The sequence below is a fragment of the Moraxella sp. RCAD0137 genome (genome assembly GCF_002894025.1).
In the GTDB taxonomy this organism is placed as follows: Bacteria; Pseudomonadota; Gammaproteobacteria; order Pseudomonadales; family Moraxellaceae; genus Moraxella; species Moraxella porci.
This window is the reverse complement of sequence record NZ_LTCC01000012.1, coordinates 1-57,671: the sequence shown is the minus strand read 5'-3', so window position 1 is coordinate 57,671 and position 57,671 is coordinate 1. Positions and strand designations below refer to the sequence as shown.

At 47.2% G+C, this 57,671-nt stretch carries 49 protein-coding genes, 2 tRNA genes and 1 pseudogene (1 of these 52 running past the window's edge); 14 read left to right on the top strand and 38 right to left on the bottom strand.

What is annotated here, in order from left to right; translation table 11 throughout:
* On the bottom strand, window positions 1–545 hold the 5' portion of the coding sequence (locus tag AZ602_RS07935) for a 23S rRNA (adenine(2030)-N(6))-methyltransferase RlmJ (RefSeq protein WP_103034444.1). 343 nt of this gene lie to the left of the window's left edge; the window shows 545 of its 888 coding nt (coding positions 1–545); the start codon lies at window positions 543–545; the stop codon falls past the left edge of the window.
* 95 nt (window positions 546–640) lie between these two features.
* On the opposite strand from AZ602_RS07935, the gene AZ602_RS07930 reads away from it, so the two are divergent.
* Together AZ602_RS07930 and dapE are read left to right on the top strand one after the other, a co-directional pair.
* Window positions 641–1,261 (top strand): 2OG-Fe(II) oxygenase, encoded by a 621-nt coding sequence (locus AZ602_RS07930; protein WP_103034443.1) that lies wholly within the window; start codon window positions 641–643, stop codon window positions 1,259–1,261.
* Between the two features lie 72 nt (window positions 1,262–1,333).
* Window positions 1,334–2,518 (top strand): succinyl-diaminopimelate desuccinylase, encoded by a 1,185-nt coding sequence (dapE, locus tag AZ602_RS07925; RefSeq protein WP_103034442.1) that lies wholly within the window; start codon window positions 1,334–1,336, stop codon window positions 2,516–2,518.
* Window positions 2,519–2,601: 83 nt separating this feature from the next.
* Here the strand turns inward: dapE and AZ602_RS07920 are convergent, their stop codons facing one another.
* On the bottom strand, window positions 2,602–3,603 hold the full coding sequence (locus tag AZ602_RS07920) for an extracellular solute-binding protein (RefSeq protein WP_103034441.1): 1,002 nt from the start codon (window positions 3,601–3,603) through the stop codon (window positions 2,602–2,604).
* 235 nt (window positions 3,604–3,838) lie between these two features.
* Between AZ602_RS07920 and AZ602_RS07915 the strand changes: the two genes are divergently transcribed.
* Window positions 3,839–5,446, top strand: a complete 1,608-nt coding sequence (locus AZ602_RS07915) for an iron ABC transporter permease (RefSeq protein WP_103034440.1) — start codon at window positions 3,839–3,841, stop codon at window positions 5,444–5,446.
* A 39-nt stretch (window positions 5,447–5,485) separates the two neighbouring features.
* On the top strand, window positions 5,486–6,514 hold the full coding sequence (locus AZ602_RS07910; RefSeq protein WP_103034439.1) for an ABC transporter ATP-binding protein: 1,029 nt from the start codon (window positions 5,486–5,488) through the stop codon (window positions 6,512–6,514).
* A gap of 65 nt (window positions 6,515–6,579) precedes the next feature.
* On the opposite strand, the gene iscX is transcribed toward AZ602_RS07910, so the two are convergent.
* The 3 genes from iscX to ahpF all read right to left on the bottom strand — a co-directional run bounded on the left by iscX (window position 6,580) and on the right by ahpF (window position 8,979).
* Window positions 6,580–6,777 carry a Fe-S cluster assembly protein IscX gene (gene iscX, locus AZ602_RS07905; RefSeq protein ID WP_078253014.1) on the bottom strand — a complete coding sequence of 66 codons (198 nt, stop codon included), beginning with the start codon at window positions 6,775–6,777 and terminating at the stop codon, window positions 6,580–6,582.
* A 54-nt stretch (window positions 6,778–6,831) separates the two neighbouring features.
* Window positions 6,832–7,302 (bottom strand): DMT family transporter, encoded by a 471-nt coding sequence (locus AZ602_RS07900; protein ID WP_103034438.1) that lies wholly within the window; start codon window positions 7,300–7,302, stop codon window positions 6,832–6,834.
* A 120-nt stretch (window positions 7,303–7,422) separates the two neighbouring features.
* Entirely contained in the window at window positions 7,423–8,979 is a 1,557-nt protein-coding gene (gene ahpF / locus AZ602_RS07895) for an alkyl hydroperoxide reductase subunit F (protein ID WP_103034437.1), read from the bottom strand.
* A gap of 277 nt (window positions 8,980–9,256) precedes the next feature.
* Here ahpF and AZ602_RS07890 point away from each other — a divergent pair, with 277 nt between their 5' ends.
* The gene (locus AZ602_RS07890) at window positions 9,257–9,490 is read left to right on the top strand and encodes a YdcH family protein (RefSeq protein ID WP_078318047.1); all 234 of its coding nucleotides are present in this window, start codon (window positions 9,257–9,259) and stop codon (window positions 9,488–9,490) included.
* Between the two features lie 136 nt (window positions 9,491–9,626).
* Here AZ602_RS07890 and ahpC read toward each other — a convergent pair whose 3' ends face one another.
* On the bottom strand, window positions 9,627–10,193 hold the full coding sequence (ahpC, locus tag AZ602_RS07885) for an alkyl hydroperoxide reductase subunit C (RefSeq protein ID WP_078318048.1): 567 nt from the start codon (window positions 10,191–10,193) through the stop codon (window positions 9,627–9,629).
* Between the two features lie 228 nt (window positions 10,194–10,421).
* Between ahpC and AZ602_RS07880 the strand changes: the two genes are divergently transcribed.
* Window positions 10,422–11,330, top strand: a complete 909-nt coding sequence (locus AZ602_RS07880; RefSeq protein WP_078318049.1) for a hydrogen peroxide-inducible genes activator — start codon at window positions 10,422–10,424, stop codon at window positions 11,328–11,330.
* Here the strand turns inward: AZ602_RS07880 and AZ602_RS07875 are convergent.
* The 11 genes from AZ602_RS07875 to AZ602_RS10210 form a co-directional block, all read right to left on the bottom strand.
* Window positions 11,325–11,990, bottom strand: a complete 666-nt coding sequence (locus AZ602_RS07875; protein ID WP_227525201.1) for a M48 family metallopeptidase — start codon at window positions 11,988–11,990, stop codon at window positions 11,325–11,327. The genes AZ602_RS07880 and AZ602_RS07875 overlap by 6 nt on opposite strands.
* Window positions 11,987–12,898, bottom strand: a complete 912-nt coding sequence (locus AZ602_RS07870) for a D-alanine--D-alanine ligase (RefSeq protein ID WP_103034436.1) — start codon at window positions 12,896–12,898, stop codon at window positions 11,987–11,989. The genes AZ602_RS07875 and AZ602_RS07870 overlap by 4 nt, the downstream gene beginning before the upstream one ends.
* Before the next feature lie 35 nt (window positions 12,899–12,933).
* The gene (gene murC, locus AZ602_RS07865) at window positions 12,934–14,367 is read right to left on the bottom strand and encodes a UDP-N-acetylmuramate--L-alanine ligase (protein WP_103034435.1); all 1,434 of its coding nucleotides are present in this window, start codon (window positions 14,365–14,367) and stop codon (window positions 12,934–12,936) included.
* A gap of 38 nt (window positions 14,368–14,405) precedes the next feature.
* Window positions 14,406–15,494: an undecaprenyldiphospho-muramoylpentapeptide beta-N-acetylglucosaminyltransferase gene (gene murG, locus AZ602_RS07860; RefSeq protein ID WP_103034446.1), complete on the bottom strand. Its 1,089-nt coding sequence runs from the start codon at window positions 15,492–15,494 to the stop codon at window positions 14,406–14,408.
* A 121-nt stretch (window positions 15,495–15,615) separates the two neighbouring features.
* Window positions 15,616–16,572: a glutathione synthase gene (gene gshB, locus AZ602_RS07855; RefSeq protein WP_103034434.1), complete on the bottom strand. Its 957-nt coding sequence runs from the start codon at window positions 16,570–16,572 to the stop codon at window positions 15,616–15,618.
* A gap of 25 nt (window positions 16,573–16,597) precedes the next feature.
* The gene (gene pyrE / locus AZ602_RS07850) at window positions 16,598–17,251 is read right to left on the bottom strand and encodes an orotate phosphoribosyltransferase (protein WP_103034433.1); all 654 of its coding nucleotides are present in this window, start codon (window positions 17,249–17,251) and stop codon (window positions 16,598–16,600) included.
* A 117-nt stretch (window positions 17,252–17,368) separates the two neighbouring features.
* Window positions 17,369–18,247: a translation elongation factor Ts gene (gene tsf / locus AZ602_RS07845; protein WP_103034432.1), complete on the bottom strand. Its 879-nt coding sequence runs from the start codon at window positions 18,245–18,247 to the stop codon at window positions 17,369–17,371.
* A 62-nt stretch (window positions 18,248–18,309) separates the two neighbouring features.
* Window positions 18,310–19,125: a 30S ribosomal protein S2 gene (rpsB, locus tag AZ602_RS07840; protein ID WP_078318055.1), complete on the bottom strand. Its 816-nt coding sequence runs from the start codon at window positions 19,123–19,125 to the stop codon at window positions 18,310–18,312.
* 341 nt (window positions 19,126–19,466) lie between these two features.
* Entirely contained in the window at window positions 19,467–23,087 is a 3,621-nt protein-coding gene (smc, locus tag AZ602_RS07835) for a chromosome segregation protein SMC (RefSeq protein WP_103034431.1), read from the bottom strand.
* A 161-nt stretch (window positions 23,088–23,248) separates the two neighbouring features.
* Complete coding sequence (locus tag AZ602_RS07830; protein ID WP_078318059.1) at window positions 23,249–23,737, bottom strand: RNA pyrophosphohydrolase; 489 nt, start codon at window positions 23,735–23,737, stop codon at window positions 23,249–23,251.
* 56 nt (window positions 23,738–23,793) lie between these two features.
* Window positions 23,794–23,958, bottom strand: a complete 165-nt coding sequence (locus tag AZ602_RS10210; RefSeq protein ID WP_227525200.1) for a hypothetical protein — start codon at window positions 23,956–23,958, stop codon at window positions 23,794–23,796.
* Window positions 23,959–24,008: 50 nt separating this feature from the next.
* Here AZ602_RS10210 and AZ602_RS07825 point away from each other — a divergent pair, with 50 nt between their 5' ends.
* The 3 genes from AZ602_RS07825 (at window position 24,009) to AZ602_RS07815 (ending at window position 25,525) form a co-directional block, all read left to right on the top strand.
* The gene (locus tag AZ602_RS07825) at window positions 24,009–24,422 is read left to right on the top strand and encodes an OsmC family protein (RefSeq protein WP_103034430.1); all 414 of its coding nucleotides are present in this window, start codon (window positions 24,009–24,011) and stop codon (window positions 24,420–24,422) included.
* A gap of 16 nt (window positions 24,423–24,438) precedes the next feature.
* Window positions 24,439–24,864 carry an MAPEG family protein gene (locus tag AZ602_RS07820; protein ID WP_103034429.1) on the top strand — a complete coding sequence of 142 codons (426 nt, stop codon included), beginning with the start codon at window positions 24,439–24,441 and terminating at the stop codon, window positions 24,862–24,864.
* Window positions 24,865–24,976: 112 nt separating this feature from the next.
* Entirely contained in the window at window positions 24,977–25,525 is a 549-nt protein-coding gene (locus AZ602_RS07815) for an opioid growth factor receptor-related protein (protein ID WP_103034428.1), read from the top strand.
* Window positions 25,526–25,549: 24 nt separating this feature from the next.
* On the opposite strand, the gene AZ602_RS07810 is transcribed toward AZ602_RS07815, so the two are convergent.
* Together AZ602_RS07810 and AZ602_RS07805 are read right to left on the bottom strand one after the other, a co-directional pair.
* Window positions 25,550–26,272 (bottom strand): pantothenate kinase, encoded by a 723-nt coding sequence (locus AZ602_RS07810; protein ID WP_078318078.1) that lies wholly within the window; start codon window positions 26,270–26,272, stop codon window positions 25,550–25,552.
* A 65-nt stretch (window positions 26,273–26,337) separates the two neighbouring features.
* Complete coding sequence (locus AZ602_RS07805; protein ID WP_146025230.1) at window positions 26,338–27,261, bottom strand: biotin--[acetyl-CoA-carboxylase] ligase; 924 nt, start codon at window positions 27,259–27,261, stop codon at window positions 26,338–26,340.
* Window positions 27,262–27,311: 50 nt separating this feature from the next.
* Between AZ602_RS07805 and AZ602_RS07800 the strand changes: the two genes are divergently transcribed.
* Window positions 27,312–28,115: a sulfite exporter TauE/SafE family protein gene (locus tag AZ602_RS07800; protein ID WP_103034426.1), complete on the top strand. Its 804-nt coding sequence runs from the start codon at window positions 27,312–27,314 to the stop codon at window positions 28,113–28,115.
* Window positions 28,116–28,280: 165 nt separating this feature from the next.
* Here AZ602_RS07800 and AZ602_RS07795 read toward each other — a convergent pair.
* Window positions 28,281–28,356, bottom strand: a tRNA-Phe gene (locus tag AZ602_RS07795).
* 302 nt (window positions 28,357–28,658) lie between these two features.
* Here AZ602_RS07795 and AZ602_RS07790 point away from each other — a divergent pair.
* Window positions 28,659–28,817, top strand: coding sequence for a DUF1328 family protein (locus AZ602_RS07790; protein WP_049237842.1), 159 nt, complete (start codon window positions 28,659–28,661; stop codon window positions 28,815–28,817).
* Window positions 28,818–28,947: 130 nt separating this feature from the next.
* Here the strand turns inward: AZ602_RS07790 and AZ602_RS07785 are convergent, their stop codons facing one another.
* Window positions 28,948–31,122 (bottom strand): carboxy terminal-processing peptidase, encoded by a 2,175-nt coding sequence (locus AZ602_RS07785; protein ID WP_103034425.1) that lies wholly within the window; start codon window positions 31,120–31,122, stop codon window positions 28,948–28,950.
* A 310-nt stretch (window positions 31,123–31,432) separates the two neighbouring features.
* Between AZ602_RS07785 and nagZ the strand changes: the two genes are divergently transcribed.
* Window positions 31,433–32,503, top strand: a complete 1,071-nt coding sequence (nagZ, locus tag AZ602_RS07780; RefSeq protein ID WP_103034424.1) for a beta-N-acetylhexosaminidase — start codon at window positions 31,433–31,435, stop codon at window positions 32,501–32,503.
* Window positions 32,504–32,572: 69 nt separating this feature from the next.
* Here the strand turns inward: nagZ and gorA are convergent, their stop codons facing one another.
* From gorA to AZ602_RS07695, 16 genes are all read right to left on the bottom strand, one after another.
* Window positions 32,573–33,940: a glutathione-disulfide reductase gene (gene gorA, locus AZ602_RS07775; protein WP_103034423.1), complete on the bottom strand. Its 1,368-nt coding sequence runs from the start codon at window positions 33,938–33,940 to the stop codon at window positions 32,573–32,575.
* 102 nt (window positions 33,941–34,042) lie between these two features.
* A complete protein-coding gene (gene serA / locus AZ602_RS07770; RefSeq protein WP_078318068.1) occupies window positions 34,043–35,269 on the bottom strand; it encodes a phosphoglycerate dehydrogenase in 1,227 nt (408 codons plus the stop codon).
* A 185-nt stretch (window positions 35,270–35,454) separates the two neighbouring features.
* Entirely contained in the window at window positions 35,455–39,684 is a 4,230-nt protein-coding gene (rpoC, locus tag AZ602_RS07765; RefSeq protein WP_103034422.1) for a DNA-directed RNA polymerase subunit beta', read from the bottom strand.
* Window positions 39,685–39,766: 82 nt separating this feature from the next.
* Window positions 39,767–43,858 carry a DNA-directed RNA polymerase subunit beta gene (gene rpoB, locus AZ602_RS07760; protein WP_103034421.1) on the bottom strand — a complete coding sequence of 1,364 codons (4,092 nt, stop codon included), beginning with the start codon at window positions 43,856–43,858 and terminating at the stop codon, window positions 39,767–39,769.
* 549 nt (window positions 43,859–44,407) lie between these two features.
* Window positions 44,408–44,782 carry a 50S ribosomal protein L7/L12 gene (gene rplL, locus AZ602_RS07750; protein WP_103034419.1) on the bottom strand — a complete coding sequence of 125 codons (375 nt, stop codon included), beginning with the start codon at window positions 44,780–44,782 and terminating at the stop codon, window positions 44,408–44,410.
* A 57-nt stretch (window positions 44,783–44,839) separates the two neighbouring features.
* A complete protein-coding gene (gene rplJ / locus AZ602_RS07745; protein ID WP_078318071.1) occupies window positions 44,840–45,343 on the bottom strand; it encodes a 50S ribosomal protein L10 in 504 nt (167 codons plus the stop codon).
* A gap of 320 nt (window positions 45,344–45,663) precedes the next feature.
* A complete protein-coding gene (gene rplA, locus AZ602_RS07740) occupies window positions 45,664–46,365 on the bottom strand; it encodes a 50S ribosomal protein L1 (RefSeq protein ID WP_078318072.1) in 702 nt (233 codons plus the stop codon).
* 1 nt (window position 46,366) lies between these two features.
* On the bottom strand, window positions 46,367–46,798 hold the full coding sequence (rplK, locus tag AZ602_RS07735) for a 50S ribosomal protein L11 (protein ID WP_078318073.1): 432 nt from the start codon (window positions 46,796–46,798) through the stop codon (window positions 46,367–46,369).
* Between the two features lie 100 nt (window positions 46,799–46,898).
* Entirely contained in the window at window positions 46,899–47,429 is a 531-nt protein-coding gene (nusG, locus tag AZ602_RS07730) for a transcription termination/antitermination protein NusG (RefSeq protein WP_103034418.1), read from the bottom strand.
* A 32-nt stretch (window positions 47,430–47,461) separates the two neighbouring features.
* Window positions 47,462–47,932 carry a preprotein translocase subunit SecE gene (gene secE, locus AZ602_RS07725; protein ID WP_078318075.1) on the bottom strand — a complete coding sequence of 157 codons (471 nt, stop codon included), beginning with the start codon at window positions 47,930–47,932 and terminating at the stop codon, window positions 47,462–47,464.
* Window positions 47,933–47,995: 63 nt separating this feature from the next.
* A tRNA-Trp gene (locus AZ602_RS07720) sits at window positions 47,996–48,071 on the bottom strand.
* Window positions 48,072–48,259: 188 nt separating this feature from the next.
* On the bottom strand, window positions 48,260–49,450 hold the full coding sequence (gene tuf / locus AZ602_RS07715; RefSeq protein WP_078318570.1) for an elongation factor Tu: 1,191 nt from the start codon (window positions 49,448–49,450) through the stop codon (window positions 48,260–48,262).
* A 122-nt stretch (window positions 49,451–49,572) separates the two neighbouring features.
* The gene (gene fusA, locus AZ602_RS07710) at window positions 49,573–51,699 is read right to left on the bottom strand and encodes an elongation factor G (RefSeq protein WP_078317979.1); all 2,127 of its coding nucleotides are present in this window, start codon (window positions 51,697–51,699) and stop codon (window positions 49,573–49,575) included.
* 138 nt (window positions 51,700–51,837) lie between these two features.
* A complete protein-coding gene (gene rpsG / locus AZ602_RS07705; protein ID WP_078317978.1) occupies window positions 51,838–52,311 on the bottom strand; it encodes a 30S ribosomal protein S7 in 474 nt (157 codons plus the stop codon).
* Window positions 52,312–52,424: 113 nt separating this feature from the next.
* Window positions 52,425–52,799, bottom strand: a complete 375-nt coding sequence (gene rpsL, locus AZ602_RS07700) for a 30S ribosomal protein S12 (RefSeq protein WP_003656377.1) — start codon at window positions 52,797–52,799, stop codon at window positions 52,425–52,427.
* 246 nt (window positions 52,800–53,045) lie between these two features.
* Window positions 53,046–55,220 carry an EcsC family protein gene (locus AZ602_RS07695; RefSeq protein WP_103034417.1) on the bottom strand — a complete coding sequence of 725 codons (2,175 nt, stop codon included), beginning with the start codon at window positions 55,218–55,220 and terminating at the stop codon, window positions 53,046–53,048.
* 366 nt (window positions 55,221–55,586) lie between these two features.
* On the opposite strand from AZ602_RS07695, the gene AZ602_RS07690 reads away from it, so the two are divergent.
* Window positions 55,587–56,819, top strand: coding sequence for a beta-ketoacyl synthase N-terminal-like domain-containing protein (locus AZ602_RS07690; RefSeq protein WP_103034416.1), 1,233 nt, complete (start codon window positions 55,587–55,589; stop codon window positions 56,817–56,819).
* A gap of 69 nt (window positions 56,820–56,888) precedes the next feature.
* Window positions 56,889–57,347: a hypothetical protein gene (locus tag AZ602_RS07685; RefSeq protein ID WP_103034415.1), complete on the top strand. Its 459-nt coding sequence runs from the start codon at window positions 56,889–56,891 to the stop codon at window positions 57,345–57,347.
* A 231-nt stretch (window positions 57,348–57,578) separates the two neighbouring features.
* Here the strand turns inward: AZ602_RS07685 and AZ602_RS07680 are convergent.
* A pseudogene (locus tag AZ602_RS07680) lies at window positions 57,579–57,671 on the bottom strand (IS1 family transposase); the annotation flags it as partial.

Sequence of the window (57,671 nt, the reverse complement as noted above, 5' to 3'; positions counted from 1 at the left end):
AAATCCTTGTGCTCTTGCTCAAATGGCGGATCCAGCAAAATCACGCCACGGCGTTCTTTTGGTGGTACGACAGCAGGTACGCCTTCGAAAGCATCACGATGATGGATGCCGATAGGTAACTGATATAGCTGATAATTAAGCGCATCATATTCATCGGCGATCGCTTCAAAGGCTTCACAGCGTAGCGGTGCATCCGCTGAATGATATTCGCTGTGATGAGCAATCCACCAAGGCGAGCCTGGATAGACAAACTGGTCGTATTTATTACGAGCAAATGCCAAATCATCCAAATACTGTGCGACTGCTTTTGGTAGATGATCCACGCCTACCGCGACTGCCTTTTCGAGTGCGACAATACCGCGTTCAGCTTCTTTGGTTTTTTGGGTTTCGGTGCTTGCTAGTGAATACAGACCTCGCCCACCATAGGCATCAAGCACATAGTATGGCTTGGCTTTGGCAGAAAATTGCGCCAATAACTGTAATAATAAAATATGCTTGGCAACATCAGCGAAGTTACCTGCATGATAGGCGTGTTTGTAATTCATAGTGTCTCGATTGATTTTTTGATAACAAATTTGTCTGTGATATGGTAGCATAGACAGCGATTTTTGGCGAATTGTTTTTTGTTGGGGATAAGCACATGACAGCAACTATGGCGACAACTCACGATTTTGGCATCGACTGGGCAGCACGGCTAGATGCGATGCTTGATGACTTTGTGCAGACTGGCGTGATGGTGATTGATGACTGTTTTGACGATGGTGCGGTGCGTGCGTTGCAGGCTGAGAGCGGCTATATCGACTATAAAGATGCGCATCTGACGCACGGTGAGCGTGAAGTGAGCATTCGTGGCGATCGCATTCGCTGGATTGATGGTGCCTGCCCTGTTGGACTGCGTTATTTGGCAAGTATTGAATCACTTGGGCAGTATTTTAATGCCACGCTGTATGCAGGGATTCGTCGCTGTGAAGCGCATTACGCCTGTTATCCGTCAGGCTTTGGCTATCAATGGCATAAGGACAATCCTGCCGGTCGTGATGAGCGGGTTATCTCGGCGGTGTATTATCTCAATGATGACTGGACGGATAGCGATGGCGGTGAAATTCTCGTTGTGGATAAACTTGGCAATGAACAAAAGCTACTGCCCAAAGCCAATCGCCTTGTGCTATTTGATAGCGACTTATTACACCAAGTTAATATCACCAATCGCACCCGCTTTTCGATTGCCACCTGGATGCGTCGTGACGATGATGTGTTATAAGTCATCCACTTTATCAATTTATTATTAATTTATATTTAATTTATAAAATACCAATCAACTCTAGGAAATACCATGAGCCACTCTCCAGAACTTGCTCTATCCATTGAGCTAATCCAGCAGGCATCCATCACCCCTGATGACAAGGACTGCCAAGACATTCTAATTCGCCACCTTAATAAGCTTGGCTTTGAGTGCGAGCTGATGTACTTTGGCGATAAAAACGATAATGGCAAAAATGCCGAAGTCAAAAACCTATGGGCCATCAAGCATGGGACGGACAAGGATGCACCCGTGCTGTGCTTTGCCGGTCATACCGATGTCGTGCCAACGGGCGATGAGTCGGCATGGACTTATCCGCCATTTTCGGCAACGGTGGCTGATGGTAAGCTATGGGGGCGTGGCGCATCGGATATGAAAACTGGCATGGCAAGCTTTGTGGTGGCGTGTGAGCAGTTCATCAACAAGCACCCTGAGCACAAAGGCAGTATCGCCCTACTTATCACCAGCGACGAAGAAGGCGTGGCGATTAATGGTACGGTCAAAGTCGTCGAAACGCTCGCCGCTCGTGGTCAAAAGATGGATTATTGCCTTGTCGGCGAGCCATCTAGCACTGATAAGCTTGGCGATGTCATCAAAAATGGTCGTCGTGGCTCACTGAACGCCAAACTCACCGTCACTGGCAAGCAAGGTCATATCGCCTATCCGCACCTAGCCATCAACCCCATTCATGCCGTCGCCCCTGCACTTGCTGAGCTGACCGCCACACATTGGGATAATGGCAATGACTATTTCCCTGCCACATCGATGCAAATCTCAAACATCAATTCAGGTACAGGCGCAACCAATGTCATCGGTGGCACTTGCACGGTGCTGTTTAATTTCCGCTATTGCACCGAAAATACCGCAGATAGCCTGATGGCAAAGACACATGAGATTTTTGATAAGCATTTTGCAAATAGTGATGCCACTTATCACATCGACTGGACGCTCTCGGGTGTGCCATTTTTGACCGAAAAAGGCGAGTTCGTCAGCGCCTGTGTCGATGCCATCAAATCTGTCACCGGTATCGAGACCCAGCTGTCAACATCAGGTGGTACATCCGATGGTCGCTTTATCGCACCGATTATGAATGCACAAGTGGTCGAGCTCGGTGTCAAAAATGCCACCATCCACCAAGTCGATGAGCATATCGACATCAAGGAGATTGAGCAGCTAACCCAAGTTTATGAAGCGATTTTGGGTCGTTTGGTGGTATAAGTTGACCAAATAATCTTGGGATAAAAAACAAGCCATGCAATCGCTGCATGGCTTGTTTTTGGTGGATTTGATTAATTAATCAATCACTTATAGCCTGCTTTTTTCATCAGCATGATGGCTTTTTGTTGGTTTTGACCTGCAACAAAGACATTGATCATGTCACGCTTGAAGCTGCTTGGCAACCAACGAGCCATATTGCCAGTCACAGCGACGCGTGGGTTGGCTGGGTATTCAAAGTTGTTTTGGGCGTATAGGCTTTGAGCTTCAGAGCCACTTAGCCATTCGATAAATTTTTGGGCTTCAGCAACATTATCGCTGTGCTTGACCACGCCTGCGCCTGAGACATTGACATGAGTGCCTTTGCCTTTTTGGTCAGCGAAGAATACTTTGACATTGTTAGCAACGCTTGGTTTTTGGTTCAGTAGGCGTCCATAATAATAGGTGTTGGCGATACCCACATCACAGCGACCTGCATCGATGGCTTCTAGCAGTGCGGTGTCATTTGAAAACGGTGCCGCTGCCAAGTTATTCACCCAGCCTTTGACCACTTGCTCAGTTTTGGCTTGGCCATTATGTGCAATTAAAGTTGCCACCAAAGATTGGTTATAGACATTGTTTGAGGTGCGTAGGCATAGCTTGCCTTTCCACTTGGCATTTGCCAAATCAGCATAGGTGGACAGCTGGCTTGCGTTGACTTTCTTTGGATTATAAAAAATCGTACGAGCGCGCACAGACAGACCAAACCACTGGTTTTTTGGGTCACGCAGGTTTGATGGGATGTTTGATTTTAGAACTGATGAGTTGATTGGGCGAAGTAGGCCAGCTTGAGCGGCTTGCCATAGGTTACCACCATCAACAGTGATGAACACATCCGCCTTGGTGTTTTTGCCTTCGGCTTTAAGCTTTTCCATCAATGGACCTGCTTTATCGCTCACCAATGTCACTTTGGTGCCGGTTTTCTTTTGATAAGCCTGAGTCAATGGCTTAAGCAATTCATCCGCACGAGCAGAATACACAACCAGTTCGCTAGCAAATGCTGGTGCAGTCATTGCCAATGCCAAAGATGCAACAAGTAATTTTTTCATAATCAATCCTTTAACAAGTATGTCTTTCGACCTAGGGCTACAAAACCAAATGGATTTGCAGAAAATTTGCAATTTTTGTAAACAAAACATTGCCATATTTAGCACTTATATAATAAAATATTTTCAGCATTTAAACAAGAAGAATTATCATTATCGATTTTTATACGCTTCTCGATAACGATAACCAACTTTTTGGCATTGTTGATTTGTCATCACCTGCCTTTTATATGACATCATTATTATGAATTCATCATCCCTTATTTCTCGTCTGTGGCTACTGATTTGTGCCTGCTTGGTGATTATCCCACTTGGGGTGATTGTGTCATCATTGGGCAGTTTTAATGCTGAGATTTGGCAGTTTTTGCTTGAATACGAATTGCCTTTATTATTGAAAAATACTTTATTGCTCGTCATCGGGGTCGGGGTCGGCGTGACCATACTTGGTACGACCACTGCTTGGCTGACTGCAATGCATCGATTTCCGCTGCAGCGGTTTTTTGCTTGGGCGATGATGCTACCTTTGGCGGTGCCTGCTTATGTACTTGCTTTTGTGCAGCTTGGGATTTTTGATTATACAGGTGGAATTAGCACTTATTTAAGAGATAGTCTAGGATTTGAAAACGGCTTGCCCGATGTGCGAAACGGCTTTGGTCTGACCATCGTGATGAGTCTGACGCTGTATCCTTATGTCTATCTACTTGCCAAAAATGCCTTTGGTAGCATGGGCGTGCGTGCCTTGGAAGCTGGGGCATCGATGGGACTATCTGCACCCAAAGCCTTTGTCAAGCTTGCCTTGCCGATGGCTCGTCCATGGATTGCTGGCGGTATGATACTTGCCTTGATGGAAGTATTGGCAGACTTTGGGGCGGTGAGTGTTTTTGGCTATGACACGTTTACCACTGCCATTTATCAGGCGTGGTTTGGATTTTTTTCGATTGACACCGCTAAGCAGTTAGCAAGCTTGCTCATTACTTTGGTATTTATTTTTTTGGTACTTGAGCAGTTAAGCCGTGGGCGTCGCCGTTTTGAGACCACGGGGCGTGCCAGTCATCATCGCCCGATTGCCCTGCATGGCTACAAAAAATGGCTTGCCACCGCTTATTGCATGGCCATTCTTTGTCTTGCTTTTGTCGTGCCTGTCGTTCAGCTGATCTTGTGGGCGACGGCTATTTGGCAAGATACCGTCTTTGCTGAGCTATTGACCCAAATTTGGCACTCAATCAGTGTTAGCCTAATGGCATCACTGCTTGTAGCGGTGGTTGCGTTATTTATCGCCATCAGCACTAGGAGCGACCACAGCAAATTTGCCCTTGCCAGCGCCAAAATCTCAACGCTCGGCTATGCCATCCCAGGCTCGGTGCTGGCTGTTGGCGTGTTTGTCCCTGTGGCATGGCTGGATAATTGGCTGATTGCCACCTTGCCAAGCTTATCAGACGCCGATGCTATCTTTAAGGGTACGCTTGGCGTGATGCTGATTGCGTTATTGATTCGCTTTTTGGCATTGGGCGTGCAATCAGTGGATGCCGGCATGAAACGCATCAAATCTGCACACATCGAAGCAGCAGCATCACTTGGAGTGGCGCCATTTGACACCGTGCGTCGTGTCTATCTACCACTCATCAAAGGCTCACTCGGTGTGGCAATGCTGATGGTCTTTGTCGATACGATGAAAGAGATGCCGATTACCTTGATGATGCGTCCGTTTGATTGGGATACTTTGTCCGTGCGGATTTATTCGTTCACCAGTGAAGGCTTATATGATAAGGCATCGCTACCTGCGCTTGCCATCATCATTGCAGGGCTGATTCCTGTGATTTTATTTGCCAAAATGGATCAAAAATAACGCCATTATCAGTAGAATATTAAAAATTTTGAGAAAATTATGCTAAATATTCATCAACTATCCATCAGCTTTGACAAAAAAACCATCCTAAGCGATATCAGCTTTGAGCTTCAAAAAGGTCAAATCGCCTGCCTGCTGGGCGCTTCAGGCTGTGGTAAGACGACACTGCTACGCTGTATCGCAGGTTTTGAGACGCCTGACACAGGCAGCATCACCCTTGATGGTCAAGCACTATTTGATGGCAAAGGGGCGACGCCTGCCCATCGTCGCCATATCGGTATGGTATTTCAGGACTATGCACTGTTTCCACATCTGACGGTGGCGGACAACATCGCCTTTGGACTGTCAAACATGGATAAATCTGCACAGGCGGCACGAGTAGATGAGATGCTAAACCTCATCGATATGCAAAGCTACAAAAACAGCTATCCGCATGAACTGTCGGGCGGTCAACAGCAGCGCGTGGCATTGGTGCGAGCGCTGGCACCTCGTCCAAGCTTGGTGCTGCTCGATGAGCCATTTTCAAATCTCGATGTCGAACTACGCACCAGCCTATCCAAAGAAGTATGCCGCCTGCTCAACTCCCAAAATGTCAGTGCCATCATGGTGACACATGATCAAGCCGAAGCCTTTGCGATGGCAGATGTGGTCGGCATGGTTGCTGATGGCAAGCTACAACAATGGGACACACCCACTGCCCTGTATCACACGCCTGCCACCGAGACCGTCGCGCGCTTTATTGGTGAAGGTGTGCTGATTGATATCCAACATGGTGGCGAGCATGGCTTTGATAGCATCTTTGGGCGTATCAATCTGCCTGTGCCACCACACGCCACCAAAGCACTCATCCGCCCACATGATGTCAAGCCCTACAAGGCTGATCGTGATACGCACGCCATCGACGCCACAGTAAGCGACCGAGATTTTCGTGGGGGTAATTGGCTCTATACGCTCAGCACAAATACTGGACAAACGCTACTGATGCAATCATCACTGGCCGCCAATCACGATAGCCACCAAATCGGTGATGGTTTGACTGTCGCTATCAGACGGGTCAGCACCTTATAAATCGCCCATATCATAAAAAACCGTTCATGGCTGATACCAAGAACGGTTTTATTTCAACTAAAGCATCACAACTCATCAAGCCATGCCATCTGGATGGCTTCTAGGATGCGTTCGTTCGACTTATTTGGGTCATCGCTAAAGCCATCAAGCTCACAGACATAGCGGTGTAAATCAGTAAAGCGAATGTACTGCACATCTTCATCAGGGTATTTTTCTGCCAAAGCGATGGCGATATCTAGGGTGTCGTGCCAAGTTAGAGTCATGAGTTTTCTCCTGTGTTTTTAATCATTGTAACACATGCCATCGCGCTCGCCAACTCATCGCACCATCGCCATCAACTTATCCCCAAACATAAAAACCATCAAACCCATCAGCATCACGCCCAGTCCCAAATATTTATGCCATGTCAAAGGGCGTACTGGCATCTGAATCAAGCCAAAAGCATCGATCGCCATGCCCGCTGCCAATTGACCAATGATGATCAAAAACACCATGTTCACCAAGCCGATCTTCGGGGCAAGCAGCACAGTCGAAAATACGAACGCCGCTCCGATCACACCACCAATCCATCGCCACCAAGGCTGTGATGGCAAGCCTGCCACCGCCAATCCCAAATTGGCCTGATGCAGCATGACCACGCCCAAGCATAGCGTACCGACCAAAAAAGACAAAAAAGCCGCCACCACAGGCTGCTCACCCAATCCATGCGCCAAGCGTGCATTGATCGCTGCCTGTATCGCCGCGCCTGCACCAACTGCAAATGCCATCAGCCAATAAAAATACTGCATAATCACCCTGTTGATTTTGATAAGTGTCACAACTTTAACACACCATCAGCCAAACCACCAACACAAACCAAAAAAAAATCACGCCCATCATAGGCGTGATTTGTTATATTCAGCAATCAATCAGCTGTTCATCATCAGATATTCAAAGGCTGATAGACCCGCTTTTGAGCCTTCGCCCATCGCGATGTTGATTTGCTTATATGGCACTGTGGTTACATCGCCACAAGCAAAGATGCCTGGCTTGTCGGTACGGCATTTGGCGTCGATTTCGATCTCGCCTTGTGGGGTGGTTTTTACCAAGCCTTTGGCGACTTCAGAGTTTGGCACCAGACCGATTTGGACGAATACCGCTGATAGTGGCAGCGTTTGGTTCTCGCCTGTGGTGCGGTCTTGATAAATCAGTGCATTGACCTTGCTACCGTCAGTGGTGATTTCTGTCGTGGCAGCTGATTTGATGATGGTGATGTTGTCTTTTGCCATCGCCTTATCCACCAGTACTTGGTCAGCACGCAAGGTGTCACCAAACTCAAGTACAGTCACATGCTTGACGATACCTGCCAAGTCCAAAGCCGCTTCGACGCCTGAATTACCACCGCCGACGACAGCGACATCTTTACCCTTGAAGAATGGGCCGTCGCAGTGTGGGCAGTACGCCACGCCATTACCGATGTTCTCATCTTCGCCTTTGACACCAAGCTTACGCCATTTGGCACCTGTCGCTAGGATGATGGTGCGAGTTGTCCAGCTTGCACCTGTGTTTAGCGTAACTTGATAACCACCTTTGACTTCTTCGATGCTGCTGACACTCACGTGCTCTTTGACAGTGATGTTGTACTCTTTGATGTGTGTCGCTAGATTGGCAGCAAGCTGATTACCATTGGTTAGCGGAATTGAAATCAGGTTCTCGATATCTTGGGTGTCTTTGACCTGACCACCGATACGGTCAGCCACCAGTGCCACACGCAAACCCTTACGAGCGGTATAAATCGCCGCCGCACTACCTGCAGGGCCACCGCCGATGACGGTCACATCTTGAGTCTCAAGCTGTGGCTCATCCGATGCTGATAGCAAATCAGGGTATTGCTCTTGTAGTTTTTCGATGAGCTTGGCAGTATCCACTTTGCCATTGGCAAATGGCTTACCGTTCAAGAACACCGCTGGTACGCCTTGGATGCCTTTTTCGGCGACCAATTCAGGGAATACACCACCGTCGATCATTTCGTTTTCGATGCCGTCATTTAGGATGGCAAATTGGTTCAACGCCTGCACGACATCAGGGCAGTTGTGGCATGATAGCGATACAAAAGTTTGGAACTTTAGCGGCGCTTGGATACGCTTAACTAGGCTTTGGATGCCTTCGTCCAGTTTCAAGGTATGGCCACCTGCTTGTAGGATCGCCAGAATCAATGAAGTAAATTCGTGACCGCCTGGGATACCGCTAAAGACGATACCTGTGTCTTTGTTTTCGGTGGTGATCTTAAAGCTCATTGGGCTAAGATCGGTATCGACTACGGTCGCATCAAAGCCAATCTTGTCGCTGGTGCCAGCGATTTTGGTCAAAAAATCCACCAATTCGGCACGCTTTTCGTGCTCACCTGCACCAATGACCATTTGGATTGGGCGAGTCATGTTTTCGCTATAAGTTTTTACTGCATTTAATAGATTTTGATCTAACATAAGTGTCACCTTTATTTCTGTGATTTGTTGGGTATGATGGCCATCGCCAAACTGTATGATTATTACATGTGATTATTATAACCGATTATTGATGATTGAAAATTTAGGAATTTAAAACATTGTCATCACAATCTTCAAATCATGAATCAGTCATTGCCAGCTGCCTGATGTGAATCTGCTTGCCAATTTGCCGCTTTCTTGCTAATATAATCTCAACAAACCAATTTATCCAAAACTTAAAAACTTGGTGCCAAGCACCCAATCACAGGAGAATACCATGCTTCCAGAATATCGCGATTTGATGACTCAACTAAAAAGTGAAGGTGATGCTCACTTCCTAAAACTATTTAATGAGCATAACGATCTTGACACCGAAATCGACAATCTTGAAAAAGATCCAGTCGCTTCAGCCAGCCGCGCTGGTGAAATCGATGAGATGAAACATAAAAAACTTCATCTAAAAGACGAGCTAAAAGCTTATCTAGAAAAAGTTGCTGCTGAGCGCGCATAATCAGATTTGCTTTTGCAATCAAATCAGCCACTCGTTGGCTGATTTTTTTATAAGTAATCCGCTGTGCAATTTTTAAACAATAAAAAACTCCAAACCATATGGCTTGGAGTTTTTGTCAAATTATCCTAAGCGATAATTAGATTTTACCAACTAGGTCTAGGCTTGGCTTCAAGGTTTCTTGACCTGCTTCCCAAGCTGCTGGGCAGACTTCACCGTCGTTTTCACGAACATATTGAGCTGCTTTTACTTTACGAACCATGTCTTTTGCGCTACGGCCGATGCCTAGGTCGTGGATTTCAGCAACTTTGATGAAGCCATCTGGATCGACTAGGAAAGTACCGCGAAGTGCTGCGTTGTCTTCTTCGATCATCACATTAAAGCCACGAGTGATCTTACCAGTACCATCGCCTAGCATTGGGTATTGTACTTTTGAGATCGCTGGAGAAGCATCGTGCCATGCTTTGTGTACGAAATGTGTGTCAGTTGATACTGCATACACTTCTACGCCAAGACCTTTTAGCTCGTCGTAGTGAGCAGCCATGTCTTCTAGCTCAGTTGGGCAAACGAAAGTAAAGTCGTGTGGGTAGAATAGGAAAATCGCCCAGTTACCTTTGACATCGTCAGAAGTGATGGTTTTGAATTCGCCGTTGACATAGGCTTGAGTTGAGAACTCAGGGATTTGTTGGTTGATAATTGCTGCCATAATATTCACCTTTTCAATGGTTGGTTTGTTAACTTCACTAAGCCAAATACCTTGATGCGACCGATGCCGCCCATTCGCCTTAGCACCCTTTTATAATACAACAAAAAAACACAATTTCAACAGTTAAAACTTTCAAATCTATTGTTTTATTTTATCAAACTTAGGTAAAATAGATATCAATAATACTCGATCATGGTGCTTATGAGTGCCATACTGCCAAGGATTTTTATGATTACCCTACGCCAACTGGAATTTGCCCTTGCTGTCGCCAAACATCGTCATTTTAAGCGTGCCGCTGAAGAGTGTAACATCTCGCAATCAGCGCTAAGCTTAGGCATCGCCGAACTCGAAAAACAGCTCGATACCCAAATCTTTGAGCGCAATAACAAACAGGTACTCATCACCCCCATCGGTGAAGAGCTGTTGGAACGCGCTCAGAGAATCTCAAGTGAGATCAATGACTTAATGACGCGAGCGCACAGCCATCAAGTACCACTGGCATATCCGATGACCATCGGTATTATCCCCACCATCGCTCCTTATTTGCTGCCCAAAGTGCTGCCAACATTAAAGCGCACTCACCCAAACTTTGAGCTGTCTGTGGTCGAAAAGCAGACCGAGCGCCTAATCGATCAGGTGCGCTATGGCCATATCGATACTGCTATCATTGCCCTACCTTATCCGTTAGAAGGCTTGCACGCGTTTGAGTTTTGGGCAGAAGATTTCTTTGCCATCTTGCCTGAGCATGATGCGCATATCCAAGCAGGTAAAATTAACAGCGATGATCTATCCAAGACCAACTTACTGCTGCTTGGCGAGGGTCACTGTCTGACCGATCATGTGCTGTCCGTGTGCGCACTTAGTAAAAACGAGATCCATTCTAGCTTTTCGGATGCCAGTCTAAACACACTGATTCAAATGAGTCTTGCTGGCATGGGAACGACGCTCGTGCCAAAAATGGCGCTCGATCAAATCAATGATGGCAAGACCGTCCATGCCGTACCCTTGGCCGAGCCTGGCCCGCATCGCAGACTGGCGTTCATCACCCGCCTAAATTATGCGCGTGTCAATGATGTACGCCTGTTAAGCGAGATATTTGGACAAGCATTAGCCGAAGCCGACCAATCACGCTCATAATGTACGCGTTTTGTGGTTTAATAAGCTGTGCCAGTGGCGATAGTCTGGCATGGCTTGTTCGACGCTCGCCCAAAAATCAGCGCTGTGATTGGCATGATGCAGATGGCACAGCTCATGCACCAGCACATACTCCAAACATCGCTTGGGATGCGCGGCAAGCTGCGTGTTTAGGGTGATTTTGGCGGTGCGTACATTACAGCTGCCCCACCTGCTGCGCATGTATCTTAGGCGAATCGACGAGGCTTGTTTGCCGACGATGCTTTGCCATTTTTGAATCAATAAAGGCAGCTGCTCATTGATCTCATGGCGATAAATCCATTGCAGCCGAGCATCATCATCCATCAGGCGCTGGCTGTTGCGACAAGATGCGCCATGATTATCCATCCAAGCATGCACATCAAAGCACTCACCCCACAAGCGATCAGGCTCAGACTGTCGGGTCATCAGTGATTGGTGTGCCGCCACCGCCCAATCAAGGCGATCGGTAATCGCGGCGATTAGCTGACTTTCACCAATACGCATGGGCGCACTGACGGACAAGACGCCTGCTTTGATGCGAAAGTTGATATTTTTGACAGATTTTCGTTGTACTGACAGCACGATGCCATGACCAGACAAGCGCTCAGCAAGCATGGTCATGGCATCAAAATGGCTGCTCACAGCGTTTGTGCCAAGATTTGTACGCACAATGATGCAAAATCAATACCACGAGCTTTGGCTGCCATCGGTACAAGGCTGTGGTCTGTCATGCCTGGCACAGTGTTAAGCTCAAGTAGGTATAATTTGCCATCATCACTTTTTAGGAAATCCACACGTGACCAACCACGGCCGCCAATGGCTTCAAAGGCACGCTTGGCGATGTCTTGCATCTCACGCTCTTGCTCAGCGGTCAAATCCGATGGGCACTGATATGTCGTGTCATTACGCAGGTATTTGGCTTCATAGTCATAGAACTTACCTGTTGGGATGATGCGAATGCTTGGCAAAGCTTCATCGCCCAGTAGTGAGCAAGCATATTCACCACCTGTGATGGCAGGCTCCGCCAAGATAGCACCGTGATACTGTTTCAGCGTCGGATAAACCTTGGCAAGCTCGCCTGCAGTCTCAACCATCACCACACCCACGCTTGAGCCTTCGGCTGCTGGCTTGACAAACAGTGGCAGGCCAAACTGTTGCTCAACCGCATCAAAATCACTGTGGTCATCCAGCACCACATAAGGGACATTCGGCAGGTTAAACCCTTGCCAGATCAGACGGCAACGAAACTTATCCATCGCAATCGCTGAAGCGAGCACGCCACAGCCAGTATAAGGAATGTCAAAACCATCAAGCACCCCTTGTAAGCTACCATCTTCGCCAAAGGTGCCATGTAGCACATTGAACACACGGTCATATTCACGCAGCTTTGAGATGTCGGTTTCTTGTGGGTCAAAGTGATGGGCATCCACACCTTTTGATAGCAGAGCACCTAGCACCGCCTTGCCGCTATTTAATGACACTTCTCGCTCGCTACTAAAGCCACCGCAGACGACTGCCACTTTGCCAAATTGTTTTACATCAACGCTCATTTTATACTCTCAATTTTTATGAATGGATAATCGTGTTATAGATACAAATTATTGTCGCGTAGCTCAAGGCAAATCTGCCCCACATTGCCCGCCCCTTGGGTGATCAATAAATCATTGGCTTTAAGTACACGTTTCATGGTGCTTGCCAAGTCATTCTTATCAACCAACGTCGGCTCCACCTGTCCACGATGGCGAATACTGCGAGCAAGCGCCTTGGTATCTGCACCTACAATCGGCGCTTCACCAGCGGCATACACATCCAGTAGTAATAACTCATCAACGCCCGATAGCACATCCACAAAGTCATCAAAACAATCTCGAGTACGGCTATAGCGATGTGGCTGGAACATCAATACCAATCGACGATCTGGATAGCTTTGGCGAGCGGCTTTGATGGTTGCAGCCACTTCGGTTGGGTGATGGCCATAGTCATCAATCAATAGCACATCCCCGTCATCGATCGCTACTTGTGCTTGTTTTTCAAAACGGCGACCCACGCCAGCAAATTTCTCAAGCGCGCGAATAATGGCAGCGTCATCCACACCTTCATCCGTAGCAAGGGTGATGGCAGCCAGAGCGTTATAGACATTGTGCTCACCTGGCACATTGAGCGTCAAAGACAATGGCTCACGGTCTTTGCGTAGCACGGTAAAGTGCGTCTTAGCACCGTCAACGACCAAATCCACCGCACGCACATCGTTGTGCTCTTTTAGACCAAAGGTCAGCACAGGACGAGCAATGGCATCAATCATGCCAAACAGCACTTCATCATCGCCGCACACCGCTGCCAAGCCATAAAATGGCATATTTTGCAGAAACTGAATATAGGCTTGCTTAAGCTTCTCAAAGCTACCTTCATAAGTATCCATGTGGTCTTCGTCGATGTTGGTGACGATCGCCGCCATTGGACGCAGTGATAAGAATGACGCATCCGACTCATCTGCTTCAGCGACCAGATAACGAGACTGGCCAAGGGCAGCATTTTTGCCCGATGCATTTAGCTTACCACCGATGACATAAGTCGGATCAAGCCCTGCTTCGGTCAGCATCATCGTCAGCATACTGGTGGTCGTAGTCTTGCCATGCGCACCTGCCACCGCGATACTGTGACGATAACGCATCAGCTCGCCCAGCATATCCGCACGGCGTACCACAGGTAGGCGAGCGGCAAGCGCTGCTTGGATTTCAGGGTTGGTATTGTCAATCGCTGATGACACCACGACCACATCGGCATGATCGATGTTGCTAGCGTTATGACCGATATAGACAATCACCCCGAGACTGACCAAACGCTCAGTCACAGCACTGGCTTTGATGTCAGAGCCAGTTACCTTATAGCCTTGGTTGGCAAGTACTTCAGCGATACCACACATCCCTGCCCCACCGATACCGACGAAGTGGATGGTTTCGATGCGACGCATTTCTGGGATTTCAATCAGGCGTTTTGGCAGGGATTTTTTGGTTGGCATGGAGATTCCTTTGGTGTATGAACTTTGAAATAAATAAATCAGCGAATGCTATTTTCAATGATGTCAGCCACAGTCTGTGCGACATCTACTTTGGCTTGACTGCGCGCGATGATTGCCATCTGCTGACAACGGCTGCGATCCATCTCATCAAGCGTCTGGGCAAGCGCCTGTCCTGATAGACTTGATTGTGGCATCAAAATCGCTGCCCCTGCATCCACAAGCACTTTGGCATTGGCAGTCTGATGGTCGTCCACAGCGTGCGGTAATGGCACAAAAATCGCTGCCACACCTGCCGTCTGAATCTCTGTCACAGTCAATGCCCCTGCTCGACAAATAATCACATCCGCCCATGCATACGCTGCCGCCATATCATCAATAAATGGCTTGAGCTCCACGATATGCTTAGTGGTGTCGATATTTGCCTGAGAATAGGCAACGAGCATCTGCTCATGATTGTCCTTACCGCATTGATGGCATAGGCTAATTGGGCGATTGACCTTATCAAGCATCTCAACCACCGCTTGGTTAATCGCCATCGCACCCAATGAACCACCCACCACAAGCACCTTAAGCGCTGACTCATCGCTGATGTCATAACGCAGCTCAGGACGAGCGATTTGGGTAATGGCATCACGCACAGGATTACCCACAGTGATGACCTTGGTGTCGCTGGCAAACGCCCCATCAAAGGCCTGTAGCACCTTATCCGCATGACGAGCCAAATTTTTGTTGCTCATGCCGACGATGGCGTTTTGTTCATGGATAATCAGTGGTTTTTTCAATAGTTTAGCAGCCAATCCCCCTGGTGCAGTCACATAGCCACCAAAGCCGACCACCACATCAATGGCATGGTCAGTCATCAGCTGGCGCGCCTGCATGACGGCTTTTAGTAGCATGAATGGCAGCTTGACCATACGCGCCAAACCCTTGCCACGCAAGCCCTGCATATCTATATGATGCATCTGGTAGCCGTGCTTTGCGACCAAATCATTCTCCATGCCGGTTGGCGTACCTAGCCAATGAATGGTCGCTCCACGAGCCGCCAATTCGTCCGCCACTGCCAGTGCAGGAAATACATGACCGCCCGTACCTGCTGCCATCATAAGGACATTGATTTTTTTTGTCATAAAATTATCCAAAGCCATCTTAAAAATCATCTATTTTCAATGACTTTTGTGGCAAATTCAAGCAAATTTTCTTTACTTTTTTGTCAATAAAAATTACCGTCAATCGATTTTACTTTGTCGGTTAAACTGCCGCCAAATAAGTTTCGATAAATTCAATAAAATCGACCGCAATGTGCGTCCCAAATTGATCATCAATCTCACGCACGCAAGTTGGGCTTGTGACATTAATCTCAGTGATTTTTGCACCAATCAAATCCAATCCCACAAAATACAAACCTTTTTCAAGCAGAATCGGTGCGACTTGTTCAGCCACCGCCCGCTCTTGATCATTCAGCGGCATCGCAACACCGCGACCGCCTGCCGCCAGATTGCCCCGAGTTTCGCCATCGGCAGGAATGCGCGCTAGGCAATACGGCACGACTTGACCACCGACAATCAGTACACGCTTATCACCTTCTTTGATGGCAGGCAGATAGCCTTGCGCCATGATGGGCAAGCTTTGGTTTTGTGTCAACAGCTCAAGCGTCGAGCCGATGTTATGACTGTCTGCTGTCAAGCGAAAAATCCCCATGCCACCCATGCCATCAAGCGGCTTGACGATGACATCACCCTGCTCTTGAATAAACGCACGGATATGCGACTGCTTCGCCGTCACAATGGTCGGGCTCATATGCTCGCTAAACCAGGTGGCGAACAGTTTTTCGTTACAATCACGAATTGAGCTTGGATCATTGACCACCAAGACACCTGCATCTTTGGCTTTATCCAACAGATAAGTCGCATAGATGAAATTCATGTCAAATGGTGGATCTTTACGCATCAAAATCACATCAAAATCAGTGGCTTGATGCGTGGTTTTTGGCTCAAGTTCATAAAACTTTTGTGGATCTTTAAAGACTTTGGTTGCTTGAGCGTCAATATGTAATTGACCCAAACTCAGCCACAAATCATGAATGCCACAAGTGTACAAGCCATGCCCCTTATCAGCAATCGCCCACATCATGGCAAGTGAAGTGTCTTTTTTATAATTAATCGTCGCAATATCATCCATGACGATAAGGAAGTTAAGTTTTTTCATAGTTGCTACTTTTGTTTATCCAAAATTATTCATCGATACCGTATTGGGCGCGATATGCTTGCATGGCGGATAACTGCTCAGCCGTGCCGTGAGTGGCAACATAATCAGTGATGTCATCCATCGTCACCAGTGCCAGCACAGGCACACCAAGGCTTTCGCCAAGTTCTTGGATGGCGGATTTGTCGCCTTGGCCTTTTTCTTTGCGGTCAAGTGCAACGATGATGCCAGCGACACTTGCACCTGCTTTATCCAAAATCTCCACCACTTCACGCATCGCCGTGCCTGCGGTCATCACATCGTCAATCACCCAGACTTTTTTGCCAGTCAGATCGGCACCCACAAGCATACCGCCTTCGCCGTGATCTTTGGCTTCTTTGCGGTTGTAGCCCCAGTTGGCATTGATACCATGCTGTGACCAGAGCGCTTGAGCGGTCGCCGCCACGAACGGAATGCCCTTGTACGCCGCCCCAAAAATCACCAAATCATCCGTCTTTGCATGCTTTGCCAGTGCATCGGCATAGCCTGTGGCAAGTACGCTTAATAGCTCACCTGTCGATAGCAGACCTGCATTAAAAAAATACGGGCTGACACGGCCTGATTTTAGGGTAAATTCACCAAATCTCAGTACATTGTTTTTTAGAGCGACTTCAATAAATGCTTGGGGATTGAATGATGACATGATAATTCCTAATGTTGGCATAAATTATGGCTATTTTACTCTGATTGTGCACGATTTACAAATAGCAAAAAGCCCAGTTCGATGAACTGAGCTTTAAAAATGGCAACAAGCAAAAAATTATGCTTGAGCAGCAGCTTGAGCAGCAGCAACTTCAGCAGCGAAGTCTTCTTGCTTCTTCTCGATGCCTTCACCAACTTCAAGACGCTTGAAGCTAACAACAGTTGCACCTTCAGCTTTTAGTACATCGCCAACTTTCTTTTCGTTGTCCATGACATATGGTTGGTTAACCAAAGTCACTTCGTTTAGATATTTTTGGATACCGCCAGTGATCATCTTCTCAACCACAGCTTCTGGCTTGCCAGATTCTTTAGCTTTGGCTTCGATGATGTCTTTTTCGCGAGCTAGGATGTCAGCTGGTACATCAGCTTCGTTCACTGCCAGTGGGTTGAATGCAGCAACTTGCATTGCAACTGCTTTGCCCACTTCTTCGCTACCGCCTTCGAATGATACCACAACACCGATACGCAGACCGTGACGGTATGCAGCAAGGTTAGCACCTTCGATGACTTCTGCACGGCGAACTTGGATGTTCTCACCGATTTTTTGAACTAGAGCAATACGCGCTTCTTCAACAGATGCACCGTCGCCATATGGTAGCGCAGAGATTGCTTCAACATCAGTCGTGTTGTTCGCTAGCGCCAATTCAGCAACTTTGTTTGCAAATACAGTGAAGTTTTCATCTTTTGCAACGAAGTCAGTTTGGCAGTTTACTTCTAGAAGTAGTGCTTTGCCTTCGCCTTGAGCGATTACGATAGCACCGTCAGCAGCGATGTTGCCAGCTTTCTTAGCAGCTTTGGCTTGACCTGATTTGCGTAGGTTGTCAATCGCAAGCTCGATGTCACCATTTGCTTCTTCTAGTGCTTTTTTGCACTCCATCATGCCAAGACCAGTACGGTCACGCAACTCTTTTACAGTCTTTGCAGAAACTTGAGTCATTTGGATTCCCTCAAATATGAACGATGATAAGCCCAAAGTGGATTGGGCTTATCTGTGATGTATTAGTAATTGTTAACTACTTGGCCAGCTTGATCGATTGAATCTTCAACTGGTGCAGTCGCATTGTCGCGGTTTGCTTGCTTGTCTGCGTCTTGAGCATCAGCGCCGCCTTGAGTTTTTGCATACTCTTTGCCAGCGATGATGGCATCAGCCATTGCAGTCACATATAGGTTAACGGCACGGATAGCGTCGTCGTTGGCTGCGATGATATAGTCAACATTGTCTGGGTTTGAGTTGGTATCAACGATACCGATCACTGGGATACCAAGCTGCTTGGCTTCTTTGATTGCGATCGCTTCGTGGTCAACGTCAACAACGAATAGCGCATCTGGAAGACCGCCCATATCTTTGATACCGCCTAGAGCACGCTCTAGTTTTTCCATTTGGCGAGTACGCTCAAGTGCTTCACGCTTGGTTAGCTTAGCAAAAGTACCGTCTTCAGCTTGTTTTTCAAGCTCTTTTAGACGAGTGATTGACTGGCGAAGAGTTTTGTAGTTAGTTAGCATACCGCCCAACCAACGATGGTCAACATATGGCATACCAGCACGGGTCGCTTGCTCACGGATAACCGCAGATGCAGCGCGTTTAGTACCAACGAACAAAATCTTGTTGCGAGCTGCTGCTTGCTTGTTCACGAAAGTTAGTGCTTCGTTAAACTGCTTAACAGTGTGCTCAAGGTTGATGATGTGAATGCGGTTACGAGCACCAAAGATGTATTGGCTCATTTTTGGATTCCAAAAACGAGTTTGGTGACCGAAGTGAGCACCTGCTTCTAGCAAGTCGCGCATTGAGATTTGAGTTGGGTTCTTGTCTGACATAAGAGTTCCTAAAAAAAGTTTGGGTTACGCCTCCACGAAATCAAAAATACCGAATCCATCAGCACGCATCTGACCATCGGGTCAAATTATTCAAACTGATAGACACCCCGATATTCAAAAACACCGTAAGCCTACGCTGTAAATTTCGTGTGTGTAGTGTAAAGTTAAATTAAAAAAATACGCCCATTTAAAAAAATGGACGCATTATTATAGCAAAATTTTAGTATAAAGCCAAGATATTTGTCATGAATAACACCGCTCACTCTGAATCTTTGCCTAAATAAGAACAACAACTACTTCACAATATCGCAGTATATTGGCAGTCACCAAAACAAATCATTCTATGCCGTCGGCTCCAAATACTGTTCCGCCTCTTCTAAATTGACCGTGACTAGGCTTGAAATCCCTGCCGTCGGCATGGTGATGCCTTTGAGCTCATCGGCAATCTGCATGGCAAGCTTATTATGACTAATAAAGATAAACTGCACATCGTCAGCCAGCTCATGAATCAGCCCTGTAAAGCGTCCGACATTGGCATCATCCAGTGGTGCATCAACCTCATCTAGCACACAAAATGGCGCTGGATGCTGTTTAAAAATTGCAAAAATCAGACTAAGCGCCGTCAAAGTCTTCTCACCACCTGATAGCACCGCTAGGCGTGAGTTTTTCTTGCCTTTTGGCTGTGCCATCAGCACAAGACCTGCGCGCCATTTGTCCGCCTTGGACAAGGTTTCATCTTCCATCAGGCTTAAGCTTGCCTGACCACCGCCAAATACTTTTGAGAACAAGGCGTTGAGCTCTTTATTCACTGCATTGAGCGCTGTCAAAAACAGCGATTTGGTCTTCTCATCGATCGCTTTGATGGCATCTTCAAGTTTTTTCATACTGTCGGTGATGTCTTGGATTTGCTCATCCGTTGGCGATACACGCGCCTCAATCTCGGCAAGCTCAGCGGCAGCGGCTAGGTTCACCGCACCGAGTTTGGCGATTTGCGCTTTGATATCCTCGCGCTTTTGGCTATGGTCAATGAACTGCTGATTGGGATTGGCTCGAAACTCTGCCAAGGTCGCAGGCAGATTAAACGCCTCATCAAATCGCAACAGCTCATCGCCCAAATCCTGCATCCGACTCTCGCCCACTGCTGCATCAGCACTGATTTGGGCAGACTGTGCTTGGGCGGTGGCAAATTTGCCGTGTGCTTCAGTCAGCTCATCTTGTAGCTTGGTTTGGGCGATTTGCAGTGCTTTGGCAGCCGCTTCATATTCATCGCTTGAGATTTTGAGCTCGTGGCTGGTCATCTTGGCCGCTTTGAACGCTTCTTCAAGTTTTGGTAATTTTTCTTGTAAATTTTCTTGGTGTTTTTTGGTAACTTCGATGTCTGCTATCGTCTGCGTGGCGCTGTTTTTTGCCATATCAAGCAGGCGTTCGGCGTGGGTTTTGCTTTGGCTTAGCGTGCCAAATTTGAGCTGCATGGCTTGATAGGTCTCATTTTTGGTCTTAACCAGTCCATTGGCTTCATCAATGCGAGCCGTCAGCACGGTCATCGCTTGATTCGCCATCTCAAAGCGTGGGGCAAACTCGCCAAGCTTTGTATGATATTCATCAAGCTGTACGGTCAACTCATCAAGCTCTTTTTGGCGGTCTTGTTTTTCTTCATCGAGCGCTTGACGGTTTTTGGCATGGTTGTCACGGCGGATTTTATCCGCATCCAGCTTGGCAGTGAGTGCTGTCAGTGCTTTTTCGGCACTGTGCAGCTGTGCGGTGGTGGCGGTTTTTTGGGCGATGACTTCTTCAAGCTCAACTTTGGTTTGTTCAAGCAGATTCAGCTGATTTTTCAGCTGTTTTTGGTCGGCACTCAGCGCATCTTCTAGGGTGTTCAATTCTTCTTCTAGTACAGCCAATCGCTCGATATGTGCCTGTTTTTGGGCAAGAAATTGACTGCCTGTCTCACCAAAACGACTGATATGCACCATGCCAAAACTACCAATCAGCCAGCCCGCCTTGGTCAAAATCATCACGCCAATCAATGCGCTTGTATCCATCTCATCAAGCGCATCATCGCCCGTATATAAAAAGGTGCGCCCAAAAATCTCCAAAGTCGGTGTGCTAAATAACTGATCCAAGCGAATCAGCTGCTCACCAATCTGCTTGGGCAACTTGGCAATGGCATCACTGGCTGCGATGGCACTTGTCGTGATGGCAGTATCACTTTTTTTACCAGATTTTAATAATAAATTCACACCATCTTTGGCAGGTGTGGTCAAGGCGGTCGCCATGTTGAGCTGAGCAGTCACTTTGGCATCCAGCCAAAATCCCAAAAACTGATCCAGCACTTTGGCATATTGATGCCCCGTACTGCTCGGCATCAAACCATGCTCAAGGCTTGGCAAAGATTGCAAATCCGCTTGATCATCGCTCGATGCGCTATTTTGTTGGGCGATTGGCGTATGCACAAGCTTGTGCAAAATATCATACTCACCCATCAGGACGGCATGGCGTTTTTCTTGGGCTTGAGTGCTTGCTTGTAGTGTCTTGACCGTTTCGCTGAGTGTATCATAGCGAGATTTGAGCTCATCATGATCTGATAGATTATCAAGCTTAAGTTTAAGATTGGCAATCTGCTCTTGGTAAGATTTTTGCTCGGCTTGGTCTTGCTGGGCATCAACAAAGCCTGCCTGCTCCGCATCAAGTGCATCGCTGCGTTTTTGCCATTTTTGCTCAGCATCTTTTAGGCGGGCGATTTGGGATTCGGCAAGTTTTTTGCGGTTATCCAGATTGTTTTTGTCTTGGGTGATGACAGATAGCTCATCACGCTGTTTTTGCCATGCCTCTTGGGCATCAGCAAGCACCTGTTTGGCATCAGTGAGTGCCTGCTCTAGTGCCATCGTGTCAGGCGTGATCGTAGCAAGCTGACTGTCAATCTCGGCAAGCTCGGCGGTGGCGTGCTCGATATTGGCAAGCGCTTCTTGGTGCTGTGCTGTCAGGCGGTTGATTTTTTCATCACTTTGGGCAAGCTCGCTATTGACGGTATAAAAATTGTGCTGGGCGGTTTGCTCTGCCATCTGTGCATTATGGTATTTATCTCGTGCTTCGTCTTTGAGCCATTGACCTTCGGCGACACGAGCCGACAAGGTATCAAGCTCACGACGCACACGAGTGACCTCCATCTCAAGCTTGGCAAGCTCATCACTGGATTTGCCATGCTCGCCTTTTTTGAGTTCGTGATATTGCCACGCCTCGAACAGCCGACGCACCAAGTCATCACGATGCAGTGCCTGCAGCTCATCATTGAGCGCTTGATATTGCTTGGCGGATTCGGCTTGGCGGATGAGTGTTTTTTGTTGTTTTTTTAGCTCGCCTTGCAAGTCGGATAAGCGTTCTAGATTATCTCGAGTCTCAGCCAGCTTTTTTTCGGTATCGGCTCTGCGTACCTGATAGCGAGAGACACCTGCGCCCTCTTCGATGAACTCTCGTAGCTGCATGGGGCTAGACTCAACGATACGCCCAATCATCCCCTGCTCAATCACCGCATAACTGCGTGCGCCCAGTCCCGTACCCAAAAACACATCCACCACATCACGGCGACGCACTCGCTGACCATTGATGAAATAATCCGACTTACCGTCTTTGGTGACTTGTCGGCGTAGGCTCAGTTCTTGGTACAGGTTTAGCTCATGGCGGATGCCATGCGTCTCATCTTGGGTATGCTCAAATATCAGCTCCACACTGGCAAGACTCTTGGCAGCACGACCCTCGACACCAGCAAAGATGACATCGCTCATCGCCCCACCACGCAGCTGCTTGGCTGATGTCTCGCCCAGCACCCAGCGGATCGCATCAATGACATTGGATTTGCCACAGCCATTTGGCCCGACGATGGCTGTGATGTCGTGCTTAAAGGTGAAAGTCGTTGGATTGGCAAAAGATTTAAAGCCAGCAAGTTTTAGGGATTTGAGTCGCATGCGTGTGTTGTTGATGGTTTAAAAAGGCGATATTTTAGCAAATTTTGGCTGATGACGCTAATCACAAATCCAAGTGAATGATCTTAGCGTGTAAGTTGGTGTGATCACCCATAATAAAAAGCCATCCCTTGATGGCGATGGCTTATGGTATGAAATTAGGCTTAGGCCAAAACTTCGTTTGCTGGCACAGCTTCGATCAGCTCACTGAGCGCCCGCTGATAGACATTTCTTTTAAAGGCGACAACGCCCGTCAGCGGATACCAGTAGCTCACCCACTGCCAGTCATCAAACTCTGGCACGCCCACATCAAAGCGGATATGGTCGGTATAAGCATCATCCAGATACAACAAAAACCATTTTTGTTTTTGTCCGATACACAACGGCTCTTGCCCTGCTCGTACATAGCGTTTTGGCAAGCGATAACGCAGCCAATCACGAGTCACAGCGAGCACTTTGACGTGCTCAGGCAACAAGCCAACTTCTTCGTACAGCTCACGATACATCGCTTCAAGCGGTGTCTCGCCTCGGCTAATACCCCCTTGGGGAAATTGCCAGCTGTCATGTCCGATGCGTTTTGCCCACAGAACCTGCCCTTGTGCATTTACCAAGATGATGCCGACATTCGGTCGAAAACCGTCTGCATCAATCATAACTAAACTCTTAATTTATAAATCATTGAAATATCACCAGTTTTTTACCGATGACTTTACTTAATGACTATTAAACCAAAAAAACGCGCAAATGTGTAATGTTTTTTAAAATAATTTGCGATTTTTGGCAAAACCGCTAGAAAAACAGCCATTTGCCCCAATTTAGCCATCATCACTTTGACAAACAGCCTTTGATCGCATCTGATGGCATCGGTTGCCAAAGCGCATCAAAACCATTACAATGACTGATATTTTTTATAAGGAAACTTCCATGGCAGAATTAAACGCAAGCTTGGTTTGGAAAGATGGCGTGCATTTTGAAGGCACTTCTCCATCAGGTCATACCGTCCAACTCGACGGCAACAAAGAGCAAGGCGCAAGCCCGATGGAGCTGATTTTACTCGGTCTTGGCGGCTGTGCCAGCTATGATGTGGTGACGATTCTAAAAAAATCTCGCCAAGATGTCCAAGATGTCCGCTGTGAGATGCGTGCGGTGCGTGCTGATAGCGTGCCTGCGGTCTTTACTGATATTCACCTGCACTTTGTGGTGACTGGCACCGACATCAAAGACGCCCAAGTCGCCAAAGCCATCGAGCTGTCTGCCGACAAATACTGCTCAGCATCTCGTATGCTATCAGCAGGTGGCGTGAATATCACCCATGACTTTGAAATCATCGCCGCCTAACTGATTGGCATTTGTTATGATTATTTCATTATTTATGCAGACAGGCATGAAGCTTGCCATCATCTTGATGGTCATTGCAAGCCTGTTGCCGTGGCTCTGCTCAGTACTCGCCAAAGTCTCAGCTGGTTTTCGCTTTGGCAAGCACAATCAAGACCCACGCGGATTTTTGGCAGATAGCACAGGCATCGCTGCCAGATTTAACCATGCACAAGCAAATGGCTATGAGACTTTACCAGTGTTTTTGGCGGCGGTGTTGATCGCGATTTATACCTTTGTGCCGATGGCGGTGGTGAACTTATTGGCAGCAGGCTATGTGCTGTTTCGCATCGGCTATATCGCAAGCTACGCTGCCAATCTTGGTATGCTGCGTTCGGTAAACTGGCTACTTTCGATGCTGTGTGTGCTTGGGCTATTTGCCTTTGCGTTTTGGTTTGGCATTTAGCCGCTATCACAAATCGCATTGCCGTTGTCATTGCCATCGTCGCTGTATTGCGACACAATTTGTCGCCATCTTGTGTTATCGTTGATTCATAGCAATCAGACTGGAGATGACAATGCATCCGATTAATGAATTTTATTTGGGTTTACGTAAAACGACGGCATTTGATTGCACGCTAGAAGATCTGTGGGTGCTACCACCGAGTATCGTTAGCGTGCAGTATTTTTATCTTGAGTGGCTGTTTCCTGTGGATCATGCATCCAAATGGAATAAAACCGTGCCGACACTGCATGGTGATGAGCTGTTATTCTTCCAAACCAATCCAGATATCCAGCAAAAATTCTTGACATCGTTTGATAAAATCATCGGCTACTTTGAAATCGAAAGACAAGGCAATCAGCTATTTGCCACAGATACGCTCAAGGCTCGGGATTATTGGCTCAAGCCAATCGGTCATCAAGAAAAGAAAATCAGTCGTATCATCCGCTCACTGGCTTGGTGCGGACAGCTTGACTTAGCCAAGAATTTACAAAGCCTAGCCCTTCGGCTGATTGTCCAAAAAGGCTATCTTAAGCCTGATACTTTGCACATTTGGCGACATCTGCTAGATGACCTGCAAGGCGGTTCAATCAATCACCATGCCATACATCAGATGATACCCTAAAGAGCAAGCCATCATTAAGCTAGATTAGACACCTTGGCAATGCTCAAAATACCGCTGTAGCCCTGTCAAAATCAGCCCTTCATCAACGATGGCACCATCCAAATGTGGCGCAAGTGTCATCGCCCCACCCCCCGTCAAAACCAGCTCAAACTCTGGATAATTTGCCTGTATCGATTTGACCGCACCAACAATCCCAAACAAAATCCCATGATGCACCGCATCATCGGTCGTACGCCCAAGCTCAAGGCTGTCAAATCGCCCTTGCTTAACGCCAATCTGCTGTGTCCCTGCATATAGAGCATGACGCTGCATATAGGCATTTGGCAAGATATATCCACCCAGATGCACACCGCCATCAATGATATCGATGGTCAATGCTGTACCACAGCCCACCACGCACTGCTTAGCACCATTGACCGCCCCCAGCATCTGTAGCCAGCGATCGACACCCAGCTGAAGCGGATCATAATGACTGTGTAGCATTGGGTGCTTGTCATTGACCTTGGCAAACTCAAACGGCACGCCAAGCTCATTGAGCGTATCGGCAATTTTGGCATTGATTTTCTCGCCAAGTACGCTTGAGATACCCACAAACTCTGGATGAAATCGCACAAAGGTCCCAAACAAACCCATCAATAGCTCATTGGGCGCTTTTAGATGCTCTTTGGCATCCGATGCGATGACTTTGCCATCATCGATCAGCCAATATTTTAGCCGTGTATTGCCCAAGTCAAGCCACAGTGCGATCATGTGTTTTTCCTTTTTTAATCTTATCAATATCTTAGCACGGATGTCTGTCCAAACACAGCTGTCTAGGCAGACTGAATCATACCTGCCAATACACGCACGGTACTGCCTGCTTGCTCAAGCAATAACGCACCATCATGATCAATGCCAATACAACGCCCCGACTGACTGATGCTCTGCATATCATCTCTGGCAAAGACATTGACCGCTTTGCCCATCAAGACATGTGCACGGTTAAACGCATCAATAAAATCCAGCTTCGCTGTCGTCTCTGATAGCTGATTGTGCTGATGAACCGCTTGGCAAATCGCTTGGCAAATCGGCTGATACAGTGCTTGATAAGTAGGCAACTCGCCAAGATTGACCATATCCGCAAGCTGTCTTAGGCAGGTGGCTTGATACAGACCATCTTTGATTGTTGGGCTGATTTCGACATTCAGCCCTACTCCAGTCACCACACCAACTAGGCGAGTTTTGTCATTGACCTTGGCATAGACAGGCTCGATCAAGATTCCGCATAGCTTTTGGAACAGATGCGCTGCATCATCATAATAGCCGACATCATTCGCCCATTTGACACCAATCGCCGATAAGCCCTGCTTGGCACGCTCAGCATTGATTGCTTGGATCGTATCAAGCTGTGCCAACTCATAGCCCACCGCCAAGGACAAAAATCCATCCAAACGCACAAGCCCAAAGCCATCATCACTATCCGTCTGCATCGGCGTATATAACGACAAAAACACATTACCCTGACCACTCACCCACGATCTGCCATGCTGACCACGCCCTGCACTTTGGGCATCGGCGGTATATAGATGATGCTGGCGATGGCTAAGCTTGCCTATGCTCACCGCCTGTATCAGCTGTGTGTTGGTGCTATCGGTTACGGCATCATGTCGATGATGGCGATGAATGCTCGCCCAAATCAAAGCAAAATCCATCTTAGCGTGAGAATAATCCATCAAAAATGCATCCACAAAACTCATAAAATTGCGTTATAATAGCACAATTTCACTAAAACAATGGGATTTGAATCATGATTTATTTGTGGTTTTCGATCGCAGGGATCGTGGCAGGGCTGTGCGCAGGACTGTTTGGTGTTGGTGGCGGCATGGTCATCGTACCAGCACTGATTTGGATTTTGGCGTATTATGGCTTGCCAAGTGAAATCGTACCACACGTGGCAGTCGGTACGGCACTGGCGACGATTATTTTGACTTCAATCAGCTCAATGTCAGCACATCACAAGCGTGGTGGCGTGCGTTGGGAAATCTTTAAAAACATGGCAAAGGGATTGGTGCTTGGCAGTCTGGTCGGTGCTTGGGTCGCCACACTCATCGATGGTGCGATGCTCCAAGCCATCTTGGGCGGTGGTGCAATCTTGATGGCGGTGAAAATGCTATTTTTTCCCAATCAAGAACGACTCGACATCCCACCCCCTGCTGACTACAAACAGACCTTCGCTGGCGTCGTCATCGGCATATTATCTGCCATCTTTGGTATCGGTGGTGGCAGTCTGACCGTGCCTTACTTGAGCCAAAATGGCGTACCAATGAAACAAGCCGTCGGCACATCAGCCGCCTGCGGTCTGCCGATTGCCATCGCAGGTGCGTTGGGTTTTATTTGGTTTGGTCATCAAGGTGGCAGCGTCGATCAGGTCGATGGCTTGATCGGCTTTGTGCATATCGGCGCATTCATCACCATCAGTGTTTTAAGCTTCGTGATGGCAAAAGTCGGTGCAAGCCTAGCCCATGCCCTGCCTGCACAGACACTCAAGCGTGCCTTTGGTGTACTACTGATGATCGTCGGCGTACAGCTGATGGTGAGCGGATATTTTTAAACAATCTCCCATACATCAGCTTGACTCTGAGGCATTCAAATAAAATGCTTGGCTGCCTATGCCAAGCTTTTTTTGATGGGTGAGCAAAGCCCTGCTAATGCACTGATTGTCATAAGCTAAAAAAATCATCCCAAAAGAGCAATCTTTTGGGATGATTTATCAAGATGGTGGCGAGAGGCAGGATCGAACTGCCGACACACGGATTTTCAATCCGTTGCTCTACCAACTGAGCTATCACGCCGAAGTGGTGCATATTAAACCAAAATCCACGGGCAATGTCAAGAAAAATCTGACTAAGATTGCAAATAGTCAGTAAACTGTGAAAATGTTGCACAGTTGTACACAGGCATTTACACAATCTTTATCAAAGCACACACAAGTTACAATTTATCAGTATTTTTTATAAAAGTGCCTGCCTATAATAGCAACCAAGAAGACAGTTTGTAATACCAGTTATTAAAAACTGATATTTATCAACACCAAGCCGACGGTTGTTTTTAAATAGATACTTGAAATGGTCGGTTATTTATAAGGAGAATTACTATGTTTCGTTGGGCTATTATTTTTGCAATCATCGCTGTGATCGCCAGTTTCTTAGGTTTTGGTAACATCGCTGGCTTGACCAAAGAATTTGCATACATCTTCTTGATCATCGCTGTGATTTTGTTCATCGTTGGCTTTATTGGCGGTCGTCGCCGTTAATCACCCTGTGGTGAATAGATCGTATAGATCAGCAACGACAAATCCCATCAAATTTGATGGGATTTTTTGATGGAATTTTTATGATAATAAAAACAGCCAGCACTGCACGGCTGACTGCTTTATCCTCTGATCACTTGGCAGCATCAAACATCAATCGCGCCGCCTCTAGTACATACGCTTCATTCTCAGGCAGCTTAGGACGCTCATTTTCTTTCATTGCACTGCGCTCTTCTGCCAGCGCTTCAAGATTGGCCTGATAGGTTGACCAGCTGGTAAATGGCGCCTCGCCCACCGCTTGACGACGCGCATTTTCGGCAGCCAAGGTGCGATTTTCGATCATTTGCATCTTGGCACGGCGTTTCTCCAAATGAATTTCTGTCGGTTTTTTGTCATCATCGAGTGCGCGGATGGCATTCAATTCAGACAAATACACGAACTGCGGATCGCTGGCTTGGCGCGCTTTGGATTGTGCATTTAAAGACTCGATCAGTGCCGGTGAATATTTGCCCTCGGCCTGATAATTGGTGGATTTGATGGTGTCCCACGGCAGCGGATTTTTATATTCGCGTTCGCCAAACTCGATGCCCTCATAAATATTCACCAACTCCACATCTGGCACGACGCCCTTATTTTGGGTACTGCCACCATTGACGCGGTAGAATTTGCGCTGGGTCAGCGTCACCGAACCCAATGCCACATCATCGCGCTGCACCTGCGCTGAACCTTTGCCCGTCGTAGTGCTACCTACCACAAGACCCAAGCCATAATCTTGGATGGCAGCAGCAAAGATCTCACTGGCCGATGCTGAGCCTAAGTTGATCAGCACTGACATCTCACCATCGTACAGTTGGCGACCGCCATCATTGTCGGCATAGACTTGCACATTGCCGCGATTGTCACGAATTTGCACCAACGGCCCTTGTTTGATGAACATGCCAAGCATCTTGGCAACTTCATCAAGCGAGCCACCTGGATTGTTGCGCAAATCCACCACCAGACCATCAATGCCTTCGGCCGTCAGTGCTTTTAGCGCTTTTTCGGTGTCGTTGCTGACGCTGCGATATTGATCGGCATTCAACCCCTCACGGCGCGCCTTAAAATTCAAATAAAAGCTTGGGATCTCAATGACGCCGACGCGCTTGACGCCTCCTTCATACGGCATTTCGATGATGCGATGCTGCACGCCAGATTCTTCTTGTTGAATGACATCGCGCACCAAAGTCACCGTACGCGCCTGCGAGTCTGGTGTATTTGGCTGCTTAACTTTGATGGTCACTTCTGTGCCGCGCGCACCACGGATCAAAGCAACGATCTCACGAGTGTTATAGCCGATGGTATCCACCATCTGGCCATCGGCCTGAGCCACACCGATGATCAGATCATTGGCCAGCACTTGTCCAGACTTGGCAGCAGGGCCGCCATCGACGAGGCTGACGATGCGAATATAATCGGGGTTTTTGCGGTCAGGGCGGATTGATACGCCAATGCCCTCAAGCTGCAAACTGGTCTGAATCTGCATGTCCTGTGCTTGAACAGGCGCATAATAATTGCTATGCGGATCATAAGCTGTGGTCGCAGCATCCAACACCGCCTCCATGATTTCGTCATTTTTTAGGCGAGTCAGCTGCTCTTCTTGGCGCTTGATGCGATTTAATAAAATCTGCGTCGGTGTACGCGCTTCAGCCTTTACCAAGTCCTGCCCACGAGCCAGCTCAGGATTATCCAGATAAGCTTGATCCTTGGCCTTATCATCTTCTTGATTGAGCGTGATGGTAATCAAAGACAGCGCTGTTTGGTTTTTCCAGTATGCTTGCTGCTCTTCGATGGAGCCAAAGCGCGGCGCATCTTCGCGATCCAAAACGATGCTTTGGTCGGTGTGCAGATCGACATCACCAGACAGATATTGCTTGGCAAATTCAAAATACGCCATCGAACGCGTACGATAACGCTCAAAAATCTCAATGCCTGGCGTCAAATCACCACGCAGCAGACGCGCGGCATAAGTTTTGGCATATTTTTGGGTAAACTCATCAACATCCGACTGCAAAAACAGCGTGCGATTCGGGTCAAGTTTATCAAAATACATCGCCAAAATCTTCTCGCCCATCTGCGCATCCAGACGCTGATCATTATAATGCGCACGATCTAATAAAATGGCAACCTGTCGAGCAGTCACACGCTGCTCAGGCGTTTGGGTGAATGCCGCGCGGTCTGCCGCTTGAGCAAAGGATGCCAGACTGCTTGAAAAAATCACGCCTGCCACCGCCATGGCAACGCCTGATAAGAGATATTGTTGTTTTGACATATCAAGATCCTGATATCGATAAGAAAAGTCAGGTCAGCATACGACCGACCAAAATATTTGCTATCTTAGCACAAAAATCACAAAGTTTTTTTACCAAAATACTGGTTTTTGTGCATCTGCCTTAAGCAATCGTTACAAAACTGCCGATTTTGTGCGAAAAACTCAAATCAGTCTCAACAACCACCCCCATTTCATGGCATAATATGCCAACCAATGGTTGCGCCCGATGAAATTTAATGATATTTATCAGTGCATCAGTACTGTCATCGAGCAAAAAATTATACAAACCCATCATGTAAGGCAAAATATTATGGCAAATGCAATGGTCATGGCAGATGTCGCTGGTCACACACTCGATGACAGCGATGTGGCTTTATTAAAAAGCCCTGAGATTGGCGGCATGATCTTGTTTGCGCGCAATGTTGATACACCCGAACAAGTGCGCGCTCTGACCGACAACATGCGCAGCATCAACCCAAACATCCTCATCGCAGTGGATCAAGAAGGCGGCCGTGTCGCCAGATTTCGCAAGGGTTTCTCACCACTGCCTGCGATGGGCAAGCTTGGCAAATTGTACGACGAAGATCCACAAACAGCCTTGGCACGCGCTTATGACTGTGGCTATTTGATGGCCTGTGAGGTGCTGGCGGTTGGCGTGGATTTCAGCTTTGCACCAGTGCTGGACATTGATGGTGTCAGCTTGGTGATTGGTGATCGCGCTTTTCATGCCGATCCAGAAGCCATCATTGCATTATCACGACAATTCATGGCAGGCATGAAAGCAGCGGGTATGGCGACCACTGGCAAGCATTTCCCAGGTCACGGCTCCATCGCACCTGATTCGCATGTGGCTGATGCCGTCGATGATCGCAGCTTTGATGAGATTTTTGATCATGACACCCAGACTTTCGTACAGACGCTCGATCAGCTTGATGCACTGATGCCAGCGCATGTGATTTTCAGTCAAGTGGATGATAAGCCAGCTGGATTTTCTAAAGTCTGGCTTGGACAGATCATCCGCGATCAGCTGGGTTTTGACGGCCTATTATTCTCTGATGATCTGTCTATGAAAGCAGCACATGTCGCAGGTGATGTTGATGCGCGCGTGGTGGCTGCCATCGAAGCTGGTTGCGATATGGCACTGGTGTGTAATGACCGACAAGGCGCGCTGATGGCCATTGAGGCTGTCAAGCCACTGCCTGAGCAGCCACAGCATCGCTTTGATCGCATGAAAGGCAACATTCCTGCTTGGCAAGGCAGCTTATATGACACCTGTTTGCAGTTTGATGGCTGGCAGGCAGCGCGAGCGCGAGTACAGGCAACATTCTTCGATACTGCCGACACCGTCGATGGCATTGATCCCACCAATTACACCACTTAAATGCAACAGCAGCCCACACTTGACACTGGGTTGACGCTTGGCCGGTGCTAAGTGTGGGCAGATCAATGATCAGCGCATCGTCACAAACTCTTCTGACCCCGTCGGGTGAATGGCGACAGTGTCATCAAAATTGGCTTTGGTGGCGCCCATTTTCATCGCCACAGCGAAGCCTTGGATCATCTCATCAACCCCAAAGCCGATGCCGTGTAGTCCGATCACCTTTTCTTCTTCACCCAGACACACAAGCTTCATACGGCAAGGTTCACGGTGACTGGTCACTGCGCTGTACATCGGTGTAAAATTACTGGTGTATACTTTGATGGCATCTTTACCATGCGCTTCGATGGCGGCCTCTTCGGACAATCCCACCGTGCCTATCGGTGGATGGCTAAAAATCACTGTCGGCACCAGTGAATAATCCAAATGCTCACCAGGCTTATTATTAAACAGTCGCTCTGAGAGTCTGCGACCTGCTGCCACCGCCACAGGGGTCAGCTCCACGCCATTTTCGATGATGTCGCCGACCGCATAGATGCCATCGATGTTGGTGTTTTGAAATTTATCAACGATGATTTGTCCCTTGTCATTACGCTTGACACCGACCGCCTCAAGATTAAGATCATCGGTGGCAGGTGTACGCCCCACTGCCCAGATCAGACAGTCCACCTGTTCGGTGCGACCATCTTCAAGTGTGATGGTCAGTGACTCATCGTCATTTTTGGTAATTTTCTGTGGTTTAGCTTCTTGATGCAAAGTGATGCCATCGGTTTTCATTACTTGCATTAACACATCAACAATGCTCTGATCAAACTTGCGCAGCGGGCGATCGCCTCGCACGAACAGATGCGTCTGCACACCCAAGCTGTTTAATACACCTGCCAATTCCACACCGATATAGCCTGCACCCACGACAGCCACACGCTCAGGCAACTCACTTAGCTCAAAAAAACCATCGGAGTCGATGCCATATTCGGCACCTTCAATCTCAGGGATGCTGGGCTTGCCGCCTGTAGCGATGACGATGTGATCAGCAGAAATTTGCTCTGTGTTACCCTCTGCATCCATCACCTCAACGGTGTTTTTATCAATAAAACGTGCAAACCCTGTGATCAAATCCACATTATTTTTGGCAAAAACATTTTGATAAGACTGATGCACACGCGAAATATATGCCTGGCGTGCTTGGATCAATTTGCCAAAATCCAAACCATCCACCTGTAATTCAAAGCCATAATCTGGTGCATATTTATGCATCGCATCGGCGATCTGTGCGGCATTCCACATGATTTTTTTGGGGACGCAGCCGACATTGACGCAGGTGCCACCAACATGGCGCGCCTCGATGATGGCGCATGTTTTACCATAGCTGGCAGCGCGATTGATCGATGCGATGCCACCACTGCCGCCGCCGATGGAAATATAGTCGTAGTGTTTCATTTTCATATCCTCATGATGCTGTTTTGTCCATTGTATCACAAACTTGGCACAAAAAAAGAAAGCCGCTTAACGAAAAGCGGCTTTGGGTTTGGCAAGTCGTCATCAGAACAAGACACGCACACGAATGGTCTCAGGTACGGCACGCAGACGAGCCATCGCCTTATCTGAATCATTGTCATCAACATCCATGACCAGATAGCCGACATCGCCCTTGGTCATCAATGACTGAGCGGCAATATTGATGCCTGCATCAGCAAACGATGCGTTGATTTGTGATAGTACGCCAGGGACATTGCGATGGATGTGCAATAGGCGGTGCGTACCTTCGGTGAATGGGATAGAGACATTCGGGAAATTCACCGCACTTGTCGTATCGCCTTGATCAGAATAACGAACGAATTTCTCACCCACTTCAAGACCGATGTTCGCCTGCGCTTCTTGGGTTGAGCCGCCCACGTGTGGAGTCAAGATGACATTGTCAAAGGCACGCAGTGGTGACTCAAACACTTCGTCTGCTGATTTTGGCTCTTTTGGGAATACATCGATGGCAGCACCCAAGATTTTTTTGCTTTCAAGTGCCGCAGCTAAGGCATCGATGTCCACACAGCCACCACGAGCGGCATTGATAAAGAATGCACCATCTTTCATCTGTGCAAATTCTTTGGCAGTCATCATATTGCGAGTGCTTGGCAAATCAGGCACGTGCAAGGTCACGACATCCGCTTTGGCAAGTAGCTCTTCTAGGCTGCCGACTTGTACCGCATTGCCCAGTGGCAACTTTGTCACAGCATCATGATAGATGACTTTCATACCAAGGCTTTCGGCAAGTACTGACAGCTGCGAGCCGATAGAGCCATAACCAACAATACCCATCACTTTGCCACGCACTTCATAGCTGTCTTTGGCTGATTTATTCCAGCCACCACGATGGACGACGGCATTTTTTTCAGGAACGCCACGCATCAGCATGATGGTCTCAGCAAGCACAAGCTCTGCCACAGAACGCGTGTTTGAATACGGTGCGTTAAATACAGGAATACCCAGCTCTAGCGCTGCTTCTAGATCAACTTGGTTTGTACCAATGCAAAAGCAACCGATGGCGATCAATTTTTCGGCGCTTTCTAGCACTTTGCGAGTCAGCTGAGTGCGTGAACGGATACCAATAAAGTGTGCATCTTTGATTTTCTCAATCAGCTCTGCTTCATCTAGGGCTGATTTGATGTATTCGATATTGGTATAACCAGCATCGTTCAATACCTTTAGGGCGTTATCATGGACGCCTTCTAACAACAAAAAGCGAATCTTGTCTTTGTGAAGAGATAAGGTCATGGTGAAATCCTTGGACAAAGGGATAAATAAGCTACTGTTATACACTTATTAGCATAAATTTGCAATATTTGACAGCCAATTAGTTTATAAAATCTTGGAATAACCAGCCAAACTTGCGATAAATTCACAGCATAAAAAACACAAAAGCCCATCAATCATGACAGGCTTTTGGTGTTACACAACCATTATTCTTGGCTGCCCAATTCATCGGCAAACGCTTTGGCGAAGTTGTCTTCGTTCAGCGTCTCTTCACCAACCACCGGCTCATCACTTGCCACTAGCAGCTCATCGACTTGCGCGATCGATGCGCTGGTGTTTTGTGCCTTGCGTTGGCGTGATTGATGATAAGCTAGGCCAGTACCAGCTGGGATCAAACGACCCACCACAACATTCTCTTTTAGGCCGCTTAGGTCATCGACTTTACCCATCACCGCAGCTGCTGTCAAGACACGCGTGGTCTCTTGGAACGATGCCGCTGAGATGAAACTTTCGGTTGCAAGACTTGCTTTGGTGATACCAAGTAGCTGACGCTCAAACTGTACTGGGAATTTATTGTTCGCAGTCAATTCAGCGTTAAGCGCACGAATCTTCGAGTATTCAGCTTGGTCGCCTTTGAAGTAACTTGAATCGCCGCCGTCGGTGATTTCAACTTTACGCAGCATCTGGCGTACGATGACCTCGATGTGCTTATCGTTGATCTTAACGCCTTGTAAGCGGTAAACTTCTTGGACCTCATTGACAATGTAGTTTGCCAAAGCGGTTTCGCCTTTTAGACGCAAGATATCGTGTGGGTTTTGTGGGCCATCAGACACGACCTCACCACGCTCAACTGTCTCACCCTCGAACACGTTGATTTGACGCCATTTTGGAATCAGCTCTTCATGCACATCGCCATCTTCATTGGTGATGATAAAGCGGTTTTTGCCTTTGGTTTCTTTACCAAAGCTCACCACACCACTCATCTCAGCCATGATCGCATGATCTTTTGGACGACGAGCTTCGAATAGGTCAGCAACGCGTGGCAGACCACCGGTAATATCTTTGGTACCTGAAGTGGCTTGCGGAACACGACCTAGCACCGAACCTGCAGTCACATGCTCACCTTCAGCGACACGGATGATGGTTTCGTTTGGCAAGAAGTACACCACTTCTTTACCTTCATCGGTATCAAGAATGATCGCAGGACGCAAGTCTTTGGCGATGCTTGGACGGTCTTTGCTTGCCAAGATTTCAAACGAGCTCACACCAGTCATTTCATCGACTTTCACGGTCGCAGTCATGCCGTCGGTGATGTCGCTAAAGCGCGCTGTACCAGCAAATTCTGTGATAATCGGATGGGTATGCGGATCCCATTTAGCGATCACTTGACCTGCTTCTACCGCATCACCATCACGCACCAGTACGCTTGAGCCATAAGGCACTTTATAGCGCTCACGCTCACGGCCTTGGGCATCTGCCACACCGATTTCAGCTGAACGAGAAACGATCACCAAATGGCCATCGGCATGCTCTACAGTTTTCATGTTGTGGAAACGCACTGAGCCTGCATTCCCGACCGAGACACTGTTATCGACAGAGGCTGCCGATGCTGCACCACCCACGTGGAAGGTACGCATGGTCAACTGAGTGCCCGGTTCACCGATTGACTGTGCTGCCATAACGCCCACAGATTCACCGATATTCACCAGATGACCACGAGCTAGATCACGGCCATAACACTTAGCACACACACCTTGAGATGCTTCACAGGTGATGACTGAGCGGACATAAACCTCATCGATGGCATTGCTATCTAGCTGCTCAACGACGCGCTCATCGATCAGCGTGCCAGCAGTTACGACCACTTCACCATCAGCATTCACGACATCTTTGGCAGCGACACGACCCAATACGCGGTCACCTAGGCGTTCAACGATTTCGCCACCGTCAATCACTGGTGTCATGCGCTGGCCTGCTTCAGTACCACAATCATCTTGAGTGATCACAAGATCTTGCGCCACATCAACCAAACGACGAGTCAAGTAACCTGAGTTCGCAGTTTTCAAGGCAGTATCGGCAAGACCTTTACGCGCACCGTGGGTAGAAATAAAGTACTGCAAAACGGTCAAGCCTTCACGGAAGTTCGCCTTAATTGGCGTCTCGATGATCGAGCCGTCTGGTTTTGCCATCAGACCACGCATACCTGCAAGCTGACGAATCTGTGTCGCGCTACCACGAGCACCAGAGTCTGCCATCATGTAGATTGAGTTGAATGATTTTTGGCTTTGGGTTTCGCCCTCTCGGTTCACGACTTCATCGGTTGACAAGTTTTCCATCATCGCATTAGCGATCTTATCCGATGTACGCGCCCAAATATCAACAACTTTGTTGTATCGCTCACCAGCGGTCACAAAGCCTTGCTCAAACTGATGTTCAATGTCGCGCACTTCTGCATCTGCTGCATCGACGATTTCTTTTTTGGTCGGTGGAATGACCATGTCTTCCATACCGATCGAGATGCCCGATAGCGTCGCCTGTGCAAAGCCCAGATACATTAATTGGTCGGCAAACATGACTGATTCTTTTACGCCAAGCTTACGGTAGCAAGAGTTTAGCAATTTTGAGATGTTTTTCTTGGTCATCTCAGTATTGCATTCGCTAAATGCCATCCCTTCAGGCATGATGTTCCAAATCAAAAGGCGGCCAGCGACAGTATCTTGAACAGTCGTACGGCTGGTTTTTTCGCCAGTTTTTTCGTCCAGTACAGTCTCAGCCACGCGCACTTTGATTGTGGCATTGACTGACAAATCGTCAGAGCCGATCGCGCGCAATACTTCGTTCACGGTGCTAAACACCATGCCTTCACCTTTGGCATTAACACTAGCACGACTGATGTAATATAGACCCAAAACAACATCTTGCGATGGTACGATGATCGGCTCGCCGTTTGCAGGTGATAGAATGTTGTTGGTTGACATCATCAGCGCGCGAGCTTCTAGCTGTGCTTCTAGCGTCAATGGCACATGCACCGCCATTTGGTCACCGTCGAAGTCGGCGTTAAATGCCGCACAGACCAGTGGATGCAGCTGAATCGCTTTACCTTCAATCAATACTGGCTCAAACGCTTGCAGACCCAAACGGTGCAGTGTTGGCGCACGGTTTAGTAGTACCGGATGCTCGCGGATGACCATGGCAAGCATATCCCACACCGCAGGCTCTTCACGCTCTACCATCTTCTTGGCAGCTTTGATGGTGCTTGCGATGTTGTTTTGGAGCAATTTGGCATAAGTAAATGGCTTGAATAGCTCAAGTGCCATTTTCTTTGGCAGACCACATTGATGTAGGCGTAGTGTCGGACCTACAACGATGACCGAACGGCCAGAGTAGTCAACACGCTTACCCAATAGGTTTTGACGGAAACGACCTTGCTTACCTTTGATCATATCTGCCAAAGATTTCAGCGGGCGCTTGTTGCTACCTGTGATCGCACGACCACGACGGCCATTATCCAGCAGTGCATCGACTGCTTCTTGTAGCATACGCTTTTCGTTGCGCACGATGATATCTGGTGCGTTCAGTTCAAGCAGGCGCTTCAAGCGGTTGTTACGGTTGATCACACGGCGATACAAATCGTTCAAATCAGATGTCGCAAAACGACCACCTTCAAGCGGTACAAGCGGACGCAAATCTGGTGGCAATACTGGCAATACTGTCATTACCATCCACTCAGGCTTGTTATTTGAATCGCGGAATGCCTCAAGCAGCTGCAGGCGCTTTGACATTTTTTTCAGCTTGGTTTCAGAGCCAGTCTGTGGAATCGCTTGGCGAAGCTCATCGATCTCACCATCGACATCGATGTCTTTTAGCAAGTCTTGAACCGCCTCAGCACCCATCTTGGCCACAAACTCATCGCCATATTGCTCAAGCGCAGTAAAATACTCTTCATCGTCAAGCAGTTGATATTTTTCAAGGCTGGTCATGCCAGGATCGGTGACGATATAGCTTTCAAAATACAGCACACGCTCAATATCACGCAAGGTGATGTCAAGCAACAGACCGATGCGGCTTGGTAGAGATTTTAAGAACCAAATATGCGCAACTGGGCTTGCCAACTCGATGTGACCCATGCGTTCGCGGCGAACTTTGGCCGCAGTGACCTCTACGCCACATTTTTCGCAGATGATGCCCTGGAATTTACGGCGCTTATATTTACCACACAAGCACTCAAAGTCCTTGACTGGGCCAAAGATTTTGGCACAAAACAGGCCATCGCGTTCAGGCTTAAAGGTACGGTAGTTAATCGTTTCTGGCTTTTTCACTTCGCCATGTGACCAAGACTTAATCGCTTCAGGTGAGGCAAGTGAGATTTGAATGCTATCAAACTCTTTGACACCACTGTCAGCAGGGCCTTTCATGATATCTAATAAATCTTTCAAAAGGTTTCTCCGTTGTATTCGTCGTAATTCTGACGCCTAGCCACCGCGCTCGATGGCTAGACAAATTTCGGTCTTGGCTGACTTATTTCTTTTCTTTTAAGTCAATGTTAATACCCAGCGAGCGAATCTCTTTGGTCAAGACATTGAATGACTCAGGCATACCTGGATTCATGTATTGCTCACCATCAACGATGTTCTTATACATGCGAGTACGGCCTTCGACATCGTCCGACTTGACTGTCAGCATCTCTTGTAGCGTATAAGTTGCGCCGTATGCTTCTAGTGCCCAGACTTCCATCTCACCGAAACGCTGACCACCAAACTGTGCTTTACCGCCAAGTGGCTGCTGAGTGACGAGCGAGTACGAACCAGTCGAACGCGCGTGCATCTTGTCATCAACCAAGTGGTTTAGCTTCAGCATATACATATAGCCGACAGTCACAGGACGGTCAAATTTCTTACCAGTACGACCATCATAAAGCGTTTGCTGACCTGTGGTCGATAGACCTGCTAGGCTTAGCAGCTCTTTGATTTGGGTTTCTTTGGCACCATCAAAGACCGCGGTACCCATTGGTACGCCATCTTTTAGGTTTTGGCACAGTGCCAATAGATCTTCATCTGACAAGCTGTCTAGGTCAACTTGCTCACCGCCAACTTTGTTATAGATCTTATCCAAGAAATCACGCAGCTCAGCGATACTTGCTTGGGCGCGCAGCATGCCATTGATCTTATCACCTAGGCCTTTTGCCGCCATGCCCAGATGCGTCTCAAGCACCTGACCGATGTTCATACGCGATGGTACGCCCAGTGGGTTTAGCACGATGTCAACTGGGTTACCGTTTTCGTCATACGGCATATCTTCTACAGGCATGATGCGCGAGACCACACCCTTGTTACCATGACGACCAGCCATCTTATCACCAGGCTGAATGCGACGCTTGACCGCCAAATATACCTTAACGATTTTTTGGACACCATGTGCCAAATCATCACCTTGGGTCAATTTGCGTTTTTTCTCAGCAAATTTGTTGTCGATGTCTTTTTGCTTATCGCTTAGGAATTCAGCAATTTGACCCAGACGCTCTGATACTTCTTCTTCAGCCGGTTGGATGTCCAGCAAGGTTTCAAGTGGTAGGTTCTCGATATCAGCAACTGCCAATACAGTACCTGCCTTAAAGCCTGCACCACCTGAGACTTTTTTGCCATCAAGTAGGCTTAGGATACGACCTTTTGCCGCTGCTTCAAAAATCACCAACTCTTCTTTTAAGTCTTTGCGATAATCATCCAGCATCGCTTTTTCAATAGACTTAGCTCGGCTGTCTTTTTCTAGACCATCACGGGTGAAGACCTGTACATCGATGACGGTACCCTTGGTTGATGATGGTACACGCAGTGAGGTATCTTTGACATCTGCTGCTTTTTCACCGAAGATGGCACGAAGTAGCTTTTCTTCTGGTGTCAATTGGCTTTCACCTTTTGGTGTGACTTTACCCACCAAGATATCGCCTGCATCGACTTCTGCGCCGATATACACGATGCCAGCTTCGTCTAGATTTGACAGCGCTGCTTCACCGACATTTGGAATATCACCAGTGATTTCTTCAGGGCCAAGCTTGGTATCACGAGCCACACAGGTTAGCTCTTGGATGTGGATGGTGGTGAAACGATCTTCTTGTACCACACGCTCAGATAGCAAGATGGAGTCTTCGAAGTTATAACCGTTCCATGGCATAAATGCCACACGCATATTCTGACCCAAAGCCAATTCACCAAGGTCTGTCGATGGGCCATCAGCAAGGATGTCGCCACGAGCGATTTCGTCGCCTTCATTGACGATGACGCGCTGGTTGATACAGGTGTTTTGGTTTGAGCGGGTGTATTTGATCAAGTTATAGATATCAATACCTGCTTCACCTGCGGTCATCTCACTTTCATTGACACGCACGATGATACGGCTGGCATCAACTTCTTCGATCACACCACCGCGTTTAGCGACCACACACACGCCTGAGTCACGAGCAACATGGCGCTCCATACCAGTACCCACCAAAGGCTTATCTGAACGCAATGTTGGTACCGCTTGGCGTTGCATGTTCGAACCCATCAAGGCACGGTTCGCATCGTCATGCTCAAGGAATGGGATAAGACCCGCTGCCACTGACACCACCTGACGAGGTGATACATCCATGTGCGTGACTTTATCCGCACTCATGCGCACAAATTCGCCATCATGGCGTACGCTGACCATCTCTTCGGTCAGTTCACCATTTTCATTCATCGGTGAGTCAGCCTGTGCGATCACCATGCCCACCTCTTCGATGGCCGAGACATATTCAATCTCATCGGTCACGCGACCATCGACGACGCGGCGATATGGCGTCTCAAGAAAACCAAAGTTATTGGTCTTAGCAAAAGTAGCTAATGAGTTCATCAAACCAATGTTTGGACCTTCAGGGGTCTCAATCGGACACACACGGCCATAATGCGTGGTGTGTACGTCGCGCACCTCGAAGCCTGCGCGTTCACGCGTCAGACCACCAGGGCCAAGCGCTGAAACACGGCGTTTATGGGTGATCTCAGACAATGGGTTGTTTTGATCCATAAACTGAGACAGCTGGCTTGAACCAAAAAATTCTTTGATTGATGCGGCAACTGGTTTTGAGTTAATCAAATCTTGTGGTGATAGATTGTCAGAATCTGCTGTGGTTAGACGCTCTTTGACTGCGCGTTCTACACGAGCCAAACCAATGCGGAATTGGTTCTCGGTCATCTCGCCCACTGAGCGGATACGACGGTTGCCCAAGTGGTCGATGTCATCAACCTCACCACGACCGTTACGGATCTCGATCAGCTCTTTTAGTACATCGATGATGTCTTGGTTAGACAAAACACCCTGCTCACGCTGTACATCGATATCATCTGTCTCAACAAATTCACGACCAAGACGACGGTTGAATTTCATGCGACCAACATTTGACAGATCATAACGCTCTTGGCTAAAGAACATCGACTCAAACAGTTTTTCAGCAGTTTCAAGTGTTGGTGGCTCACCTGGGCGCATCACTTTATAGATCTCGATCAATGCTTCTTCGCGAGTCAAGACGGTATCTGCGCGCAATGTATCGGCGATGAATGCCCCATGATCGATGTCATTGGTGAACAAAATTTTAAATGATTGTACATTTTTCTCGGCAAGCTTCACCAAAGTCTCATGGTCAATCAAAGTATTGGCGCGTACGACAACTTCATCATTAACAATGACATCTTCGCCGATGATGCGCTCATACAAGTACTCATCAGGTACAGCAAGCTTGGTCATGCCAGACTCGATGATTTGCTTGACACGGCGAGCATTAATACGCTGGCCTTGCTCCACGATCACCTTACCCTCTGGGCTTATGATATCAAACTGCGCCATCTCACCTTTTAGGCGATCAGCGATCAATTCAATCTCAAATGACTCTGCGCCTTTAAACACTTCAACTTTTTCAAAGAAAGTATCCAAAATCTGAGCAGTATCCATGCCAATGGCGCGCAGAATGATGGTCGCCAATAGCTTGCGACGGCGGTCAATACGCGCATACACCAAATCCTTGGCATCAAATTCAAAATCAAGCCATGAGCCACGGTAAGGAATAATACGAGCGTTATACAGCACTTTACCGCTAGAGTGTGATTTGCCCTTGTCATGGTCAAAGAACACGCCTGGTGAGCGATGTAGCTGTGATACGATGACACGCTCAGTACCATTAATAATAAAAGTACCGTTATCAGTCATCAAAGGAATCTCGCCCATATAGACGCTTTGTTCGCGAACATCTTTAATGGCGGTTTTGTTTTCTTTGTCTTTGATCACCAGGCGAATTTTAACGCGCAGTGGTGCTGCAAAAGTCGAACCGCGCATGATGCATTCGCGCTCGTCAAACTCAGGCTCACCCAGATAATACTCAACAAACTGCAGCTGTGCATTACCAGAATGGCTTTCGATCGGGAAAATCGATGAAAAGGCCGCTTGTAAACCGATATTGGCACGCGCTTTAGGTTTTTTGTGCTCTTGAAGAAATTGCTCATAAGAATCCACTTGGATCGCGAGCAAATACGGCACATCCATGACATCTGGAAGCTTTGAAAAACTTTTGCGAATACGTTTCTTTTCGGTATAAGAATATGCCATTAAGATTCCTTAGATTAACTAACATTGTGTCAGCCGAGGACAGACACTACCAAACAAATTGTTCATCACAATGAACAAATCGAACTTTTTTTGCCGATCGCCTTGATCATTCAATCTTATCAATGTCATCACATCAAGCGTCAGCATGACTTACATCACCCAACCAAAGCCCATAAATTAGCAGCTGGAATCTGTAAAATCTTTAAATTGATCATTTTTTATCAAGCAAAATTGAGAAATTTGCTCTACATGCACCCATTTTTGAACTTTTTGAAAGAAAAACACACCGTCATTGAACAACAGACACAACAAAGCGCCAAATACTGGTGGGTATTCAGCACAGATAAATCATTGATTCTTGAGTCGTTCAGCTTGCATGGGTGCGTTTGTCCTTTTGGGATGTGTACGCCTTTCCGCTGTAAGAAGGTTACACAAAAGGTCAAATACTAAATTATAATAAAAAAAAGCCAATAATGCAATACATTATTGGCTTTTTGGCTAAATAATTTTGATCTTTTTGACTAAGCTGCCAAAGTAAGATCCATCAAATTATTTAAGTTCAACGCTCGCGCCAGCTTCTTCAAGCTTCTTCTTAAGCTCTTCAGCTTCAGCTTTAGATGCGCCTTCTTTAACAGTTTGTGGAGCGCCTTCTACTAGGTCTTTAGCTTCTTTCAAGCCAAGGCCGGTAACTTCGCGCACAACTTTAATTACTGCTACTTTCTTGTCGCCGCCGCTGGTTAGAACAACATTGAAGTCGTCTTTTTCTTCAGCTGCACCGCCAGCGTCGCCGCCAGCTGCTGGAGCTGCTGCTAGAGCTGCTGCAGATACGCCGAATTTTTCTTCCATCGCAGAGATAAGCTCAACGATTTCCATTACTGATTTTTCCGCGATTGCGTCTAGGATTTGTTCGTTAGTTAGTGACATAGCAATTATTCCTAAATAAAGGTATGAGAGTAAATAAATTTATAATAAAACGGTAAATTAAGCCGCTTCTGATTCCATCTTGTCGCGAAGTGCAGCAAGTGTGCGAGCAAGTTTGCCAGCTGCTGCTTCTTTCATAGTACCCATTAGGCGAGCGATAGCTTCGTCGTAAGTAGGTAGGGTTGCTAGGCGATCGATAGATTTTGCGTCGATAAATTCACCTTCAAAAGCTGCGCCTTTGATTTCGAACTTGTCATTGCCCTTGGCAAATTCTTTGAACAAGCGTGCAGCTGCACCTGGATGTTCATTAGAAAATGCGATCAAAGTAGGGCCAACGAATACATCGTTCATGCACTCGAATGAAGTGTCAGCTAGGGCACGACGCAACAAAGTGTTACGCACGATACGCATATCGACACCTGCTTCGCGAGCAGCTTTACGAAGTTCGGTCATCTTTGCTACTGTAACGCCGCGTGAATCGGCAACTACAGCAGAGAGCGCACCTTTGGCAGCTTCATTTACTTCAGCAACAATTGCTTGTTTGTCTTGAAGATTTAGTGCCATGGGTTGTCTCCAATATATTGTCCAATAAAATTGAACAATAAGCTAATTTCACAAAGCATTTAACCTTAGTCAAATCTTTGCACCATTACGGGAGAATCGTCTCACCGTCTGCGTAGGCAGGTTTCCCAATTAGACTCATAAGAGCACCTACGGTCTTAGACAGCACAACCCGTTGTGCTGAGCTAATTTGAAAATTCTTTTGATCATCATAAGGCAAAGCTAAGCTTTTCGGGTGGCCTTATGATGAAAAATTCGCACTATTATAAGTAAATCTGACAAAAAATCAAGTTAAATGTTGTATCTAACCGATTTATAGTCGATTACTTGTTCACGCGATGTGGAACTGGATCGATTGCGATGCCAGGGCCCATGGTGCTAGATAGTGTGATCTTCTTGATATAGATACCTTTAGAAGTCGCAGGCTTAGCACGCTTAAGGTCATTTAGTAGTGCAGTTGCGTTTTGTTCGATCTGTTCAGCGGTAAAGCCAACTTGACCGATTGATGCATGGATGATACCAGCTTTATCAACACGGTATTGAGCCTGACCAGCTTTGGTGTTCTTAACAGCAGTCGCAACATCAGCGGTTACTGTGCCAACTTTTGGGTTTGGCATCAGGCCGCGTGGACCAAGGATGGTACCCAATTGACCAACAACACGCATGGCATCTGGAGATGCGATAACCACATCGAAGTCCATGTTGCCAGCTTTGATGCTGTCTGCTAGGTCTTCAAAACCGACAACATCCGCACCTGCTTCTTTTGCAGCATCAGCAGCAGCGCCTTGAGCAAATACAGCAACACGCTTAGTTTTGCCAGTACCTGCTGGTAGGTTGGTTGCACCACGGACCACTTGGTCAGATTTACGCGGGTCAACACCAAGGTTGATTGCGATGTCGATTGACTCTTTGAATTTAGCTGCTGGCAGATCGTTTAGGATCGCTACCGCTTCTTCGATGGTGTATAGCTTGTTGCTATCGACACGATCTTTGATCAGCTGTTGACGCTTAGTTAGCTTTGCCATGTTACACACCCTCCACAGTGATACCCATTGAGCGAGCAGTACCAGCGATGGTACGAACAGCCGCATCAAGGTCAGCAGCGGTTAGATCTGCTTCTTTGGTTTTAACGATTTCTTCTAGCTGCGCACGAGTGACAGTACCAACTTTGGCGCTGTGTGGTGTGCTTGAACCTTTGGCAATGCCTGCTGCTTTACGCAGTAGTACCGCTGCTGGTGGCGATTTCATCACAAAAGTGAATGACTTATCGTTAAATACAGTGATCACAACTGGAATTGGCAGACCTGGTTCGATGTTTGCAGATGCTGCATTGAACTCTTTACAGAATGCCATGATGTTAACACCTTTTTGACCCAATGCTGGACCAATCGGTGGTGAAGGGTTTGCCTTACCGGCAGGCACTTGTAGCTTGATGTAGCCATCAATCTTCTTAGCCATGAGAATCTCTCCGATGGTGGGTACAAACGCTTATTAAGCTCCCCGTGAATAACAAGCTCTAGACACATGCCCAGAGCCGAAACTGCGTATTATACGCGAATTAATTGATCTTTTCAACCTTGGTGAATTCAAGCTCAACTTCGGTTGGGCGGTTGAACACACTGACGGTTAGATGCAGCTTTGATTTGTCATAATCGACCTTTTTCACCAAGCCTTTAAAATCAGTGAATGGGCCATCAATGACCAAAACTTCCTCACCTGGTTCAAACATGGTTTTAGGGCGCGGTGCATCGCCAGTTTTGTTGATGCGATTTAAGATACGATCAGCTTCTGCCTTGGTAATAGGCGCTGGATTTTCTGGCGTACCGCCAATAAAGCCTGTGATATTAGGGCATGAGCGTACAATATGCCAAGTGTCTTCATTCATGTCCATATTGATCAAGACATAGCTAGGGAAGAGTTTTTGTTGCATGGTGCGCTTTTTGCCATCGCGCATTTCGATGACTTCTTCGGTAGGTACCAGTACCTCGCCAAATTTATCAGCAAACTCACTGCGCTTAATACGCTCGATTAAAGAACGCTGAACTTGATTTTCATAACCAGAAAACGCCTGAATGATATACCAACGCATTGATTCACCTTTATGATAAATTGTCTGATCGTTTAAATGACAAAACCAACGATATAATTAAAAAACATATCCAACAACCAAATAATCACACCAAAAATGATGGTGGCCAGTATCACTTGCCAAGTATAGCGCACGGTTTCATCTTTGCTTGGCCAAGTCACGCGACGCAGCTCGATGCCAGCGTCCTTTAGCAAGGTTTTAAATGCTGTGCCTTGATTGGTAAATGCCAAACAAAGAAAACCAAACACCACCAAGCCCACTGTGATGCCAATCTGCACCCAGATATCATTAGCTGGCGCCCAATATCTTGGCAAATACTGAGAAACCAAGGTAGCTGAAATCATCGCCACAATGGCAATCAGCCACAATACCACATCTTTAGCAGAGCGCTTTTTTGCAACTTCTACCACGCTTTCTTTGGAAACTGTGATGGGTTGTTTGTGATCTTTTGAGTCTGCGGTAATTTTAGATTGGGTATCCAAATTGTCTTTATTATCGCTCATGCAGGGACTTGCCTTGGAATGACCAATTTTTATGAAATTAAAAGAATGGTGTGGAAAAGAAGATGGCAGGCGATGAGGGACTCGAACCCCCAACCCTCGAATTTGGAGTCCGATGCTCTACCAATTGAGCCAATCGCCTAGGGTTGTTATGGGTTGCTATTATAGCAAGCTTTTTTGATTTTGCAAGCATTTTTTTTAAAAATCTTCCTGGCTGTCAAAATACAACTCCCAAAACAAAAAGACAAACCCTCTCGGATCTGTCTTTTTGTGTGCAATTGCTACTGATGTCAGTTTGGCAATTGCTTGGGTTGTTTTACTGTTTGACGATTAGTCTTTAACAGTTGCAACAACACCAGCACCTACGGTACGGCCACCTTCACGGATCGCGAAGCGAAGACCTTTGTCCATAGCGATTGGGTGGATTAGCTCAACGCTCATCTCAACGTTATCGCCTGGCATAACCATTTCAGTGCCTTCTTGTAGCGTGATAGCACCAGTTACGTCAGTAGTACGGAAGTAGAACTGTGGACGATAGCCATTTAGGAATGGCGTGTGACGGCCACCTTCTTCTTTTGATAGTACGTATACTTCTGCGTCGAACTTAGTGTGTGGGGTGATTGAACCTGGCTTAGCTAGTACTTGACCGCGTTGAACTTCTTCACGCTTAGTACCACGAAGTAGAACACCACAGTTCTCACCTGCACGACCTTCGTCTAGCAGTTTACGGAACATTTCAACACCAGTACAGGTGGTTTTTTGAGTTGGTTTGATACCAACGATTTCGATCTCTTCACCAACTTTGATGATACCTGACTCAACACGGCCAGTGACAACAGTACCACGACCTGAGATTGAGAATACGTCTTCGATTGGCATTAGGAATGCTTTATCAACAGCACGCTCTGGCTCTGGGATGTAGCTGTCTAGGGTGTCTAGTAGTTCTAGAACTGCTGGCTCACCGTATTGACCTTGGTCACCGTTTAGGCCTAGTAGTGCAGAACCTTTGATGATTGGGGTGTCGTCACCTGGGAAGTCGTAGTCAGATAGAAGTTCACGCACTTCCATTTCTACTAGCTCTAGAAGCTCTTCGTCATCAACTAGGTCACACTTGTTCATGAATACCATGATGTATGGTACGCCAACCTGACGAGATAGTAGGATGTGCTCACGAGTTTGTGGCATTGGGCCGTCAGTTGCAGCAACAACTAGGATCGCGCCGTCCATCTGTGCAGCACCAGTGATCATGTTTTTAACATAGTCAGCGTGGCCTGGGCAGTCAACGTGTGCGTAGTGACGTGCAGCAGTGTCATACTCGATGTGAGAAGTGTTAATGGTAATACCACGTGCTTTTTCTTCTGGAGCAGAGTCAATAGCAGCGTAGTCTTTTGCTTCACCACCGTGGTGCTTAGCAGCAACGGTTGCGATCGCAGCAGTTAGAGTGGTTTTACCATGGTCAACGTGACCGATGGTACCAACGTTTACGTGTGGCTTGTTACGTTCAAACTTGGCCTTTGCCATGATGGTTTCCTCGTATTAAGTGCATGATTAAAATTCAAGCACAGGATGGTTAATGATTTAAGTGCAATACCGCTGTGTTATTAACCAGCAGGTATTGCAGTTTACTCACCAAAAATGATCGATTACTCGTCGTCGTCTTTGGCTGTGAATTTCTTGATGATCTCGTCAGCAACATTCTTCGGAGTTTCTTGATACTTCAAAAATTCCATTGAATAAGTTGCACGACCTTGAGACATAGAACGCATTTGAGTCGCGTAGCCAAACATCTCAGCTAGTGGTACTTCAGCGCGGATAGACTTAGTGCCGCCAGGCAGGTCGTCCATACCTTGAACCATACCACGACGACGGTTCAAGTCGCCCATGATGTCGCCCATGTAGTCTTCAGGAGTTTCTACTTCAACTTTCATGATCGGCTCTAGTAGCGCTGGGCTTGCTTGTACGAAGCCTTTTTTGAACGCCATCGAACCTGCCATCTTAAATGACAATTCGTCAGAGTCAACATCGTGGTATGAACCATCATACAGAGTCGCTTTTACGCCAACAACAGGATAACCTGCGATAACGCCATTTTTCATGCGCTCTTGGATACCTTTATCAACCGCTGCATGGTATTCTTTTGGAACCACACCACCGACGATTTCTTCAGCAAATTCGTATTCAACTTCGCTGGCTGGATCTAGCGGCTCTAGGCGTAGCCATACATGACCAAACTTACCACGACCACCAGTTTGGCGAACAAATTTACCTTCAACTTCAACAGTTTGACGGATCGTTTCACGGTATGCAACCTGAGGCGCACCGATGTTCGCTTCAACATTGAATTCACGCTTCATACGGTCAACGATGATGTCAAGATGCAGCTCACCCATACCTGAGATGATAGTTTGACCTGACTCTTCATCAGTACGAACGCGGAATGATGGGTCTTCTTTTGCTAGACGACCCAAAGCGATCGACATTTTTTCTTGGTCAGCTTTGGTTTTTGGTTCAACAGCTAGTGAGATGACCGGCTCTGGGAATTCCATACGCTCTAGGGTGATGATGTGATCGTTATCACACAGAGTATCACCAGTGGTTACATCTTTCATACCAACTAGGGCAGCGATGTCGCCTGCGCGGATTTCTTCCACTTCTTTTTGTTCGTTTGCGTGCATCTGTACGATACGGCCGATACGCTCACGCTTCATCTTAACAGGGTTGTAAACGCTGTCGCCTTGTTTAACAACACCAGAGTACACACGAACGAATGTTAGGTTACCCACATATTTGTCGTTCATGATTTTGAACGCCAATGCAGAGAACGGTGCCTCGTCAGACGCTTCACGAGAACCTTCAGTCTCATCTTTGTCGTCTAGGATGCCTTTGATCGCCTCAACATCATCAGGTGCTGGTAGGAACTCGATCACAGCGTCAAGCATACGCTGTACGCCTTTGTTCTTGAATGCCGAACCACAAAGCATTGGCTGAATTTCGCTTGCCAAAGTACGGATGCGCAGACCTTCAACGATCTCTTCTTTGGTCAGATCGCCATTTTCAAGGTACTTATCCATCAACTCTTCAGATGCTTCAGCAGCCGCTTCAACCATGTTGGTGCGCCACTCTTCAGCAGTGTCTTGAAGATCAGCAGGGATATCGCCGTACTCAAACTTCATGCCTTGTGATGGCTCATCCCAGATGATTGATTTCATTTCGATCAAATCAACAACACCGGTGAAGCTGTCTTCTGCACCCACTGGAATAACGATAGGCACTGGGTTGCCGCCTAGGCGAGTTTTCATTTGCTCAACCACGCGGAAGAAGTTAGCACCAGTACGGTCCATTTTATTCACGAACGCTAGACGAGGTACTTTATATTTGTTAGCCTGACGCCATACAGTTTCAGACTGTGGCTGCACACCACCAACCGCACAGTAAACCATGCACGCACCGTCAAGTACACGCATAGAACGCTCAACCTCTACAGTGAAGTCAACGTGGCCTGGGGTGTCGATGACATTAATGCGGTGTTCTTTGAACTGATTTCCCATGCCTGACCAAAATGCGGTGGTCGCAGCAGAAGTAATGGTAATACCACGCTCCTGCTCTTGTTCCATCCAGTCCATGGTAGCAGCACCATCGTGTACTTCACCAATTTTGTGTGATACACCTGTGTAGAACAAAATACGCTCAGAGGTAGTAGTCTTACCAGCGTCAATGTGTGCCGAGATACCGATGTTGCGGTAGCGGCTAATAGGAGTTGTACGAGCCATAATTTTTCCTAGAAAAATTCTGTTTAATTTGGTAAATCCGCCAGCCAAACAATGCTCGGTCTGGCAGATTTTTGAGTTTTGTTTGGGAAATTACCCAAAAACAATCGCAGGCTTTTGCTGACAAGCAGCCAAAACCAATTAGAAGCGATAGTGTGAGAACGCTTTGTTCGCGTCCGCCATACGGTGAACATCATCACGCTTCTTGATGGCTGCGCCTTTGCCTTCTGATGCATCATTTAGCTCACCAGCTAGGCGTAGAGCCATTGATTTTTCAGAACGCTTCGCTGCAGCGTCTGCCAACCAACGCATTGCTAGGGCGGTACGACGGGATGGGCGTACTTCCATAGGTACTTGGTAGGTAGCACCACCAACGCGGCGAGCTTTAACTTCGACGGTTGGGCGAACATTTTCTAGCACTTCTTCAAAGAAAGCCACAGGATCTTGGATGTCTTTTTTGGCTGCAACTGCATCTAGTGCGCCATAAACGATCTTTTCTGCGACTGATTTTTTGCCATCAACCATGACATGGTTAATGAATTTAGCGATTGTTTGGCTGCCGAATTTTGGATCTGGTAGGATTTCACGGGCAGCAACGACACGACGTCTTGGCATAATAGTTTCCTTGTTTCTTCAGGATTGTCTGGTATAAAGCTAGGTTTAACCAGCCTTACTGCATGAGCGGGTCTGACACACAAACCCCAATTCATGCAAATGATGTCTTAGGCTTATGCCTTAGGACGCTTAGCACCGTACTTAGAACGGCCTTGCTTACGATCTTTTACGCCTGCACAGTCAAGTGCACCACGCACGGTGTGATAACGCACACCTGGCAAGTCTTTAACACGACCGCCACGGATTAGAACAACGCTGTGCTCTTGAAGGTTGTGGCCTTCACCGCCGATGTAGCTAGAAACTTCATAGCCTGAAGTTAGACGCACACGGCACACTTTACGCATTGCTGAGTTTGGTTTTTTTGGTGTGGTGGTGTAAACACGAGTACACACGCCACGACGCTGTGGGCACGCTTGCAACGCAGGAACTTTTGATTTTTCCTTGATGGTTGTGCGACCCTTGCGGATTAGCTGGTTTGTAGTTGCCATAGGGCAATTCTCTCCCGTTGTTGTTAAAAATTCGCCATTGACAAACCGCCGACCTAAGCCAGCGATTTGAAACAATAACGCAAATCCCCTTTTAGGGGCAATATATTATAGGGCTAAATCAAGAAAACTTCAAGCCGCCCTATAAAATAAGTTGTAATTTGAGCAATTTATTCAATAAAAATCTTTCAATGTGACAAAATGGCAGTTGTCTTCCGCCATTTTGTCGTTGCTCGATCAAATCTGTGCTTAGGCATCTTCTGTCTGAGCATCAGTATCGTCATTATGCTCAGCAGTCAGCAGATTTTCCTCAGTCAAAGTATCTGAGAAAGTCGCCATCGCGGTACCGATCACTTCATCAATCAGCTCATTGTTATAATGCGCACCCACAGCCACCGCAGAGATTGGTAGCAGTTTGTGCAGCCATTTAGGGTTTAGTTTATCCAGATCAATGAATTTATCCAGATCAACAAACTGTTTGGCATACGGCTGACTTTCACGATAGTGCGCTGACAGGCTGTCTAGCTGCGCTTTGACGCCCGTGCTTTGAGCGTTGGCCAACATGGTGCTGCCCAGCGCCAATGCAGTCAAAATGACTTGCTTTTCTTGTAATTTCTCCAAATTGGCACCTGATAGCACGCCATAGGCTTTTTTGACGCCTTCTTTGCCCGTCAGTGGCTTATCATAAATCGCTGCCACTTGATACACGGTGCGCAATGACACCATGAGCAGCCACGCCATGTCAGCCACCACGCCTTTTAGGCCAGCCAGTCCTGCCACACCGCCTAAAGTAGCCAGCGCACGGTTTTGGTTGGCGATATCTTCGGCGAAGGCATCGCGTTCAGCGCCATTCATCGTCTGTAGCAGATCATAGCGCAAGTCTTTTTTTAGATCATTGATCGCCCAGCTGCTCGACCATTCGGCCACTTTGTTGTAGATGGCATCACCGATGGCGTCAAACTTGCTTTGAGGAACGACTTTGCCCACTAGGTTTTGGGCTGCCATCGCTTTGGCACCAAACATTTGACCTGCAAAATAGCTGCTTTGAGCATGGAATGCATCTTGTTCAAAGTCATCTTTTTCGATGTCCACCGCCTGATAGCGCTTATCTCGGCTTTGACTTGCGCCATACATGCCTGACAGATAAGCACCCAACTTACCCAATGTGGCGCCCAGACCCTTTTCGTCATGAGTAGCCTCATAGGCCGCACCAGCTTCTTTGGCTGCTTGTAGCGATTCTTGAGCGGTCAGCTGAAGTGATTGGGCTTCATCTTTGATGACCTGAGTGGCCAGACCAACCTGATCGCCGATTTCATTGACAGTGTCTGTTGCGCCGTATTTTTCGCCCAGTTGCTGGACTTTTTCGTCCAATACCTGTTTGCTTTGCTCGATGAATTGACCAAGCTTATCTTTGGCGGTGTCTTTGGCCGCTTCGATCTTATCATAAGCAGCCGCCGAACCTGTCAAAGCGGCACTTTGTGCATCAGTGATGGCTTGATCAGCTTTCTGTTCGGTGCTGTGCTTTAGCGACTCACCGCCAGATTTGAGCGCATCGACTTTTTGGGTCACTTGCGATTTGATGGCTTCGCCCTTTTCGCTGGCAGCTTGTTTTAGATCATCGATCTTATCATAAGCAGTTTGCTTAAGCGTTTCGGCAGCGTGTTTGGCTTCATCGATTTTTTGCTTAGCGGCATCGACGACGCTGTTTGCTTGCTCGCCTGCTTGGTGCAGCTTGTCTTCAGCCTGTGCTTTTAGCTCATCGACTTTTTGGGCAGCTTCTTGCTTTAGCGTCTCGGCTTGCTGTTTTAGGGTATCGACTTGCTCACTGGCTTGTTGCTTGGCTGTATCGATCGCATCGGCTGCTTGCTCTTTGATTTCATCCACCTTGTCGCCAGCCAGCTTTTGGGCGTCTTCGACTTGTTCGATGGCTTGATCTTTCAGCGCTTGCGCCTGTTCGATGGCTTCATCTGCTTTTTGGCTTACCGCTTGTTTTAGCTCTTGGGTTTTGTCTTGTGCGCTTTGAGTGATCTCTTCGGCAGCTTGCTGGACTTTTTCAGAGGCTGTGCCACCTGCCTGCTTGAGATCATCGATGGCTTGATCGACTTTGCCATCCGCTTTATCATCGCCGTTTTTAGCTTTGTCATCGTTGTTGGCTTTATCGTCGGCTGATTTGTCTGCGTCGGTATCTTTTTGTTTCTCATCGGCTTTATCAGCATCTTTGTTATCAGCTTGATCAGCATCTTCACTGGTATTGCTGTCACGAATGATCACCACATCAGACACTGCTTTGTTATCAATATCCACTTCAGCGACGATCTCCACATCATCGTGCTCGGCGACTTGCTCTGCCAGGGCTTGGATTTGCTCATCATGTGCTTGCTGAGCGGTGTTGGTTTTTGCGTTTTTTTTGTTCGATTTAGGCATAGGTCTCTCCATCATTATTTAAAATTTAAAGAATCAAATATCCATCAAATCAGGCTTATCGTTCGCTGGTTTTGTCATGGCGACATCCTTTGCAAATCCTGACAACTGAACTAAGACTAACATAAAAAACCCATCACGCCTAGTAAAAATATGCAAGATAAATGTTATTAAATGTTCATCTATACACAAATTACTGTCACAATGATGCTGTTTTGATAACTTTGGCAATTTTTGATGCGTTTTTTGGCTTATTTTTACCTATTTTTATGAAAATTTATGAAAATTGATGGAAAAATTCCCCTAAATTTTGGAATAATTTGTTACAATAGTCGCATTACAACTGTAAACTTATTTAGGAAATTGCTCATGAAACGAGTTGTCATCACAGGTGCAGGCATTGTCTCATGCTTGGGTAATGATCTGACCACTGTCAAACAAGCGCTGATGGATGGAAAATCAGGTCTATCATTCAATCAAAGCTATGCCGATCATGGCTTCAAATCACAAGTTGCTGGCAGTATCGACGCTGATAGCCTAGATACCACAGGTATCGACCGCAAGCTCAAACGCTTTATGAGCGATGCCAGTCTGTACGCCTATGTCTCAGCCCTAGCTGCCATCAAAGATGCAGGGCTGACTGTCGAAGATGTCGCTGATAATCCACGAGTCGCTGTCGTGGCTGCATCAGGCGGTGCATCGACTGCTGATGTCGTCGCTGCTGTCGATGCCATGCGTGAAAAGGGTCTGCGTGGTGTGGGTGCGATGGCCGTGCCAAAGGTGATGGCAAGCTCAGTCTCAGCCACACTGGCTACAGGCCTAAAAATCAAAGGCACTTCATACTCACTCTCATCAGCCTGCGCCACTTCTAGCCACTGCGTCGGTCATGCGATGGAGCTGATTCAACTTGGTAAAGCCGATATGGTCATCGCAGGTGGTGGTGAAGGCGAGCACTGGACACAGTCTTGTATGTTTGATGCGATGGGTGCAATGAGCACGCAGTATAACGACACGCCGACCACGGCCAGCCGCCCGTATGACAAAGACCGTGATGGCTTTGTGATTGCTGGTGGTGGCGGTATGGTCATCGTCGAAAGCCTAGAATCTGCCCAAGCGCGTGGTGCTACCATCCTAGCCGAAATCACAGGCTACGGTGCGACATCAGACGGTGCTGAGATGGTCGCCCCTAGCGGTGAAGGTGCGGTACGCTGTATGCAAATCGCCCTAGCCCAAGCAGGCCTAGATAAGGTCGATTATGTCAATAGTCACGGCACGAGCACACCACTTGGGGACATCACTGAGCTAAACGCCATCGCTGCTGCCTTTGGCGGTGTCAATAACACGCCTGCCATCAGCTCAACCAAATCAATGACCGGTCATAGCCTAGGCGCGGTCGGTGTCCAAGAGCTGATTTATTGCCTACTGATGATGAATCATGACTTTATCGCACCAACCATCAACATCACCAACCTAGATGATGGCGCCAAAGACTTTGACATCGTCACCACCACACGCCACACTGCCGTAAACAGTGCCATGAGCAACAGCTTTGGCTTTGGTGGTACCAACGCCGCCCTAGTCCTACAAAAATACTTGGGCTAATCAGCACTCTCTACCAACTACCCCATCTTTTGATGGGGTTTTTGTTTTTGTATAATATGTGGTGTGTCGATGAGTTTGTTAACTAACGCTATGAGCAAATTAATAGATGTTCGTGCCAATGTGCACATCTTTGAAGATAATCACTTTGATTTTTCGGATATCATAGACTTATATTTTAATATAAATAACACAATATTGCATTTTTATTGTAGCTATGATGGTGAAACATTGGTCATGGATAATGTTTTTTCTAAAAATTGTACAAATATGGGAGAATATGGCAATATTCAGCATATTAACTTGACCAATCACCCAATCTTTAATACTGTCATCGGTAGAAAAATATCAAACTACCACCTTATTAAATCAACTCATCGCTTGTGTGGCATTATCATTAATTTTGATAATCAGCATAGAGTGATTATTGCCAATCTTGGCGATGACTTTTTTGTGGGTAATGAGCTCCCCAGCTTATTTAATGGCGGCGATTATACAATAGAGTTGTGTAGCACCTTGAGATGTACATAGCCAACATAGATTGGGTTGATCATATTTGATGGTGCGTTGTACGCACCCTGCTAGACTGGTAAAATTGATTATGAAACGAAAGATATTAAGGTTCAAGGAGTGGTAGAACCATGATTGTACGGTTTATTGCTAGAAACAATCAATATAATGATTGGTTAATAAAAGATAAGTTATATATTGTTTTAGATATCTATTTTAATTTTTGGTGGTGTTTCAAAAAGTATGCTGACATTAAATGAAGCCATTATTGATGTAAAAAAAGGTTAAGTCGAAAGCTTTAAAATGGTTTTCAATCTTTTTTGAAAAATTACAACTCCTTCTAAA

What these genes read in the sequence shown, in the direction of transcription:
- AZ602_RS07930 (WP_103034443.1), top strand. Translation starts at nt 641, where the DNA reads ATGACAGCAACTATGGCGACAACTCACGATTTTGGCATCGACTGGGCA.
- dapE (WP_103034442.1), top strand. Translation starts at nt 1,334, where the DNA reads ATGAGCCACTCTCCAGAACTTGCTCTATCCATTGAGCTAATCCAGCAG.
- AZ602_RS07920 (WP_103034441.1), bottom strand. Translation starts at nt 3,603, where the DNA reads ATGAAAAAATTACTTGTTGCATCTTTGGCATTGGCAATGACTGCACCA.
- AZ602_RS07910 (WP_103034439.1), top strand. Translation starts at nt 5,486, where the DNA reads ATGCTAAATATTCATCAACTATCCATCAGCTTTGACAAAAAAACCATC.
- iscX (WP_078253014.1), bottom strand. Translation starts at nt 6,777, where the DNA reads ATGACTCTAACTTGGCACGACACCCTAGATATCGCCATCGCTTTGGCA.
- AZ602_RS07900 (WP_103034438.1), bottom strand. Translation starts at nt 7,302, where the DNA reads ATGCAGTATTTTTATTGGCTGATGGCATTTGCAGTTGGTGCAGGCGCG.
- ahpF (WP_103034437.1), bottom strand. Translation starts at nt 8,979, where the DNA reads ATGTTAGATCAAAATCTATTAAATGCAGTAAAAACTTATAGCGAAAAC.
- AZ602_RS07890 (WP_078318047.1), top strand. Translation starts at nt 9,257, where the DNA reads ATGCTTCCAGAATATCGCGATTTGATGACTCAACTAAAAAGTGAAGGT.
- ahpC (WP_078318048.1), bottom strand. Translation starts at nt 10,193, where the DNA reads ATGGCAGCAATTATCAACCAACAAATCCCTGAGTTCTCAACTCAAGCC.
- AZ602_RS07880 (WP_078318049.1), top strand. Translation starts at nt 10,422, where the DNA reads ATGATTACCCTACGCCAACTGGAATTTGCCCTTGCTGTCGCCAAACAT.
- AZ602_RS07870 (WP_103034436.1), bottom strand. Translation starts at nt 12,898, where the DNA reads ATGAGCGTTGATGTAAAACAATTTGGCAAAGTGGCAGTCGTCTGCGGT.
- murC (WP_103034435.1), bottom strand. Translation starts at nt 14,367, where the DNA reads ATGCCAACCAAAAAATCCCTGCCAAAACGCCTGATTGAAATCCCAGAA.
- murG (WP_103034446.1), bottom strand. Translation starts at nt 15,494, where the DNA reads ATGACAAAAAAAATCAATGTCCTTATGATGGCAGCAGGTACGGGCGGT.
- gshB (WP_103034434.1), bottom strand. Translation starts at nt 16,572, where the DNA reads ATGAAAAAACTTAACTTCCTTATCGTCATGGATGATATTGCGACGATT.
- pyrE (WP_103034433.1), bottom strand. Translation starts at nt 17,251, where the DNA reads ATGTCATCATTCAATCCCCAAGCATTTATTGAAGTCGCTCTAAAAAAC.
- tsf (WP_103034432.1), bottom strand. Translation starts at nt 18,247, where the DNA reads ATGACTCAAGTTTCTGCAAAGACTGTAAAAGAGTTGCGTGACCGTACT.
- rpsB (WP_078318055.1), bottom strand. Translation starts at nt 19,125, where the DNA reads ATGTCAGACAAGAACCCAACTCAAATCTCAATGCGCGACTTGCTAGAA.
- smc (WP_103034431.1), bottom strand. Translation starts at nt 23,087, where the DNA reads ATGCGACTCAAATCCCTAAAACTTGCTGGCTTTAAATCTTTTGCCAAT.
- AZ602_RS07830 (WP_078318059.1), bottom strand. Translation starts at nt 23,737, where the DNA reads ATGATTGATGCAGACGGTTTTCGACCGAATGTCGGCATCATCTTGGTA.
- AZ602_RS07825 (WP_103034430.1), top strand. Translation starts at nt 24,009, where the DNA reads ATGGCAGAATTAAACGCAAGCTTGGTTTGGAAAGATGGCGTGCATTTT.
- AZ602_RS07820 (WP_103034429.1), top strand. Translation starts at nt 24,439, where the DNA reads ATGATTATTTCATTATTTATGCAGACAGGCATGAAGCTTGCCATCATC.
- AZ602_RS07815 (WP_103034428.1), top strand. Translation starts at nt 24,977, where the DNA reads ATGCATCCGATTAATGAATTTTATTTGGGTTTACGTAAAACGACGGCA.
- AZ602_RS07805 (WP_146025230.1), bottom strand. Translation starts at nt 27,261, where the DNA reads ATGAGTTTTGTGGATGCATTTTTGATGGATTATTCTCACGCTAAGATG.
- AZ602_RS07800 (WP_103034426.1), top strand. Translation starts at nt 27,312, where the DNA reads ATGATTTATTTGTGGTTTTCGATCGCAGGGATCGTGGCAGGGCTGTGC.
- AZ602_RS07790 (WP_049237842.1), top strand. Translation starts at nt 28,659, where the DNA reads ATGTTTCGTTGGGCTATTATTTTTGCAATCATCGCTGTGATCGCCAGT.
- AZ602_RS07785 (WP_103034425.1), bottom strand. Translation starts at nt 31,122, where the DNA reads ATGTCAAAACAACAATATCTCTTATCAGGCGTTGCCATGGCGGTGGCA.
- nagZ (WP_103034424.1), top strand. Translation starts at nt 31,433, where the DNA reads ATGGCAAATGCAATGGTCATGGCAGATGTCGCTGGTCACACACTCGAT.
- gorA (WP_103034423.1), bottom strand. Translation starts at nt 33,940, where the DNA reads ATGAAACACTACGACTATATTTCCATCGGCGGCGGCAGTGGTGGCATC.
- serA (WP_078318068.1), bottom strand. Translation starts at nt 35,269, where the DNA reads ATGACCTTATCTCTTCACAAAGACAAGATTCGCTTTTTGTTGTTAGAA.
- rpoB (WP_103034421.1), bottom strand. Translation starts at nt 43,858, where the DNA reads ATGGCATATTCTTATACCGAAAAGAAACGTATTCGCAAAAGTTTTTCA.
- rplL (WP_103034419.1), bottom strand. Translation starts at nt 44,782, where the DNA reads ATGTCACTAACTAACGAACAAATCCTAGACGCAATCGCGGAAAAATCA.
- rplJ (WP_078318071.1), bottom strand. Translation starts at nt 45,343, where the DNA reads ATGGCACTAAATCTTCAAGACAAACAAGCAATTGTTGCTGAAGTAAAT.
- rplA (WP_078318072.1), bottom strand. Translation starts at nt 46,365, where the DNA reads ATGGCAAAGCTAACTAAGCGTCAACAGCTGATCAAAGATCGTGTCGAT.
- rplK (WP_078318073.1), bottom strand. Translation starts at nt 46,798, where the DNA reads ATGGCTAAGAAGATTGATGGCTACATCAAGCTACAAGTGCCTGCCGGT.
- nusG (WP_103034418.1), bottom strand. Translation starts at nt 47,429, where the DNA reads ATGCGTTGGTATATCATTCAGGCGTTTTCTGGTTATGAAAATCAAGTT.
- secE (WP_078318075.1), bottom strand. Translation starts at nt 47,932, where the DNA reads ATGAGCGATAATAAAGACAATTTGGATACCCAATCTAAAATTACCGCA.
- tuf (WP_078318570.1), bottom strand. Translation starts at nt 49,450, where the DNA reads ATGGCAAAGGCCAAGTTTGAACGTAACAAGCCACACGTAAACGTTGGT.
- fusA (WP_078317979.1), bottom strand. Translation starts at nt 51,699, where the DNA reads ATGGCTCGTACAACTCCTATTAGCCGCTACCGCAACATCGGTATCTCG.
- rpsG (WP_078317978.1), bottom strand. Translation starts at nt 52,311, where the DNA reads ATGCCAAGACGTCGTGTCGTTGCTGCCCGTGAAATCCTACCAGATCCA.
- rpsL (WP_003656377.1), bottom strand. Translation starts at nt 52,799, where the DNA reads ATGGCAACTACAAACCAGCTAATCCGCAAGGGTCGCACAACCATCAAG.
- AZ602_RS07695 (WP_103034417.1), bottom strand. Translation starts at nt 55,220, where the DNA reads ATGCCTAAATCGAACAAAAAAAACGCAAAAACCAACACCGCTCAGCAA.
- AZ602_RS07690 (WP_103034416.1), top strand. Translation starts at nt 55,587, where the DNA reads ATGAAACGAGTTGTCATCACAGGTGCAGGCATTGTCTCATGCTTGGGT.
- AZ602_RS07685 (WP_103034415.1), top strand. Translation starts at nt 56,889, where the DNA reads ATGAGTTTGTTAACTAACGCTATGAGCAAATTAATAGATGTTCGTGCC.